Annotated in this window: 52 protein-coding genes (2 of these 52 running past the window's edge); 33 read left to right on the forward strand and 19 right to left on the reverse strand. The window is 68.0% G+C overall.

Annotation, left to right across the window (positions count from 1 at the left end; all coding sequences use genetic code 11):
* The 3 genes from BKA25_RS02385 to BKA25_RS02395 all read left to right on the forward strand — a co-directional run.
* Positions 1-975 carry the 3' portion of an alpha/beta fold hydrolase gene (locus BKA25_RS02385; protein ID WP_069852493.1) on the forward strand. 135 nt of this gene lie to the left of the window's left edge, so the window shows 975 of its 1,110 coding nt (coding positions 136-1,110); its start codon lies beyond the left edge, outside the window; it ends in the stop codon at positions 973-975.
* Positions 972-1,538: a tRNA (adenosine(37)-N6)-threonylcarbamoyltransferase complex ATPase subunit type 1 TsaE gene (gene tsaE, locus BKA25_RS02390; RefSeq protein ID WP_084643426.1), complete on the forward strand. Its 567-nt coding sequence runs from the start codon at positions 972-974 to the stop codon at positions 1,536-1,538. The genes BKA25_RS02385 and tsaE overlap by 4 nt, the downstream gene beginning before the upstream one ends.
* Before the next feature lie 307 nt (positions 1,539-1,845).
* Positions 1,846-2,730 (forward strand): hypothetical protein, encoded by an 885-nt coding sequence (locus tag BKA25_RS02395; RefSeq protein WP_069852491.1) that lies wholly within the window; start codon positions 1,846-1,848, stop codon positions 2,728-2,730.
* Between the two features lie 195 nt (positions 2,731-2,925).
* Here BKA25_RS02395 and aceB read toward each other — a convergent pair whose 3' ends face one another.
* Positions 2,926-4,557: a malate synthase A gene (gene aceB / locus BKA25_RS02400; protein WP_069852489.1), complete on the reverse strand. Its 1,632-nt coding sequence runs from the start codon at positions 4,555-4,557 to the stop codon at positions 2,926-2,928.
* Between the two features lie 245 nt (positions 4,558-4,802).
* On the opposite strand from aceB, the gene tsaB reads away from it, so the two are divergent.
* Genes tsaB through tsaD form a run of 3 tightly spaced genes read left to right on the forward strand, consistent with a single transcriptional unit; the run spans position 4,803 to position 7,092 of the window.
* Positions 4,803-5,492 carry a tRNA (adenosine(37)-N6)-threonylcarbamoyltransferase complex dimerization subunit type 1 TsaB gene (tsaB, locus tag BKA25_RS02405; RefSeq protein ID WP_069852487.1) on the forward strand — a complete coding sequence of 230 codons (690 nt, stop codon included), beginning with the start codon at positions 4,803-4,805 and terminating at the stop codon, positions 5,490-5,492.
* Positions 5,492-6,034, forward strand: coding sequence for a ribosomal protein S18-alanine N-acetyltransferase (rimI, locus tag BKA25_RS02410; protein ID WP_069852485.1), 543 nt, complete (start codon positions 5,492-5,494; stop codon positions 6,032-6,034). The genes tsaB and rimI overlap by 1 nt, the downstream gene beginning before the upstream one ends.
* Positions 6,034-7,092 carry a tRNA (adenosine(37)-N6)-threonylcarbamoyltransferase complex transferase subunit TsaD gene (gene tsaD / locus BKA25_RS02415; protein WP_069852483.1) on the forward strand — a complete coding sequence of 353 codons (1,059 nt, stop codon included), beginning with the start codon at positions 6,034-6,036 and terminating at the stop codon, positions 7,090-7,092. The genes rimI and tsaD overlap by 1 nt, the downstream gene beginning before the upstream one ends.
* A gap of 78 nt (positions 7,093-7,170) precedes the next feature.
* Here the strand turns inward: tsaD and BKA25_RS02420 are convergent, their stop codons facing one another.
* A complete protein-coding gene (locus tag BKA25_RS02420) occupies positions 7,171-8,733 on the reverse strand; it encodes an alkaline phosphatase D family protein (RefSeq protein WP_069852481.1) in 1,563 nt (520 codons plus the stop codon).
* A gap of 630 nt (positions 8,734-9,363) precedes the next feature.
* On the opposite strand from BKA25_RS02420, the gene groES reads away from it, so the two are divergent.
* On the forward strand, positions 9,364-9,660 hold the full coding sequence (gene groES, locus BKA25_RS02425) for a co-chaperone GroES (RefSeq protein ID WP_069852479.1): 297 nt from the start codon (positions 9,364-9,366) through the stop codon (positions 9,658-9,660).
* Between the two features lie 174 nt (positions 9,661-9,834).
* The gene (gene groL, locus BKA25_RS02430) at positions 9,835-11,445 is read left to right on the forward strand and encodes a chaperonin GroEL (protein WP_069852477.1); all 1,611 of its coding nucleotides are present in this window, start codon (positions 9,835-9,837) and stop codon (positions 11,443-11,445) included.
* Positions 11,446-11,542: 97 nt separating this feature from the next.
* Here the strand turns inward: groL and BKA25_RS02435 are convergent, their stop codons facing one another.
* Positions 11,543-11,845, reverse strand: coding sequence for a WhiB family transcriptional regulator (locus BKA25_RS02435; RefSeq protein ID WP_069852475.1), 303 nt, complete (start codon positions 11,843-11,845; stop codon positions 11,543-11,545).
* 318 nt (positions 11,846-12,163) lie between these two features.
* Between BKA25_RS02435 and BKA25_RS27490 the strand changes: the two genes are divergently transcribed.
* From BKA25_RS27490 to BKA25_RS02455, 4 genes are all read left to right on the forward strand, one after another.
* Positions 12,164-13,309, forward strand: a complete 1,146-nt coding sequence (locus BKA25_RS27490; RefSeq protein ID WP_236751029.1) for a MerR family transcriptional regulator — start codon at positions 12,164-12,166, stop codon at positions 13,307-13,309.
* A gap of 276 nt (positions 13,310-13,585) precedes the next feature.
* Entirely contained in the window at positions 13,586-14,182 is a 597-nt protein-coding gene (locus BKA25_RS02445; RefSeq protein WP_069852471.1) for a response regulator transcription factor, read from the forward strand.
* 358 nt (positions 14,183-14,540) lie between these two features.
* Positions 14,541-15,113 (forward strand): sigma-70 family RNA polymerase sigma factor, encoded by a 573-nt coding sequence (locus tag BKA25_RS02450; RefSeq protein ID WP_069852469.1) that lies wholly within the window; start codon positions 14,541-14,543, stop codon positions 15,111-15,113.
* Position 15,114: 1 nt separating this feature from the next.
* Positions 15,115-16,059 carry an anti-sigma-D factor RsdA gene (locus BKA25_RS02455; RefSeq protein WP_069852467.1) on the forward strand — a complete coding sequence of 315 codons (945 nt, stop codon included), beginning with the start codon at positions 15,115-15,117 and terminating at the stop codon, positions 16,057-16,059.
* Between the two features lie 129 nt (positions 16,060-16,188).
* Here BKA25_RS02455 and BKA25_RS02460 read toward each other — a convergent pair whose 3' ends face one another.
* A complete protein-coding gene (locus BKA25_RS02460) occupies positions 16,189-16,569 on the reverse strand; it encodes a DUF5319 family protein (protein ID WP_069852465.1) in 381 nt (126 codons plus the stop codon).
* Positions 16,570-16,761: 192 nt separating this feature from the next.
* Here BKA25_RS02460 and guaB point away from each other — a divergent pair, with 192 nt between their 5' ends.
* Positions 16,762-18,279, forward strand: coding sequence for an IMP dehydrogenase (gene guaB, locus BKA25_RS02465; protein ID WP_069854109.1), 1,518 nt, complete (start codon positions 16,762-16,764; stop codon positions 18,277-18,279).
* Positions 18,280-18,528: 249 nt separating this feature from the next.
* Positions 18,529-19,659: a GuaB3 family IMP dehydrogenase-related protein gene (locus tag BKA25_RS02470; protein WP_069852463.1), complete on the forward strand. Its 1,131-nt coding sequence runs from the start codon at positions 18,529-18,531 to the stop codon at positions 19,657-19,659.
* A gap of 166 nt (positions 19,660-19,825) precedes the next feature.
* Here the strand turns inward: BKA25_RS02470 and BKA25_RS02475 are convergent, their stop codons facing one another.
* On the reverse strand, positions 19,826-20,323 hold the full coding sequence (locus BKA25_RS02475; RefSeq protein WP_157421290.1) for a MarR family winged helix-turn-helix transcriptional regulator: 498 nt from the start codon (positions 20,321-20,323) through the stop codon (positions 19,826-19,828).
* 71 nt (positions 20,324-20,394) lie between these two features.
* On the opposite strand from BKA25_RS02475, the gene BKA25_RS02480 reads away from it, so the two are divergent.
* Positions 20,395-21,411, forward strand: coding sequence for an EamA family transporter (locus BKA25_RS02480; RefSeq protein WP_084643423.1), 1,017 nt, complete (start codon positions 20,395-20,397; stop codon positions 21,409-21,411).
* A gap of 30 nt (positions 21,412-21,441) precedes the next feature.
* Positions 21,442-22,083: an NAD(P)-dependent oxidoreductase gene (locus BKA25_RS02485; RefSeq protein ID WP_069852458.1), complete on the forward strand. Its 642-nt coding sequence runs from the start codon at positions 21,442-21,444 to the stop codon at positions 22,081-22,083.
* A gap of 121 nt (positions 22,084-22,204) precedes the next feature.
* Here BKA25_RS02485 and BKA25_RS02490 read toward each other — a convergent pair whose 3' ends face one another.
* Entirely contained in the window at positions 22,205-23,647 is a 1,443-nt protein-coding gene (locus BKA25_RS02490) for an aldehyde dehydrogenase family protein (protein ID WP_221312306.1), read from the reverse strand.
* Positions 23,648-23,810: 163 nt separating this feature from the next.
* Here BKA25_RS02490 and guaA point away from each other — a divergent pair, with 163 nt between their 5' ends.
* Positions 23,811-25,379, forward strand: a complete 1,569-nt coding sequence (gene guaA / locus BKA25_RS02495; RefSeq protein ID WP_069852454.1) for a glutamine-hydrolyzing GMP synthase — start codon at positions 23,811-23,813, stop codon at positions 25,377-25,379.
* Between the two features lie 113 nt (positions 25,380-25,492).
* Here the strand turns inward: guaA and BKA25_RS02500 are convergent, their stop codons facing one another.
* From BKA25_RS02500 to BKA25_RS02510, 3 genes are read right to left on the reverse strand one after another with little or no spacing between them, the layout of a single operon-like run.
* A complete protein-coding gene (locus tag BKA25_RS02500) occupies positions 25,493-26,524 on the reverse strand; it encodes a LacI family DNA-binding transcriptional regulator (RefSeq protein ID WP_084643422.1) in 1,032 nt (343 codons plus the stop codon).
* A gap of 55 nt (positions 26,525-26,579) precedes the next feature.
* Positions 26,580-26,810 carry a hypothetical protein gene (locus tag BKA25_RS02505; RefSeq protein WP_069852452.1) on the reverse strand — a complete coding sequence of 77 codons (231 nt, stop codon included), beginning with the start codon at positions 26,808-26,810 and terminating at the stop codon, positions 26,580-26,582.
* Positions 26,794-28,191, reverse strand: a complete 1,398-nt coding sequence (locus tag BKA25_RS02510; protein ID WP_084643421.1) for a PspC domain-containing protein — start codon at positions 28,189-28,191, stop codon at positions 26,794-26,796. Before BKA25_RS02510 ends, BKA25_RS02505 begins: the two co-directional genes overlap by 17 nt.
* A 224-nt stretch (positions 28,192-28,415) precedes the next feature.
* Here BKA25_RS02510 and BKA25_RS02515 point away from each other — a divergent pair, with 224 nt between their 5' ends.
* From BKA25_RS02515 to BKA25_RS02530, 4 genes are all read left to right on the forward strand, one after another.
* The gene (locus tag BKA25_RS02515) at positions 28,416-29,750 is read left to right on the forward strand and encodes a PspC domain-containing protein (protein ID WP_084643420.1); all 1,335 of its coding nucleotides are present in this window, start codon (positions 28,416-28,418) and stop codon (positions 29,748-29,750) included.
* 19 nt (positions 29,751-29,769) lie between these two features.
* Positions 29,770-30,453, forward strand: a complete 684-nt coding sequence (locus BKA25_RS02520) for a response regulator (protein WP_069852448.1) — start codon at positions 29,770-29,772, stop codon at positions 30,451-30,453.
* Between the two features lie 1,119 nt (positions 30,454-31,572).
* Positions 31,573-32,415 carry a helix-turn-helix domain-containing protein gene (locus BKA25_RS02525; RefSeq protein WP_069852444.1) on the forward strand — a complete coding sequence of 281 codons (843 nt, stop codon included), beginning with the start codon at positions 31,573-31,575 and terminating at the stop codon, positions 32,413-32,415.
* Entirely contained in the window at positions 32,399-32,587 is a 189-nt protein-coding gene (locus BKA25_RS02530; RefSeq protein ID WP_084643418.1) for a DUF397 domain-containing protein, read from the forward strand. Before BKA25_RS02525 ends, BKA25_RS02530 begins: the two co-directional genes overlap by 17 nt.
* Before the next feature lie 3 nt (positions 32,588-32,590).
* Here the strand turns inward: BKA25_RS02530 and BKA25_RS02535 are convergent, their stop codons facing one another.
* Positions 32,591-33,538 (reverse strand): DMT family transporter, encoded by a 948-nt coding sequence (locus BKA25_RS02535; RefSeq protein ID WP_069852442.1) that lies wholly within the window; start codon positions 33,536-33,538, stop codon positions 32,591-32,593.
* Between the two features lie 128 nt (positions 33,539-33,666).
* Between BKA25_RS02535 and BKA25_RS02540 the strand changes: the two genes are divergently transcribed.
* A complete protein-coding gene (locus tag BKA25_RS02540) occupies positions 33,667-34,560 on the forward strand; it encodes a LysR family transcriptional regulator (protein WP_069852440.1) in 894 nt (297 codons plus the stop codon).
* Positions 34,561-34,589: 29 nt separating this feature from the next.
* Here BKA25_RS02540 and BKA25_RS02545 read toward each other — a convergent pair whose 3' ends face one another.
* From BKA25_RS02545 to BKA25_RS02575, 7 genes are all read right to left on the reverse strand, one after another.
* Positions 34,590-36,272 carry a serine/threonine-protein kinase gene (locus BKA25_RS02545; RefSeq protein WP_069852439.1) on the reverse strand — a complete coding sequence of 561 codons (1,683 nt, stop codon included), beginning with the start codon at positions 36,270-36,272 and terminating at the stop codon, positions 34,590-34,592.
* A gap of 185 nt (positions 36,273-36,457) precedes the next feature.
* Entirely contained in the window at positions 36,458-37,216 is a 759-nt protein-coding gene (locus BKA25_RS02550; protein ID WP_069852437.1) for a hypothetical protein, read from the reverse strand.
* 227 nt (positions 37,217-37,443) lie between these two features.
* On the reverse strand, positions 37,444-38,466 hold the full coding sequence (locus tag BKA25_RS02555; protein ID WP_069852435.1) for a hypothetical protein: 1,023 nt from the start codon (positions 38,464-38,466) through the stop codon (positions 37,444-37,446).
* Positions 38,463-39,212, reverse strand: coding sequence for a PIG-L deacetylase family protein (locus BKA25_RS02560; protein WP_236750396.1), 750 nt, complete (start codon positions 39,210-39,212; stop codon positions 38,463-38,465). Before BKA25_RS02560 ends, BKA25_RS02555 begins: the two co-directional genes overlap by 4 nt.
* A gap of 121 nt (positions 39,213-39,333) precedes the next feature.
* Positions 39,334-39,642 (reverse strand): hypothetical protein, encoded by a 309-nt coding sequence (locus BKA25_RS02565; protein ID WP_069852433.1) that lies wholly within the window; start codon positions 39,640-39,642, stop codon positions 39,334-39,336.
* Positions 39,643-40,200: 558 nt separating this feature from the next.
* The gene (locus BKA25_RS02570) at positions 40,201-40,512 is read right to left on the reverse strand and encodes a chorismate mutase (RefSeq protein WP_069852429.1); all 312 of its coding nucleotides are present in this window, start codon (positions 40,510-40,512) and stop codon (positions 40,201-40,203) included.
* Between the two features lie 236 nt (positions 40,513-40,748).
* Positions 40,749-41,396, reverse strand: a complete 648-nt coding sequence (locus BKA25_RS02575; protein WP_069852427.1) for a DedA family protein — start codon at positions 41,394-41,396, stop codon at positions 40,749-40,751.
* Positions 41,397-41,745: 349 nt separating this feature from the next.
* Here BKA25_RS02575 and BKA25_RS02580 point away from each other — a divergent pair, with 349 nt between their 5' ends.
* The 8 genes from BKA25_RS02580 (at position 41,746) to BKA25_RS02615 (ending at position 51,825) form a co-directional block, all read left to right on the forward strand.
* A complete protein-coding gene (locus tag BKA25_RS02580; protein WP_069852425.1) occupies positions 41,746-44,283 on the forward strand; it encodes a UvrD-helicase domain-containing protein in 2,538 nt (845 codons plus the stop codon).
* Positions 44,284-44,385: 102 nt separating this feature from the next.
* A complete protein-coding gene (locus tag BKA25_RS02585) occupies positions 44,386-45,693 on the forward strand; it encodes an AAA family ATPase (protein WP_069852423.1) in 1,308 nt (435 codons plus the stop codon).
* Between the two features lie 218 nt (positions 45,694-45,911).
* Positions 45,912-46,199, forward strand: a complete 288-nt coding sequence (locus BKA25_RS28570) for an RloB family protein (protein WP_375791875.1) — start codon at positions 45,912-45,914, stop codon at positions 46,197-46,199.
* Positions 46,123-46,305, forward strand: a complete 183-nt coding sequence (locus tag BKA25_RS02595; protein ID WP_172803706.1) for a hypothetical protein — start codon at positions 46,123-46,125, stop codon at positions 46,303-46,305. The genes BKA25_RS28570 and BKA25_RS02595 overlap by 77 nt, the downstream gene beginning before the upstream one ends.
* Positions 46,306-46,519: 214 nt before the next feature.
* Positions 46,520-47,206 carry an ArsR/SmtB family transcription factor gene (locus tag BKA25_RS02600; protein ID WP_069852419.1) on the forward strand — a complete coding sequence of 229 codons (687 nt, stop codon included), beginning with the start codon at positions 46,520-46,522 and terminating at the stop codon, positions 47,204-47,206.
* The gene (locus tag BKA25_RS02605) at positions 47,203-48,603 is read left to right on the forward strand and encodes an MFS transporter (RefSeq protein WP_069852417.1); all 1,401 of its coding nucleotides are present in this window, start codon (positions 47,203-47,205) and stop codon (positions 48,601-48,603) included. The genes BKA25_RS02600 and BKA25_RS02605 overlap by 4 nt, the downstream gene beginning before the upstream one ends.
* Before the next feature lie 242 nt (positions 48,604-48,845).
* A complete protein-coding gene (locus tag BKA25_RS02610; RefSeq protein ID WP_069852416.1) occupies positions 48,846-50,189 on the forward strand; it encodes an MFS transporter in 1,344 nt (447 codons plus the stop codon).
* A 280-nt stretch (positions 50,190-50,469) separates the two neighbouring features.
* Positions 50,470-51,825, forward strand: coding sequence for an MFS transporter (locus tag BKA25_RS02615; RefSeq protein WP_172803871.1), 1,356 nt, complete (start codon positions 50,470-50,472; stop codon positions 51,823-51,825).
* A 193-nt stretch (positions 51,826-52,018) separates the two neighbouring features.
* Here BKA25_RS02615 and BKA25_RS02620 read toward each other — a convergent pair whose 3' ends face one another.
* Entirely contained in the window at positions 52,019-52,858 is an 840-nt protein-coding gene (locus BKA25_RS02620) for a M23 family metallopeptidase (protein WP_236750395.1), read from the reverse strand.
* A gap of 152 nt (positions 52,859-53,010) precedes the next feature.
* Positions 53,011-53,607: a M23 family metallopeptidase gene (locus BKA25_RS02625; RefSeq protein WP_311734447.1), complete on the reverse strand. Its 597-nt coding sequence runs from the start codon at positions 53,605-53,607 to the stop codon at positions 53,011-53,013.
* An 842-nt stretch (positions 53,608-54,449) separates the two neighbouring features.
* Between BKA25_RS02625 and BKA25_RS02630 the strand changes: the two genes are divergently transcribed.
* From BKA25_RS02630 to sucC, 3 genes are all read left to right on the forward strand, one after another.
* Positions 54,450-56,360 carry a hypothetical protein gene (locus BKA25_RS02630; protein ID WP_069852412.1) on the forward strand — a complete coding sequence of 637 codons (1,911 nt, stop codon included), beginning with the start codon at positions 54,450-54,452 and terminating at the stop codon, positions 56,358-56,360.
* Between the two features lie 166 nt (positions 56,361-56,526).
* Complete coding sequence (icmB, locus tag BKA25_RS02635; RefSeq protein WP_069852410.1) at positions 56,527-56,934, forward strand: coenzyme B12-dependent isobutyryl CoA mutase small subunit; 408 nt, start codon at positions 56,527-56,529, stop codon at positions 56,932-56,934.
* Between the two features lie 351 nt (positions 56,935-57,285).
* A protein-coding gene (gene sucC / locus BKA25_RS02640; protein WP_069852408.1) for an ADP-forming succinate--CoA ligase subunit beta crosses the window boundary here: on the forward strand, positions 57,286-57,671 show its 5' portion. 793 nt of this gene lie beyond the right edge of the window; 386 of the gene's 1,179 nt are visible here — the first part of the coding sequence; it begins with the start codon at positions 57,286-57,288; its stop codon lies beyond the right edge, outside the window.

The raw sequence follows: 57,671 nt of genomic DNA on the forward strand, positions 1-57,671 counted from the left end.
GCGCTGGGCGCGCTGGAACCCGACCGGGAGTACACGGTGGCCGCCGACGACGGGCTGCCGATCGTGGTCGAGGAGGTCAACCCGGCTGATGGCGGTGCCGCCGAGCTGACCGTGGTGCTGGTGCACGGCTACGTACTGGATCGCCGTTGCTGGCACTTCCAACGTCGTGACCTGCCGTTGCTGACCGACCCCAGGGTCCGAGTGATCTCCTACGATCAGCGCAGCCACGGCCGCTCCGGCCGAGGACCGACCTCGACGTCGACCATCGAGCAGCTCGGTCGGGACCTGGCCGGAATCCTGCGGGTCGCCGCGCCCACCGGACCGCTGGTCCTGGTGGGGCACTCGATGGGCGGCATGACCGTCATGGCGCTGGCCGAGCAGTATCCGGAGCTGTTCGTCGAGCGGATCAAAGCCGTGGCCCTGGTCGGCACGGCCGCCGGGGAGCTGGCCCGGTCCGGCCTGGCGAAGTCGTTCCTCAACCGCCGCAACCCGATGGCCAGAAGCGTCGGCCGGGTCGCCGCCTGGCAGCCGGGCCTGTTCGAGATGGTCCGCCGGGCGGGCGGCGGGATCACCCGCAGCGGGGTTCGGTCGATCGCCTTCGGCGACCGCAAGGTCCACCCACGGCTCGTGGACCTGATGGTCGAGATGATCAACGGCACCCCGTTGCAGGTCGTCACCGACTTCCTCGAAACCCTGAGCACCCATGATCGAGTGACCGCCCTGGTCGGGTTGCGCCACTGCCATGTCCTGGTGTTGGCGGGCGATGCCGACCGGATCACGCCGTTCTGGCATTCGGAGGTCATCGCCCGTGAACTGCCCGACGCCGAGTTCGTGCGGGTGGCGGGCGCCGGCCACATGGTGATGCTGGAACAACCCGAGCAGTGCACGGAGGCGATCCGGCAGCTCATCCGGCAGGCCCACGGCGAACGCAGGACGCCATCGGCCCGACAGCGAATCGAACAGGCAGAGGCATGAGCGACGATCGATTCTCACCGGAGAACGACCGGGTCGAACTGGATCCCGGACTGACGAGCGTGGCCGCGGGGTGGACGGCACCGGACCTCGAAGCGGCCGTGGAGCTACACCGGACGCTGCCTGCGGCCGAGGACACCCACGAACTGGGCAGGCAGCTCGGCGGCCTCGCCCGGGCGGGTGATCTGATCGTGCTGTCCGGGCCACTCGGGGCGGGCAAGACCGCCCTGACCCAGGGTTTGGGCGCGGGGCTCGGGGTGGTCGGCCGAATCACCTCGCCGACCTTCGTCATCGCCCGACTCCACCGAGCCGCGCCTGCTGGACGGGGCATCGCGCTGGTGCACGTCGACGCCTACCGCCTCGGTGGCGTCGGGGAGCTGGAGGACCTGGACCTCGGCTTCGACCTCGACCAGGCCGTGGTCGTCGTCGAGTGGGGTGAGGGTCTCGCCGAGGCATTGACGGAGGAACACCTGCTCATCCGGCTCGACCGCAAACTCGACGACTCGCGCTCGGCGGTGCTCGTGGCGAACGGACCGACGTGGACGCGTCGACTCGCCGATCTCTGATCCTCTGTTCTGCGAACCCGGCATTCAGGTGAGGATCGCACAAATCGATTTCGGACAAATCGATAATTCGGCAACGAAATAGGTAGTCGATTCCGCCGGGCGGTGTCGGAGCGGCGCGCACCGGGGACTGTTGCAAGATGTCGAGCGGAAAAACCAGATGACAACTCTTGTGCACTGGCCGAATGCTGTCGTCTGCCGCAGCCACGCTTTCGCGTCGGTGTGTCGATGCTGTGATGTCCCTTGGGTGCAGCCGGTTCAGGTGCGGCGCTGACCTGCCGATATCCGCCGTGCGCAGGGCGTTGAATCAATGGCGCTGTTGGTCTCCTACGGATACCTGCCCGGAACCGACATCACCCCCTCGGTCGGCTTCATGCGCGAGTTGCCGAACGAATCTCTCGAATTCTTCACGCCGGGAGAATGGGACGAGGACCTGATGCTGCTCGATCCGGATTCCGATTCGACTCTCGCCGAGTCCATCGGATTCTCGGGTGCCCGAGAGGCCGAAGAGGTCGAGACGAATTGGAACTCGGCGCCACTGAGCCCGTCCCCCTACGGCTACGAAGCGCGCCGCAGCCAACGGATCGGCGACCGGATCGAAATCTCCGTGGGTGCTTTCGCCACGGCCGAGGCCGATACGGCTTACATCGGGGTGGGGAGGGCCTCGTCGGAAACACCACGTTGTCGCGGGATGGCGAAGTGCTGGGGAGTTCACCGGAGGTCGGCGCAGGCAGCTTCGCCGTGCCTGCGGACGCGGGCAGGTACACCCTTGAGGTCGCAGCCACCCGCGAGGCGCCGTGGTCGCCTGATCGGTACCGAGGTCGAGGTCTCCTGGACCTTCGACTCCGCGCCCGTCGAGGGGGACCAGCCGGAGGTGTTGCCGCTGGCGGGTGTGCGGTTCGAGAGCGAGGTCGACGACTTCGGCCGTGCGCCCGCAGGGGTCGAATATCCGGTTCAACTGCACCCGGAGCACCTGCTCGGCACCGAGATCACGGAGCTGACCATGGAGGTCTCCTACGACGACGGTGCATCCTGGGCCGTCGTGCCGACGACGGCGACCGAGCAGGGCGCGACGGCGCTACTGGATCACCCGGATTCGGACGGGTTCGTCTCGTTGCGGGCCAGCGCCGTCGACGCGGCGGGCAACAGCGTCGATCAGACGATGCTGCGCTCGTACCAGATCACGACGGGCTGATCAGGAGCTCGCCTACCGGTCGACATCGCGTTGTGCGGCTGTCACCCGAGTCTGCACCGCAGCCGCACAGCTGCGGTGCAGACACGGTTCGCCGATCGGCACGATGCAAGACCAACGAGCCTCAAGCGACGCGACCGCATGGGCGCCACCGGGGATGCGATGGCTCGGCACGGCGTTGGCTGGATCCCACGCCGATCACGGCAGCCGTTGCACTGCGGGCAACGTCAGGAAATCGATGAAGCGCTCCGACAGAGCGACCTCTTCGAACCATTCGGTGGCCTCGTCGAGTCGAGGCAGCTGGCCGGCGGGCAATTCGACCTGTAGACGCTCCCGCGTCTCCTGCACCACCTCGTGCACCAGTTCGACATCCACGGTCGCGCCGGACTCGAGTTGCACTCCGTTGTGTACCCATTGCCATAGCTGCGAGCGAGAGATCTCGGCGGTGGCGGTGTCCACGAGCCGACGGCCGATGGGCACCGCACCCGAGCCGCCGAGCCAACCGATGAGGTAACGGATGCCGAGGTCGACGGCCGCCCGCAGCCCGACGTCGGTGACGACACCGCCCGCCGAGGCGATGTCGAGCAGCGTCTGCGGATCGTAGGTCGCCTCGTCCCTGGTCCGGTCCAGCTGGTTCGGGTCGACGCGCAGAACCTCGTCGAAGGCCTCGCGACACAGCCCCACGAGCCCTGGATGCGACACCCGGGAACCATCGAAGCCGTCGGCGGCCTCGCGGCGCTTCTCCGCGCGCACGGCGTTCGACGCCGTTGCGACGGCGTACGCGTCCCGGCCGTCCGGAAGTTGCGTCGCGATCCCGCCGATGGCGTGGGCGCCGCGTCGATGGCAGATGCGTATGAGCAGATCGGTGTAGGCCCGCAGGAAGGGCGTGGTCGGGGCGGCGGCCCCGCGATCCGGTAGGACGAATCTCGGACCGGCATCCCGGAAGGTCTTGAGGACACTGAACAGGTAGTCCCATCGGCCGGTCGCCAGCCCCGAGACGTGCTGGCGTAGCTCGTAGAGGATCTCGTCCATCTCGAAGACAGCGGGAATGGTCTCGATCAGCACGGTCGCGCGAATACTGCCGATCGGCAGTGCCAGCTCCCGTTGCGCATGGACGAAGACGTCGTTCCACAGCTTGGCTTCCAGCCCGCCCTCCAGTTTCGGCAGGTAGAAGTACGGGCCGCTGTCCCTCGCCAGCAGTTCGGCCGCGTTGTGGAAGAGATACAGCCCGAAGTCGACCAGGCAGGCCGCCATCGGTTCGCCGTCGACCATCAGGTGCGGCTCGGGCAGGTGCCAGCCTCGGGGCCGCACGATGATGGCTGCCGATTCCACGTCTGTCCGCAGCGTGTGGGTCCGGCCGTCGACAGTGGTGTGCGTGATCGTCCGCCGTACGGCGTCGAAGAGATTGACCTGCCCCCCGATGACGTTCTCCCAGTGCGGGGTGTTGGAGTCTTCCAAGTCGGCAAGCCAGACCCGGGCCCCGGAATTGAGCGCATTGATCGTCGCGACGCGTTGGGTGGGGCTCGCGATCTCGACCCGGCGGTCCCGGAGATCAGCGGGGGCGGGCGCGACCCGCCAATCCGATCGTCGGATCTCGGCCGTCTCGGGACGGAAGTCGAGGCCACCGCGTCGAACGGCCTCCTCTCGGTGCAGGATGCGCCTGGCGAGCAGAGCCCGGCGTTGCGCGGCGAAGCGTCGGTGCAGCCCGACGAGGAAACCCAGCGCCTCGGGCGTCAAGATCTCTCTACCGCGCTCGACCTGCGGGCCTGCTACGCGAGCGCCCGACGAGACTCGTTCGATCTGTTCAACCTGCTCGACCAGCTCGGACATGAAACCTCCAGCATCGGCAGTGGGCAACGATCTTGCGGACGCCGTTGCCGAATCCGACCGGTGGTGAGGTGCCCGCAGTCGGAGCGCCCGCGCGATCGAGCACACCACCCCTGCCCGGAGACTGCTGGCCGAGAACCCGCGGTGGTCGAGGTCCTCGGCGGCCGAGGGGACGCCTGCGGACCCGGATCAGACGTCACCGCAGGCCAGCCAACGGCGGGATCGGGCCGACTCCTAGGCTCTGGCTCGTGCTACTGCTCGCCATCGACACCGCCACCCCCTCGGTCAGCGCCGGGCTGATCGAGGTGACCGAAGCCGCCGCGCCTCGACTGCTCGCCGAACGGATCGTGGTGGATCCCCGTGCCCACGGTGAGCTGCTGACGCCGTTGGTCCGGTCCGCCGTCGAGTCGGCGGGCCGTGCGCTCGGTGATATCGACGCGATCGCGGCCGGAGTCGGACCGGGGCCCTTCACCGGTCTGCGGGTGGGGATGGTCACCGCCGCCGCCCTCGGAGATGCCCTCGATCGGCCGGTGTATCCGGTCTGCTCGCTGGACGCGGCGCGCGCCGCAGCCGTCGAGGACGGCACGCAGCCAGGCCCACTGCTCGTGGTCAGTGATGCGCGGCGTCGCGAGCTCTATTGGGCTCGCTACGACACGTCCGGCGCCCGCACCCACGGCCCCGAGGTCGCCACGCCCGCCGCACTGGCCGAGCGCCTGCCGGAGTTGGACGTGGCGGCGGTCGCCGGGCCGATGGCATCGACGCATGCCCCGCTGTTCGAACTGCCCGTGCACTCCGAGGTAGGGCCGACCCCGCTGGGCTTGGCCAGGGTGATCGCCGCCGCTGCTCTCGAACGTGGCGAGCCCCGACCGCTGGTGCCGTTGTATCTGCGCAGGCCGGATGCGGTGGCGCCCGGCGCTCCGAAGAGGGTGACCACCTGATGAGCTTCCGACTGCTACCGCTGACCGAGGCGGATCTGGCCCGCTGCGCCGAGCTCGAAGCGCAGCTGTTCCCCGGCGACGATCCGTGGCGGGAATCCGCCTTCCGCGCCGAACTCGCCGCCGGGCACCTCTACCTCGCCGCGCATCGCGTCGACGCGGGGTCCGCTGCGGCAGGCGATGACGCGAAGCCTGCCGCCGGGGCGGGCACCCTGATCGGTTATGCCGGACTCGCCGTGGTGGGCCGGGCGCCCGACTTCGAGGCCGAGGTGCACACCATCGCGGTCGACCCCGAATACCAGGGCCGAGGCGTCGGCACGGCCCTGCTGGGTGCGCTGCTGGATCGCGCCGACCAGGTGCGGGCCGCGACCTTCCTGGAGGTACGCACCGACAACCGGCCCGCCATCGCCATGTACGAGCGCAACGGCTTCGAGGTGGTCGGCCTGCGCAAGCGCTACTACCAACCTTCCGGCGCGGACGCGCACACCATGCGACGGCCGGCGCGGCGCGAAACGCAGGCCGGTACGAACGAGGAGACGGCGTGATGGGCAGGCCAGAGTCGATCGTGCTCGGGATCGAGAGCTCCTGCGATGAGACCGGTGTCGGCCTGGTCGGACTGCATGCCGACGGCTCGGTCGAGCTGCTGGCCGACGCCGTCGCCTCCAGCGTCGAGCTGCACGCCAGATTCGGCGGCGTGGTGCCGGAGGTGGCCAGCCGCGCCCACCTGGAGTCGATGGTCCCGATGGTGCGTCGGGCCTTCGGCGACGCCGGACTGAGCCTGCGCGATGTGGATGCCGTCGCGGTGACCGCCGGTCCCGGTCTGGCGGGTGCGCTGCTCGTCGGGGTGTCCGCGGCGAAGGCCTACGCGGCCGTGCTCGATCGGCCGCTCTACGGCGTCAACCATCTCGCCGGTCACGTCGCGGTCGACACCCTGGAGCACGGCAGCCTCCCGAAGCCCTGCCTGGCGCTGCTGGTCTCCGGCGGACACACCCAGCTGCTGTTGGTGGAGGACATCGCCTCGTCCATCACCGAGCTCGGATCCACCATCGACGACGCGGCGGGCGAGGCGTACGACAAGGTCGCCCGGCTGCTGGAGCTGCCCTATCCGGGCGGTCCGCCGATCGACGCGGCGGCCCGACGAGGCGACCGGCAGGCCATCGCGTTCCCGCGCGGGCTGACCGGGCCGCGCGACGCCCGCCATGATTTCTCGTTCTCCGGATTGAAGACGGCGGTGGCCCGCTGGGTCGAACAGCGACGGGCCTCGGGCGAGCCGGTGCCCGTCGACGACGTGGCCGCGTCGTTCCAGGAGGCGGTCGCCGATGTGCTGACGGCCAAGGCGGTCCGGGCTGCCCGCGAGCACGGCGTGCAGACCATGGTCATCTCCGGTGGGGTGGCGGCCAACTCACGTCTCGGTGAGTTGGCCGCCATCCGCTGCGCCGAGGCGGGTATCGAACTGCGGATCCCCCGGCCCCGGCTGTGCACCGACAACGGCGCGATGATCGCCGCGTTGGGCGCCCACCTGTTCGCGGCGGGGGCAGCGCCCTCACCCGCCGAGTTCGGGGCCGATCCGGCGTTGCCGGTCTCCACGATCCACCTGGTGTGACGACGTCCGGCGCCCGGCGGGAGTCCGGGTAGCCGCGCGCCGCTCAGCCGCGATCTCGCTCCGGCGGCCCCTGGCCGATCAGGCCTCGTGCAGCGTCGCCTCGCGGTCGGGCACCACGAACGACGCCCTGGTGTGAACCTGGGCGTCCGGCACGCTCACCCGGTCCACCACTCGGAAATCGGCCCGCAACTCGTCGCGGGTGATCCGGGTACGGACATAGCCACGCTGCCCGTTGAAGAATTTGATATGCGGGTTGAGCTGCACGGATTCGTTGTCGTTCGGGTCGGAGTCGGCGCCATCGCCGCCCGAGGTGATCGAGGAGCACACCAGTTCGGTACCGACCGACCGCGAGTCCGGGTCGTTGTAGTCGAGCTTGACCTCGTTGGCCCAGTGGGTGTGGACGTCGCCGGTGAGGACGACGGCGTTGCGGACGCCCGCGTCCACCCACCCCTGGGTCACCCGATCCCGCGAAGCCGCGTAGCCGTCCCAGGCGTCCATGCTGTTGGCGCCCGAGGCGTTCTCCCGTTGGGTGAAGAACACCTGTTGACCGAGGATGTCCCACCGCGCCCTGGAACGGCGGAACCCGTCGAGCAGCCAGGCCTCCTGCTCCGCGCCGGTGATCGTCCGAGTCGGGTTGCCCGCCTCGTCGCAGTCCTTCCAACCGTCGCCGCAGGCCTGGTCGTCGCGGTACTGCCGGGTGTCCATCATGTGGAAGTTCGCCAGTCCGCCCCAGCGGAGCTTGCGATAGAGCCGGATGTCCACGCCCGCCGGTACCGAACTGCGGCGCAGCGGCATGTTCTCGTAGTAGGCCTGGGCCGCGGCGGTGCGGCGGGCGGCGAAGTCGGGCTGCGGGATCTCCGGCTTCTCCGGCACCTCGCCCGCCCAGTTGTTGTCGATCTCGTGGTCGTCCCAGACCACCAGCCACGGCGCGACCGCGTGCGCGGCCTGCAGGTCGGTGTCGGCCTTGTACTGGGCATGACGCTGTCGGTAGTTCGCCAGTGTCTCGGTCTCGGGGCCATCGTGGTCGCGGACGTTGCCGCCCGGCGCGTCGTAGTCGCCCGCCCGGTACTCGTACTGGTAGTCGCCGAGGTGCAGCACCAGATCCGGCTCTTCCTCGGCGAGCCTGCGGTAGGCGGTGAAGTAGCCGTGCTCGTACTGCGCGCAGGAGGCGAAACACATACTCAGGCCGCCGCCGAGCACCCCGTGTTCCGGTGCCGTTCTGGTCCGGCCGACGGGGGAGTGGTGTCTGCCGCTGCGGAAGCGGAAGAAGTACTCGGTTCCGGAGCGCAGCCCGGAGAGTTCGACGTGCACGCTGTGCCCGAGTTCGGGGCGCGCGTGCTCGGTGCCGCGCCGCACCACCCGGCGAAACCGTTCGTCCCTGGCGAGTTCCCACTGCACCGCGACGTTGCGGGCGGGCATGCCGCCCATCCCGTCCTCGGCCAGCGGGTCCGGCGCCAGGCGGGTCCAGAGCACCATGCCGTCCGGGAAGGGATCGCCGGAGGCGACCCCGAGCGTGAAGGGGTCACGGGGCGGTACCGCCGCCGGGGTGCTGCCCGGGTCGGTGGCTCCAGCCGGTCCCGCCCAGCCCGCTGCGGGGGCGACGACGGTCAAGCCTGCCGCTGCGGTGCCCGCAACCAGCATCGATCGGCGGGATAACGCGGAGCGGCCAGTCGGTACGAGAGAAGGCTTGGTGGCGCGTTCGGTCACGTCTGTCCTCCTGTGGTGGGGATCCGGCGGGCCGCGGGGACCGGCGGCCGTCTGCCGACCCTCGCGCGCGCTCATGGCGAGGCGATCCCCGCGAGGTGATGCGTCGCCCACGATTCGGTGAACGGCAGGGAGTCGGGCGGACGGCGAAATCGGTGCCACGGCCGGGTATTCCCGCGCAGGCGGGCCGGGTGGGCGACTGTCGGCCCGTCTCATGCCTGCCGACGGTCACGGGAATCCCGGGTCGCCGTCGGTCGGTGTGGGCTTCGAATCGGCCGCGTCTGCGACCCGGCCGACCAGGCGAATCGACGCGCCGGATCCGGCTGACCGTAGGGTGGTGCGGCAGACCCGCCGCAGGTGCGAGAGCGCCGCCTCCCGCCTGCGGATCTTCTCTCGGCCGCACTGCGGGCGGTCCGGGTGCGAGCCCCGGCGTTGATGATTGGCACTCGGCTGGGTAGAGTGCCAGCAGTACGGCGCTGAACCGCCCCGGCACCCGCGACGGCGGGGTGGCAGGAGCCGTCAAATCCTGCCAACGCTTCCGAGGCCCCAGAAGGTGGAGGTCACATCGTGGCGAGCGTGAACATCAAGCCACTCGAGGACAAGATCGTCGTCCAGGCGAGCGAAGCCGAGACGACGACCGCGTCCGGCATCGTCATCCCGGACACGGCCAAGGAGAAGCCCCAGGAGGGCAAGGTCCTGGCCGTCGGACCGGGTCGCGTCGACGACAACGGCAACCGGATCCCGCTGGATGTCGCAGTCGGTGACGTCGTCATCTACTCGAAGTACGGCGGCACCGAGGTCAAGTACAGCGGCGAGGAGTACTTGATCCTCTCCGCGCGCGACGTTCTGGCCGTCGTGAACTGACGAGTTCACGTTAGGCGATCTGTGCCACCGCCCCGGCGGTCCCGGAGCCTCGGGATCTCCGGGGCGGCGGCATGTTCCCCCTGGTTGTTTTGGACTCTCGTAGGTGGTCCGCGCTGCTGGTCACCCGACGTGGTCCGACAAGCAAGCCTCAATACCCCTTGAGAGGGACGCAGAATGGCTGCTAAGCAGATCCGGTTCGACGAGCAGGCGCGGCGCTCGCTGGAGAGTGGCGTCAACAAGCTCGCAAACACCGTCAAGGTCACCCTCGGCCCGCGCGGCAGGCACGTCGTGCTGGACAAGAAGTTCGGTGCGCCGACGATCACCCTCGACGGTGTGACGGTCGCTCGCGATGTCGAGCTCGACGACCCGTACGAGAACCTGGGCGCCCAGCTCGCGAAGAGCGTCGCGACCAAGACCAACGACGCGGCGGGCGACGGCACCACCACCGCCACCGTGCTGGCTCAGGCCCTGGTCACCGAGGGCCTGCGCAACGTGGCTGCGGGCGCCAACCCGCTGGTGATCGGCAAGGGCATCCAGGCCGCCGCCGACGCCGTGGTCGAGAGCCTCAAGACCAAGGCCACCCCGGTCAAGGGTCGCGAGAACATCGCGCAGGTCGGCACCGTCGTCTCGCGGGACGAGACGATCGGCGCGCTGCTCGGCGAGGCCATCGAGCGGGTCGGCGAGGACGGCGTCGTCACGATCGAAGAAGCCTCCACCATGTCCACCTGGCTGGAGGTGACCGAGGGCGTCCAGTTCGACAAGGGCTTCCTGTCGCCGCACTTCGTCACCGACGCCGACCGCCAGGAAGCGGTGCTGGAGGACGCCCTGGTGCTGCTGCACCGGGACAAGATCTCCTCGTTGGCCGACTTCCTGCCGCTGCTGGAGAAGGTCGTCGAGGCGGGCAAGCCGCTGCTGATCATCGCCGAGGACGTCGAGGGCGAGGCGCTCTCCACCCTCGTGGTCAACTCGATCCGCAAGACCGTGCGGGTCGTCGCCGTCAAGGCGCCGTACTTCGGCGACCGTCGGAAGGCGTTCCTGGACGACCTCGCCGTCGTGACCGGCGCGCAGGTCGTCGCCCCCGAGATCGGCATGAAGCTCGCCGACTCCGGTGTGGACGTGCTGGGCAAGGTCCGCCGCGTGGTGGTCACCAAGGACGACACCACCCTGGTGGACGGCGCGGGCACCCGTGAGGCCATCGACGGCCGGGTCGAGCAGCTGCGCCGTGAGATCGACGCGACCGACTCCGAGTGGGACCGCGAGAAGCTGCAGGAGCGGCTGGCCAAGCTCTCCGGCGGTGTCGCGGTGATCAAGGTCGGTGCGGCCACCGAGATCGAGGTCAAGGAGCGCAAGCACCGCATCGAGGACGCCATCGCGGCCACCAAGGCGGCCGTCGAAGAGGGCATCATCCCCGGTGGCGGTTCCAGTCTGGTGCACGTTGCCAAGGAACTGGACGGCAACCTCGGCCTCACCGGCGACGAGGCGACGGGCGTGGCGATCGTGCGTGCCGCGCTGACCGCGCCGTTGTTCTGGATCGCCTCCAACGCCGGCCTCGAAGGTGCCGTGGTGGTCTCCAAGGTGGCCGAGCAGAGCTGGGGCGGCGGCTTCGACGCCTCCGCGCTGACCTACGGCGACCTGTTCGAGTCGGGCATCGTCGACCCGGTCAAGGTCACCCGGTCCGCCGTGGTGAACGCCGCTTCGATCGCCCGCATGATCCTCACCACCGAGAGCGCCGTCGTGGAGCTTCCGGAGGAGGACTCGGCGGTCGGTCACGGGCACAACCACTGACCCTCGACACACCCCTTGCACAACACACGGGGCGGCACCGGCTTCACGCGGTGCCGCCCCGTCGTGTTGCGTCGGTGTGTTGCGTCGGTGTGGCGAGTCAGGAGGCCAGACCGGCCATTCGACGACTCTTCGATTTGATCAACAGGGTTCTCTCGGCCTCGGAGAGCCCGCCCCAGATGCCGTACGGCTCCTGCACCGCCAAGGCGTGTTGTCTGCACTGTTCGAGTACCGGGCACTGCTGGCAGACCTCTTTCGCGCGCGCCTCCCGCCGCGATCTGGCCGGACCTCTCTCGCCGTCCGGATGGAAGAAGAAGGCGCTGTCCATGCCCCTGCATGAGCCTTGAAGCTGCCAATCCCACAGGTCCGCGTTAGGCCCTGGCAGCCGCCGAGTGTCGGCCATTTGTCGACCACCTCCCCGCAAGTGGTGCACTTTGATCGTGGGTGCGGACCGCACCCCCGTATGGGGATCTACGCTAGAACCGCGCCATAACTTGTTCAAGACCCTTCGCTCCATAAGTTGTTCACACTAATGGGCGTTATCCTGTGGCGTGGAGCACTAAGTGCCCCTGGACCGCCGAGAAACCGGTGATCAGTTCACCGTCCAGACGACCGGAACGGACATGGCCTCGTGACCACGCAGCCAGGACCCGATGACGGCGGTGAGATCGACGAGGGCTGCGTAGCGCCGCTTGGCGAAGTCGAACCGCTGGCCGACGCCATGGGCGACGAGCCCTCCCTGACCGTGGCGGCGATGGCCCGTCGACTAGGTATCGCTCCCGCCACCCTGCGTACCTGGGATCGGCGTTATGGACTCGGGCCGAGCGGACATACCAGCGGACGACATCGCCGCTACGGCCCGCGCGACCTCGCTCGGCTGGAATTGATGCAGCACGCGCTGTTGCGCGGCGCTTCCCCCGCAGAGGCCGCGCGTTACGCCCTGAACACCCCGCCGCCCCCGAGGCAGCCCACCGAGCAGCCCGCCGATTCGATGCGGGTGACCGGACGGGTCGCCGAGGCCGAGGCGCCCCCGCAGCCTCGACGGGCAGGCCTGGTGGTGGACTCCGAGCGCCTGGGCGCCGAACCGGCCACCGATTCCGCCGCGAGGCAGCCTGCGACGGACGGCGCCGATACGGACCCGCTGCCCGGGCTCGCCTCCGGATTGCTCTCCGGCGGCCTGGATCTGCCCGACTTCGAACATCGGGCCCGTTCCGGTGGTCGCGGACTGCGGCTCCCCGGCGCGAGCAGTCGGGCCAGGGGACTCGGTCGGGCGGTGACCGCGATGGACTCGTGGTCGGTGAACCGACTGCTGCTGGAGGCCCTGCGCGAGGACGGCGTGCTGACGGTCTGGCAGGAGCTGGCCGAGCCGGTGCTGTCCGCGTTGAACGAGCGTTGGGAGCACTCCGGCGAGGGCATGGAGATGACCCGGTTGCTCAGCGAATGCCTCATCACGGTGATGAGCACGGTGACGGCCGGAGCTGGCGAACCGAGGACCGCCCGGTCCGTCCTGCTGCTCGGTGCCCCCGGCGAGGTCCAGGCCCTGCCCGTCTACGTGTTGGCCGCAGAACTCTCGGTGCGCAGGCTCGGCGCGCGACTGTTGGGCTTCGGGCTGCCGGTGGACGGGATCATCGCGGCGGTGCGTCGCGTGGCGCCCGCCGCCATCGTCCTGTGGGCGCAGCGGCCGCGCTGTGGCGATCCGGCGGTGTTCGAGGCGTTGCCCAGGACCCGGCAGCGGGTCCGGCTGTTCGCGGGCGGGCCGGGCTGGGATCGCAGCACGCTGCCGGGCCGGGTCGAGGTGTTGACCGAGCTGCCTTCGGCGGTGGAACTCATCGAGCGGACCGTGTCGGTGCGCGGCGGCCGGACCTAGCAGGCCGCTTCGGCCCCCCCGAGGCTGAGCGGGGCTATCGAGGCCGATCTGCGCGCCGAAAACTCACGAAGGGTGACCAAGGCAACGCTCTCTGGAAAATCTCTCGCGGCCGACGGAGTTCTGGGTAGGGTCGCAGAGTGCTCCATTCCGGTGAACCTCGGTCGGCTAGCCGTCGGAGCAAGTACTTGACGGATTAAGCATCAGATCGGGTCAAGGTTTGGCGACCGGCGTCCGATAGGGAAGTGGAACGTCACTCGGCTGCAGGAAGGAGTTCCCGTGACGACGGTCTTGATCTGCGATGACCGGCGGAGCGTCCGGGAGGGGCTCACTCGCGTGATGTCGGCGGTCCCGGGTGTGAGCCGGATCGATTGTGTAGCCCACGGTGACGAGCTACTCGCTCGTTTCTCACGGCAGGCTGTCGATGTCGTGCTGGTGGGAACCCAGCGCGCCGTGCCAACGGGCGTGGAAGCCACCAGGCGACTCGTCTCGGCTCACCCACAGGCCAATGTCATCGTTTTCGGCGCCCCGGACGACGCGGGCAGCATTGCTGCCGCGATCGCAGGCGGAGCGCGCGGTTACCTTCGTTGGGACGCCTCCCGTCCCGAGCTGGTCGCCGCCTTGGCGCACACGCTGGCGAGCACCGCGGTGCCCGCTCCGCGTCAGCCCTCCGACCCGGGAGTCCAGCTCACCGAGCGGGAGCTCCAGGTGCTGCGGGGCATGAGCCAGGGCAAGAGCAATGGTCAGATCGGGCGCGAGCTCTATCTGTCCGAGGACACAGTCAAGACACACGCACGACGTCTTTTTCGCAAACTGGGTGTGCGTGACCGTGCGCAAGCGGTCGCACACGGCTTCCGCAGGGGGCTCGTCTCCTGATCTCGCTGCACCACTAGCGCCGACCGGCATGCGACACCGCTGGTCGGCGCCTTGTGCTGCGCGGACAACGTCGACATCTCCGCTGGCTTTTCGCGGTCGAGATGTTCATGCCCGGGGCCCCCGCCGACGGCCTTTCCGTCAGTTGAGACACTGAGCCAAGCGGTTGTCCCGCCGTCGGTATGGCTGAGTCGATGTCGGTCACGACGCGTCGTTCTGGTTAGGTCAGGTGATGTGATGCCCAACTCTCGGAGGACACCAGCCTCACCGATCCGGTTGAATCGATCGGTGCGTTGAGTGACATACATCAAGCTGACCACCGCACCCGTCCACGCCGGTAACGCCAGGGCTGTCCACTGCGATGACTAATTTGGGGGACGGACTGGACGCTGTCGTCGGCGAGGCCGTCGGCGGTAATCGTCGCGCCATCGAACGGTTGTTGGCGGCCATTCGTCCTCTTGTGGTGCGGTACTGCCGCGCCAGGGTCGGTAGACAGGAACGGTCGTCGGCTTCGGCGGACGACGTCGCCCAGGAGGTGTGTCTCGCCGTGCTCACGGCGTTGCCGGGCTACCGCGACCAGGGACGACCATTCCTGGCGTTCGTGTACGGCATCGCTTCGCACAAGGTCGCCGATGCACACCGCGCTGCAGCCCGTAACAAGTCCGAACCGGTATCCGAGGTTCCGGATTCGCCAGGAAACGAGGCGGGTCCAGAGCAACGGGCCATGCAGGACGAGTTGTCTGGACAGATGGGAAGGCTGCTTCAGGTGCTGCCACCGAAACAGCGCGAGATCTTGCTGCTCAGGGTGGTCGTCGGACTCTCAGCAGAGGAGACGGCGGAGGCCGTCGACTCGACGCCGGGCGCCGTCCGGGTTGCCCAGCACCGGGCTCTGACCAGACTGAGGAAGACGCTCGCCACGGAGGAGGTGGTCTGAAGTGGCCGACAGAAATGACTCTGACGAGTCCGCTAAGGGTGCGCGCGACGAGAAGAGCAGCACACCGGAGTCGTCGTCCGATTCGACCGAGCACATCGACCTCTCCGCAGTTCAGGCCGATGACGCGCTGCTCGATGCGCTCGGAGGAACCGACCCGGCCGTCGGCGCGGAGCAGTCCACGGATCAGGAACTCAACGCGATCCTGGTCGAATGGCGGCGCGAGATCGACAGTGAGCCCTTCGGGGAACTGGTCGACATCGACACCGCTGTGGCGACCATCGCGGCGGCTCGCCCGCAGGTGCGCCGCAAGAACCGGTATCTGGTTCCGTTGGCCACCGCTGCCGCAGTGCTCGCGATCACGTTCACCGGCGTGAGCGTTGCCGCGCGGGAAGCCAGGCCGGGCGACACGCTGTGGGGCTTGTCGCAGGTCTTGTTCACCGAACATGCGAACTCGGTCGAGGCCGCGTCGAAGGTCCAGGACGAACTGGCCGCCGCTCAGGCCGCGTTGTTCGACGGGCGGATGGAACTGGCGGATGCGGCGCTCAAGCGCGCCGGTGCCTCGCTGTCGTCGGTATCCGATGACGACGGGCATGCCCATCTGCTGGCGACGCACGATCGGTTGCGCGAGCAGTTGGCGCCCGAGACGTCGCCGGAGGACGAGTCCCAGGGCGAGTCGACGACGGAGAGCGAACCGGACGGGGAACCGCCGGTGGTCGCCGACGACAGCACGACCGAGCAGCCCTCGCCGCCGGAGGAGACCGACGACTCCGTGACGAGCCCGCCGGAGGAGACCTCGCCGTCACCGACCGAGGAGCCGTCCTCCCCGAGTTCGCCACCGCCGTCCTCGGAACCGCCGCCGTCGAGTGATCCCACCGACAGCGCGCCGGAGACCAGCACCGGGTCTCGGACGGAGAGCATCTCGCCACCGCCATCCGGCGGCGAATGAGAAGACGACGAATGCTCCAGCGGCGGGCCCTGGCGAATCGGGGCCGCCGCAGGAGTGTCGTCGCCGGTGATCGGATCGTTCGATCCCGGTCCGCTGCGGAGCCCCGGCGGGCAGGCAGGCGGGCAGCGATTAGATTTCGGCCGCCCCCGTGGCGTCGGCGTACCCTCGGCAGTACTCCCAGGTCACGTAGTGATTGGGGTCCGGGTTGTACGCGGGCTCGTGCGGCCGCATGTGCCCATCGGACAACAGCTGTCGCAGGCTGGAGCGGAGTAGCTCCCAGTCGTGGTAGTGGGGTTCGGCGCAATCCACACAGTCGACGACGATGCCGCGCAGACCCCGTTGCTCCAACAGGGCCTGGTAGACGGCGAGATCGGCGAGATCCGCCAGCAGCTCGGTCCGCTCGTCGTCGTCGAGTGCTCGGTCATCGTCGTCCGAGGGCTCGCCCAGGACACGCGCCGGGTCCTCCGGGTCGCTCGCGAACGGATCTGGGGGTAGGGCATCGTGCGGCACGCCCGCACGGTACCGGGCGAGACCGCAAGGTTGTCGTAGATACCATGGAAGAACCCGCGAGGATGTTCACCCTCAAACGGAGGACGAGCGGGACATCAGGCAGTCGCACATACGCAAGGCACCGTCGCCTTTCGTGAAGCGGCAGGTGTTTCAGGAAGGCAATTCCCAGTGACCACCAGCGATTCGGTTGACGTGCGAACCTCGCTCCGGGACGTCGAGGGCGGGCTGCCCGCGAAGTTCGCCTCGCTCGGACTCACCTTTGACGACGTCCTCCTGCTGCCTGCGGAGTCCGACGTCATCCCCAGTGGAGTGGACACCAGCACTCCGCTCTCTCGGAACGTGCGACTGCGTATCCCGCTGCTTGCTTCGGCGATGGACACCGTCACCGAGGCCAGGATGGCCATCGCAATGGCCCGACAGGGCGGGATGGGCGTGCTGCACCGCAACCTGCCGGTGGCCGAGCAGGCCGCGCAGGTCGAGGTCGTGAAGCGGTCCGAGGCGGGCATGGTGACCGATCCCGTGACCTGCTCGCCGGAGGACTCGCTGGCCGACGTCGACGCCCTGTGCGCGCGGTTCCGCATCTCCGGGGTCCCGGTCACCGACCCGGACGGCACGCTCGTCGGCATCATCACCAACCGCGACATGCGGTTCGAGGTCGACTACACCCGTCGCGTCCGCGAGGTGATGACCACCGCTCCGCTGGTGAGCGCGCAGGTCGGCGTGACGGCGGAGGCCGCGCTCGGACTGCTGCGCCGCCACAAGATCGAGAAGCTGCCGATCGTGGACGGCGCCAACAAGCTCCGTGGCCTGATCACGGTCAAGGACTTCGTCAAGACCGAGAAGTACCCCAACGCGACAAAGGACACCGACGGCAGGCTGCTCTGCGGCGCGGCCGTCGGCGTGGGCCCGGAGGCTCGGGAGCGCTCGATGGCGCTGGCCGATGCGGGCGTCGACGTGATCGTGGTCGACACCGCGCACGGGCATTCGCGGGCCGTGGTCGACATGGTCTCGCTGCTCAAGCGCGAACTGGGCGACCGGGTCGACGTCATCGGCGGCAACGTGGCCACCCGAGCGGGTGCGCAGGCGCTGGTCGACGCGGGCGCCGACGGCGTGAAGGTCGGCGTCGGCCCCGGTTCCATCTGCACGACCCGGGTCGTCGCGGGCGTGGGTGTGCCGCAGATCAGCGCGATCTACGAGGCGGACCTGGCCTGTCGGCCCGCCGGTGTGCCGGTGATCGGCGATGGCGGTATCCAGTACTCGGGTGACATCGCCAAGGCCATCGCCGCAGGCGCCAGCTCGGTGATGTTGGGCAGCCTGCTCGGTGGCACCACCGAGGCGCCCGGCGACCTGGTCCTGATCAATGGCAAGCAGTACAAGACCTACCGGGGCATGGGTTCGCTGGCCGCGATGAGCTCGCGGGGCCCGTCGAAGTCCTACTCGAAGGACCGTTACTTCCAGGACGACGTGCTGTCCGACGACAATCTGGTCCCGGAGGGCATCGAGGGGCGCGTTCCGTTCCGAGGGCCGCTCGCACAGGTCATCCACCAGCTGGTCGGCGGCCTGGCGGCAGGCATGGGTTACACGGGTTCACGCACCGTGGCGGAGCTGCAGGACGCCCAGCTCGTGCGGATCACGGCGGCCGGGCTCAAGGAGAGCCATCCGCACCACATCACCATGACGGTGGGGGCTCCGAACTACACCGCGCACTAGTGGCCGTGGCCGAAACGCCGTAGCAGCACTCGGCAACCCCGGCGACCAGCCGGGGTTTCGGCCAGCGGCGGGGCGGTAGGTCCTCTACGGGATCGCCCTATCCGGATACCGCTGGTGAGCGCTTGATCGGCTGTTCGGCGCAACCGTGTCGAGTCTCACTCGGTGCGTTCGGCGGACCCCCGGGGTCGGCGCCGTCGACCGGGCGCTTCACAATGGCTTCCTCTGCTGGAACGGCGTAGGGAGTGGGACGTGCGGGATCAGGTGGAGATCGGTAGAGGACGCACAGCGATGCGTGCTTACGACCTCGACGACGTGGAGATCGTGCCGTCTCGTCGTACGCGGTCGTCGAAGGACGTCTCATTGGGTTGGCAGATCGATGCCTACCGTTTCGATATCCCGCTGGTCACCCACCCCACGGACGCGATCGTCTCGCCCGCCACCGCGGTGCGGATCGGTGAGCTGGGCGGGCTGGCCGTCCTGAATGCCGAGGGACTGTGGGCCCGGCACGCCGATGTCGAGGACGTCATGTTCCGGCTGGTCAACGCCGCGGACAACGATGAGGACCCCAACGCGGCCGTCCGGTTGCTCCAGGAGCTGCACGCCGCGCCGATCCGGTTGGACCTGCTGTCGCAGTCGATCAAGGAGATCCGCGACTCCGGCGCGCACGTCGCGGTGCGGGTCAGCCCGCAGCACGCCGAGGAACTCACCCCGGACCTGCTCGCCGCAGGCGTCGAGATCCTGGTGCTCCAGGGCACGATCATCTCCGCCGAGCACGTGGTCCGCGACAGCGAGCCGCTGAACCTCAAGCGCTTCATCGCCGAGCTGGATGTCCCGGTGATCGCGGGTGGCGTCGGCGACTACCGCACCGCGATGCACCTGATGCGGACCGGTGCGGCAGGCGTGATCGTCGGATTCGGCCACGCCACCAGCACCACGACGACCGATGTGCTGGGGATCGGGGTGCCGATGGCCACGGCGATCGCGGATGCCGCCTCGGCCCGCCGCGATTACCTGGATGAGACCGGCGGTCGGTACGTGCACGTGCTCGCCGACGGCGGCATGGGCACCTCCGGTGACATCGCCAAGGCGATCGCCTGCGGCGCGGACGCGGTGATGCTCGGGGAGCCGTTGGCGCTGGCCAGCGAGGCCCCCGCGCAGGGCTACTACTGGACCTCGGCCGCAGCGCACCCGTCGCTGCCCCGAAGCGAGATCTTCCCGGTTCCCAGCTCGGAGTACGACCTGGAGACGCTGCTGTTCGGCCCGTCCTCCGACCCGCTGGGCAACGTGAACCTGTTCGGCGCGCTGCGTCGTGCGATGGCCAAGACCGGCTACTCCGACCTCAAGGAATTCCAGAAGGTGGGTCTCACCGTGCGTCGGTGAGTCGCCTTTCGATCACGTTCGGCCGCAGCCGGAACGGCTTGTTCTCCAGTCGGAGTCGAGCCCGTTCCGGCTGCGGCCTTCGTATTGGTACGCCCGGGGAATCCGGCGGCGCTGTGCTCACGGCGGGCCGAGCAACACCATCCAACCGTTCGGGCGGGATGAGCGTTTACCGCACGTCGTCGCCGAGCGATTCCAATAGTTCCCGGAGCGCCCCGGCGAGGGTCTCGCGCTGGGTGGCGCTCAGCCCGGCGAGCAGTCGTTGCTCGGTGGCGAGGTGATCGGGCAGCACTCGATCGACCAGCGTGAGCCCTTCATCGGTGAGGGCGACCTGGACACCTCGGCCGTCGGATTCACTCGGTGCCCTGGTCACCAGGCCACGGTCTTGAAGTCGGTCGAGGCGCTGGGTGATGGCGCCCGAGGTCACCATCGCCGACCGCATCAGCTCTGCGGGGGTGAGCCGGTGCGGCGGGTTGCTGCGCCGCAGAGTGGCCAGTACATCGAATGATGCGCGGTCGAGTCCGTGGGCGGCGAAGGTCCGACGCATATCGGCGTCGACCAGCTGTTTGACCCTGGACAGCCGCCCGATCACCGCCATCGGCGATACATCCAGGTCCGGGCGTTGCGCTGCCCACTGCTCCAACACTCGGTCGACGTGATCTGCCACGACGGCAGCGTAGCCAACCCTCATTGGCACCTCGGTTGTCTTAGCGCTAAGCAAAATGCTATTTTCGCTTAGTGCTAAGCAATCGAGTCGGAGTGTTGGCGCTCACGGCGCTGGCACCGGCAATCTGGGGGAGTACCTACCTCGTCACCACCGAGCTATTACCGCCGGGACGTCCCCTGCTGGCGGCCGTCATCCGATCCCTGCCTGCCGGTCTGTTGCTGCTCGCGATCACCCGCAAGCTCCCGCAGGGCAGCTGGTGGTGGCGTTCGCTGGTACTGGGCGGACTCAATATCGGCGCCTTCCTCGCGCTGCTGTTCATCGCCGCCTATCGGCTGCCGGGCGGGGTGGCGGCCACCGTCGGCGCGGTCCAGCCGCTGTTGGTCGCCTTCTTCGCGGCGGGCCTGCTGGGACAGCAGCTCAGCAGACGGACCCTGATCGCCGCCACGGCGGGAATCGCGGGCGTCGCCCTGCTGGTACTGCGGGCGCAGGCCCGGCTGGACGCGGTTGGCCTGCTGGCCGCCTTCGGCGGGGCGGTGGTCATGGCGGTCGGCGTCGTGCTGAGCAAACGTTGGACCTCGACGGCGCCACTGCTGCTGGCGAGCACCGGTTGGCAGCTCATCGCGGGCGGCACCCTGCTACTGCCGGTTGCCCTGCTCGTCGAAGGACCGCCGCCGACGACGCTGACCGGCCAGAACCTGCTCGGCTACGGCTACCTGATGCTGATCGGTGCCGCGTTGTCCTACGCACTCTGGTTCCGAGGCATTTGGCTGTTGCCCGCGACCGACGTCACCTTCCTCACCCTGCTCAGCCCGCTGGTCGCCACCGCCCTGGGCTGGGTGGTGCTCGGCGAGGAACTCACCGGTGCCCAACTGGTGGGTGCGCTCGTGGTGCTCGGTGCGCTCATCGCGGCGCAGCGGCCCAAGCCCACCGACGCGGGCAAGCCTGCGGCGACCTCCGAGCCAGGCACCGATCAATGGGTTCCGGTCGGCGGCGCGTCCGCCAACCCGCGCCCGCGCCCGAAGTCCCACAACGTTCCGGCCCGATCTCCGGTTCCGGAACCCACCGACCCGCAGCAACCGGCGCGGTAATCCAGCCGCATCGACGGAAAGGACCAAACAATGCGCATCACCCTGTTCGGCACCACCGGAAGCGTGGGCGGCCGAGTGCTCGCCGAGGCGTTATCCAGGGGGCACGAGGTCCTAGCCGTGATCCGGGATGCTCGCCGCCGCGGCGGGCTGCCCTCGCAGGTCCGGACCCGGGTCGGCGACGTCCGGCAGGCGGCGGACGTGGCTGCGGCCAGCGCGGGCCAGGACGTCGTGATCAGCGCGACCCGACCGGTGTCCGGCCGCGAGCACGAGCTGACCGAATCCGCCGAAGCGCTGTTGGCCGGAGCCGCGCAATCCGGAGTGCGACTGATCCTCGTCGGCGGGGCGGCAGGCTTGATCGTGCCGGGCACCGACGGCGCCACCGTGGTCGAGGATCCGGATTTCCCCACCGAACTACGGGCCATCGCGCTGGCCTGCGATGACCAGCTCGCCGCCTGCCGGGCTGACCTCGGCGGCGCGGACTGGGCCTATCTGAGCCCGCCCGCCTTGCTGGAGCCGGGCGAGCGCACCGGTCGATACCGGCTCGGCGCCGACGAGCTCCTGGTGGACGCGGCAGGCGATTCACGCATCTCGCTGGAGGACTTCGCGGTGGCATTGGTGGACGAGGCCGAACGACCGAAGCACCATCGGACCAGGTTCACCGTCGGCTACTGATCCGATCGGGCCGCGAGGCCTGACTGCTGCACCGAGCGCGCCGGTGCAGCAGGCCCCCGCGTGTCTTCGAACCCACCAGAACCTCGGACTGCATCGCCGAGGCGAACCAACGCGATCGTGGTCAGGGCAACTCCGCCGCGAACACGGTGCGCCGCTCGACGGTGAACTCCACCAACAGTCGGTGCAGCCCATCGCGATCGGGATCATCACCCGCCGCACCCCTGGCCTCCGGCGCAGGCACGTCGCCGACCACGAGCTCCTCGACGGCCAACGCCGTACCGGCCTGGAAGGCCACCCGCAGATCGTGGGTGAAGACCGAGGCCCGTCCCAGGATTGGCGCGTCCTCGACCTGCGCGAACGCCGCCTGCAGGTCTGCGGCGGCCGACACGACCAGTACGGGACCGAACACCGGTTCCCGCCACAGGCGCGATGTCGAGGGCACACCGGTGAGCACGGTCGGCTCCACCGTGGTGCCGGACCGATCTCCGCCAACCACGATCTCCGCGCCCGCCTCGACGGCCTCGGTGATCCGGGCGTGCACCTCGCGGGCGGCCGCCTCATCGATCAACGGTCCGACCTGAACCTCGGGATCATGCGGGTCGCCGGTGCGTAGTTTGCGCATCGCCGCCACCAGCCGGGGCAGGAACTCGGCGTACACCGATGCGTCGACCAACACCCGTTGCAGCGCCGCGACGGACTGACCCGCCTGATGGGTACCGAATTCGGCGATCCGATCGGCCGCCCGGTCCAGGTCGGCAGGCGCCGCCCAGTCCGCGCAGATCAGTGCGGTCGTGACGCCGCCGAGTTCCAGCACGAGATGCCTGCCCGCCACGATCCGATGCGCCGAGACCTCCCGGGCGCCACTCACCGAGAGGACCGAGGCGCGCTGGTCGTCGGCGAGCGCGCGGGTCGCCTCCTCGTCCACCGGCAGCACCGAGAAGGCACCATCGACGAGGTCGACCTCGGCCAGCAGCTCGCCGAGCATCAACGCCGCCAGCGGGGTGCGCAACGGCGGCGCCACCAGCACCGGGCAGCCTGCGGCGATGGCGGCGGCGACCTGCCGTGCCGCGCTGGCCAGCGGGTACTCCGCCGACGTCATGGCCAGTACCGGGCCACGCGGGGTTCGCCGGGCCAGTACCCCCGACGTCCAGCGGTTCGGCTCGCCCGCGCCCGCATCGACCGCGGCCGCCGCCAGCCGGAACACCGAGGCAGCAGCAGCCACCTCCACCTCGGCCCAGCGCAGCGGCTTGCCGTTCTCGGCGGTGATGATCTCCGCGAACTCCTCGGCCCGCTCGCTGATCCCCTCGGCCACCGCGTTCAACACGGCGGTGCGAGAGTGAGGCGATACGGCCGCGATCTCGCGCGTCGCGGCCACCGTGCCCTGCACCGCCCGCCAGATCTGGTCGGCGTCGGGCACGCAGATCGTCGCCACCTCCGTCTCGTCGTAGGGGTGGCGAACCTCCTGTCTGCGGTCGTTCGGCTCGGCGTTCCCCGCGATCCAGCTGGGCCTGGGTGTGGGTACGAAGGCGTCCACTGCGCCGGTAGCGCTATCGGTGATATCCACTCCGACACCGTATGTGGGTGATCTTCAGGTGCAGGCGGATCGAGGGTCGGTGTGGTCTGAGACTCACTCTGCCGAGGGAAGCCGACACCGCTGCTCGGGCCGGCGGTCTCACCTGGGACGATGGGCGTGTCAGCCAGGACTCGTCGTGTATGGAGGTTCGCCAGTGCCCAGCAGTGCGAAGGGGCCGGTTCTCGTCGTCGATTTCGGCGCCCAGTATGCCCAGCTCATCGCACGTCGTGTCCGCGAGGCGCAGGTGTACTCCGAGGTGGTGCCGCATTCGACGCCCACCGCCGAGCTGCTGGCCCGTGACCCGGCGGCCGTGGTGCTCTCCGGCGGTCCGGCCAGTGTCTACGCCGACGAGGCCCCCGATCTCGACCCGGAGCTGTTGACCTCCGGAGTCCCCGTGTTCGGCATCTGTTACGGGTTCCAGGCGATGGCCAGGGCCCTGGGCGGCACCGTGGCGCACACCGGAAGCCGCGAGTACGGCCGGACCGACCTCGAGTCGGACGGCGGTGTCCTGCACACGGACCTGCCCGGTCGGCACCCGGTGTGGATGAGCCACGGGGACGCCGTCACCGAGGCGCCGGCGGGCTTCGCCGTGACGGCGAGCAGCGCTGGCGCCCCGGTCGCCGCCTTCGAGGACGTCGACCGCAGGCTCGCGGGCGTGCAGTACCACCCCGAGGTGGCGCACTCGCCGCACGGCCAAGAGGTGCTGCGCCGCTTCCTTCGTGACGTCGCCGGGCTGGGCCCCGATTGGACCACCGCCTCGATCGTCGAGGAACAGGTCGAACTGATCCGCAAGCAGATCGGCAGCGGCCGGGTCATCTGCGCGCTGTCGGGTGGCGTCGACTCCGCCGTGGCAGCGGCCCTGGTCCAGCGCGCCGTCGGCGACCAGCTGACCTGTGTCTTCGTCGACCACGGCCTGCTGCGGTCGGGCGAACGCAGCCAGGTCGAGCAGGACCTGGTGGCCGCCACCGGCGTCCGGCTGGTCACCGTCGACGCCAAGGACCGGTTCCTGGACGCGTTGGCGGGCGTCACCGACCCCGAGCAGAAGCGCAAGATCATCGGCCGGGAGTTCATCCGGGTGTTCGAGCAGGCCGCGCGGGACCTGCAGGCCGAGGCAGGCGAGCACGGCACCTCCGTGGACTTCCTCGTGCAGGGCACCCTGTACCCGGACGTCGTCGAGTCCGGTGGCGGCACCGGGACGGCCAACATCAAGAGCCACCACAACGTGGGCGGGCTGCCGGACGACCTGCAGTTCGAGCTGGTCGAGCCGCTGCGGGCCCTGTTCAAGGACGAGGTTCGTCGGGTGGGCCTCGAACTGGGACTGCCGGAGACCATCGTGCAGCGGCAGCCGTTCCCCGGCCCCGGCCTCGGGATCCGGATCATCGGCGAGGTGACTGCGGAGAGGTTGGAGACGCTGCGTGCGGCGGACGCCATCGTCCGGGAGGAACTGACCTCGGCCGGGCTGGATCGAGAGATCTGGCAGTGCCCGGTGGTGCTGCTCGCCGACGTCCGCTCGGTGGGTGTGCAGGGCGACGGCCGGACCTACGGCCACCCGATCGTGCTGCGTCCGGTGTCGAGTGAGGACGCCATGACCGCCGACTGGATGCGGATGCCCTACGAGGTCTTGGAGCGCATCTCCACCCGGGTCACCAACGAGGTGCCCGAGGTGAATCGGGTGACCCTGGACGTCACGAGCAAGCCGCCGGGCACCATCGAGTGGGAGTGATCGACCGGGCGCCGCTGCGCTCGGCGGACGTCGATTAGACCGCGATTCGGGTCGGCTCGTACCACGGGCCGGCCCGAATCGTCTTGGCTGACCGGTGTGCGCGGGTCCGTCCCTCAGGCGGAGGCCCGACGCACCAGATGCACCGGAAGGACCTCCATCCCGCCTGCGAGGTCCTCGCCCGCGATCAGGCGGGTGAGTCGATGAACCATGCGCCGCACCTGCTCCGAGGCGTCCTGCGCGATGGTCGTCAACGGTGGGTTGGTGTGCGGCGCCACCGCCGGTTGGTCATCGAAGCCGACCACGGCGACATCCTGCGGAACCCGCCTGCCCGCCGTGGTCAGGGCGTCGATCGCCCCGGCCGCCATCAGATCGCTTGCCGCGAACACCCCGTCGAGGTCGGGCACCCGCTCCAATAGCCGATACATCGCCTGCTTGCCGCCCTCGCGGGCGAAGTGTCCGGACTCGGTGAGCCGTGCCGTGGCCGCCTCATCGGCCCCGATGGCCAGCCGCCAGCCCTCCAAGCGGTCGATGGCGGCATGCTCGTCCAACGGCCCCGTCACGCTGACCACCCGTTTCCTGCCCAGATCCAGCAGGTGTTGGGTGCCGATCCGGCCGCCCTCCCGGTTGTCGGTGTCCACCAGGTGCAGCGAACCGTTCGCGGTCCACGGACGGCCGCCGAAGACCGTGGGAATGGGCAGCGCGGCCATCGCCGTGGGCAGCGGATCGCCGCGATGCGGGGTGAACAGCAGGGCGCCGTCGACGTGGCCGCCCAGCAGGAAGCGTTCGATGCGTGCCTCGTCGGCGGGGGAGTGCACCAGCATCAGCACCATCGCGGCGTCCAGCTCGCCCAACCTGTTGGCGGCCGCGCGGACCACGGTGGCGAAGCGGGGATCGTCGAAGATCTTCGATTCCGGTTCCGAGATCACCACCGCGACGGCCCCGGTGCGTCTGGTCACCAGCGTTCTGGCTGCGCGGTTGGGCACATAACCGAGTTCGCGGATCGCGGAATACACCGAATCCTTGGCTTCCGGGCTTACCCTCGGCGAGTTGTTGACCACCCTGGACACGGTTGCCCGTGAGACCCCCGCCAGCGCGGCGACATCCTCCAACGTGGGCCGATGTTCACCGCTTGGCTGTATCGACACCCCTTGCGCACCTCCGCCGAAGAACTCTACGTCTTCCGCCGAGACGGCATTCGGATCACTCTTCGCGACGCGACCGGAGCGAGCCGAGCAACAACACCAGACCGATGATCACGGCACCCGCAGCGAGCAGCCATCTGGCCTGGTACAGGGGGACCCAACCGATGCTGTTGGCGAGTACATAGCCCGCGACCAGCAGTGCGATCACGCCGCTGACCAGCGTCAGGAGGTCCCGGGGACCGCGGAGGCTCGCCCTCTTGCGATCTCTGCGCTCAGCGCCGCGTGACATTCAGCTCTCCCAACCCGAGATAGGCGTCCAACTCCAGCGTTCCCCCGGCCGAATCCGGCCCATCGGGTCGGTCCGCGACATGGATCTGCTCGTTCTCGCCGTAGTTCTCCTCGCCAAGACAGGACATGCCACCGAGCCGAACCTGGCAGGTGGCGCTGACCGCCATATCGGGCGGCACGATCACCTCGATGTTGCCGCCCAGGTTCAGCATCACCTCGGTGCGCAGCGTCTCGCCCTCGGGGATCGTCAGTTCGGTCAGATCCAGTTCGATCGCCCCGAGAGAACGTCGATAGGCGTCCCGAAGCTGTTCCGGTTCGCTGACCCTGAGATGGGTACTGCCCGCGTCCAGCCAGCCACCGGTCTCGTGAATCGGAACCAGGGACACCAGCATCGCGACGGCGGCGATCGGGGCGCTCACCCAGATCAACCCCCGGCCACCGCTGCGGAACGCGCCGACGACCATGCCGATGCCCAGAACGGCGAGGATCAAGGCGAGCATCCTCGGCTGGGTCAACCAGCCGGCCGATTCCAACAACGGCATTCCGATGGCGAAGGTCAACAGCGCGGCGCCGATCGTGATCGGGGTGACCCTGGACCGCACTCGACGGGTGGGCGCCGGGGCCGGTTCCGGTTCCGGGGCGGGTGCTCGATGGTCGACCGGGTCCGGCAGTTGCCAGGCGAAGGGCGCGACGCCCAGCGGGTCCCAGGCAGGCGGTTCCGGCTCGCCTGCGCGCTGCTGTGCGGTGCCCGCCGTGGGGCTGCCCGGAAATCGATCCGTGGGGTAGCCGACCTCGGACTCGGGCGTGAAGGGCGCGGCCGCAGGGGTGCCGAAGGCGGTGGTGGGCGCCTCGGCGGCGCTGTGGAAGTCGTCGACGACGTGTGCGGTCTGCGGCCAGTTGACCGTCGGCTGGCCGGTGTCCCTTCGCTGGACATGCAGCAGATACAGCGCGACGCCGACCCCACCGAGGCACACCGCACTGGTGAACGCGTTGGACAGCACCCAGCCCATGATCGGGATGATCGCCATGACCAGCAGGGCGGGCAGCATGATCGCGCCGAGCAGGGTGGCGGTACGCCTGCCGCGACCGGCCAGCGCCTCGGCAGGCGAGGACAGCTCGTTCTGCTGGCGCAGGAACAGCCAACCCAACAGGTAGATCAGAATGCCGCAGCCGCCGTAGAAGGAGGTGACGACGAGGACGACGCGGACCAACGTCGGATCGAGGTCGTAGCGCCGGGCGATACCCGCGGCCACGCCCGCGATCTTGCGATCATCGCTACGACGAACCGGACGAGTCCGCCACATATCCCGGATGTTGTCCTCGAACCGTCCTTCCCCGGTCGAGGTCGACCCAGCGGGCCGAGCGGGACCTGCTGAACCCATCTGTCTCCACCGTCCGTCTCGCAAAGCGTCACCGGGAGCATCCCGATTCCTCGTTCAGGATGCTCGCCAGCATCCTCCATGCCATCGGGGGAACCCCTGAGCCGTTCCCTCGCCACCACCCGTTAGGGTCCGGGTCGCTCCCTGATGGCAGTGCACCGCGCGCGTGTGACGATGAGATCGTGGCAGTACAGGCTGATCGCGACGGGAGGCAGTCCGTGCCCGATATGTCGGCGGCCGCGGGTTCGCAGCGGACCGCCCAGGCGCGTCGGGATCCGAGGACGAGCGCCGAGGCCACCACCGGGCGGACACTGCGTCGTCGTCGCTCCTCGCGGGTGATCGCGGGCGTCGCGGGTGGGCTCGCCGATCACCTGCGCGTCGACGTGCGGTGGGTCCGGGTCATCATCACCCTCCTCGCGGCGGTCGACGGCCTCGGCGTGGTCGTCTACGGCGCACTGTGGGCGGTGGTGCGGCAGCGATCCGTCGATGTCGCGGAACCGGACAGCCCGAGGGAACGCACCCAGGCCATTGGCATGGTGGTGCTCGGCTTCGGCCTCTTGGTGGCCACGTCGTCCTTCGGGCAGGGCCTGAGCGGCCAGTTGTTCTTCCCGGCCTCGGTGGCGTTGATCGGTGCCGTGCTGGTCTGGCGGGAGGCCGACGAGACCCAGCGTCGACGCTGGGCGCAGGGCGCTCGGACCGGGGTCGCCGAGGTCTTCATCGGCAATGGCGGCCGGGGCGCGATCATCCGCAGCCTTTCCGGCGCAGCACTGGTGATCACCGGAATCGTCGTTCTGCTGGTCGACAGCCTGGCGCTGGCGCCGCTCCAGTTCGCGCTGCTCTCGGTGATCGTCACCCTGATCGGCACCGCGGTACTCACGCTGCCCTGGTGGTTGCGGCTGGTCCGGGATCTCGACGAGGAGCGATTCGCCCGAATCCGAACCGAGGAGCGCGCGGAGATCGCCGCGCACCTGCACGATTCCGTGCTCCAGACCCTGGCGTTGATCCAGAAACAGGCGGAGAACGACAAGGAGGTCCGACGGCTGGCCAGAAGCCAGGAACGTCAGCTGCGAACCTGGCTGTACGGCGCCACCGGCTACGGCGGTTCGAGCCGGGCGGGCGGCGCGGACGCCGACACCGATGCACCGCCGGCCGAGCCCACCTCGGCCAAGACCCTGGCCGAGGTGGTCAGCGAGGTCTGCGGCGAGGTCGAGGACACCTTCGCCATCAAGGTGCAGCAGGTGGTGGTCGGCGACTGCGAGGTGGATGATCGGGTGCTGGCCGCCGTCTGGGCCGCCAGGGAGGCGATGGTCAATGCCGCGAAGCACGCGGAGGTCGGCGAGGTGAGCGTCTTCGTCGAGATCGAACCCGAGCAGATCGAGCTGTTCGTACGCGACCGAGGCAAGGGCTTCGATCCGACGACGGTGTCGCAGGACCGACATGGTCTCGCCGACTCGATCCACGGCAGGATGGAACGTCACGGCGGAACCGTGCGATTGCGCACCGCACCCGGCGAGGGCACCGAAGTCGCGCTCCGCCTCCCACGCACCGGCGACAAGCGTTGAACCGAGAGGAACCCCACTGGTGAACCACCCCGAGGCGAAAACCGGTCAGACCCAGCCGGTCCGCGTGTTCCTGGTCGACGATCACGCCTTGTTCCGCACCGGTGCCAAGGCCGAGCTGACCAATGCCAGCGGGATCATCGAGGTCGTCGGCGAGGCCGGTTCGGTGGGGGAGGCGGTCGCCGGAATCGGGCACTTCGAGCCCGACGTGGTGCTGCTCGACGTCCACATGCCCGACGGCGGCGGTGCCGAGGTGCTGCGCCGGGCTCGCAAGACGCACCCCAACGTGGTCTTCCTGGCCCTGTCGGTGTCGGACGCGGCGGAGGACGTCATCGCGGTGATCCGGGCGGGCGCCAGAGGCTACGTCACCAAGACCATCTCGGCCAGAGAACTGGTCGACGCCGTTGTGCGAGTGCATCACGGCGACGCCGTCTTCTCGCCCCGCCTGGCTGGCTTCGTGCTCGACGCCTTCGCCGACCGCCCCGGCGCCGCGCCGATCAACGACCCCGAACTCGACCTGCTCACGCCACGGGAGCGCGATGTCCTGCGCCTGCTGGCCAGGGGTTACGCCTACAAGGAGATCGCGGCGGAACTCTTCATCTCGGTCAAGACGGTCGAGACCCACGTGTCGAGCGTGCTGCGCAAGACCCAGCTGTCCAACCGCTACGAGCTGTCGCGGTGGGCCACGGACCGGCGGTTGATCTGAGGTTGGCGGTGGATTGGGGGTCGGGTGGGCTGCTGTCTGGCAGCCCGTTCGGCCTGCCATGCTTGTCCTAGCCTGAAATCCCAAGTGGTCGAAAAACTGGTTACCCGTCGGTAGAACCCCAGGTCAACAAGTATCCGCCCCGCGCACGCGGGGGTGTTCCCGACTCCCACTCCTGCACATCGGCGAAGAACGCATCCGCCCCGCGCACGCGGGGGTGTTCCCAGGCTGGCGATCGAGTCCGCCGCATCCGACATGTCCTCCCCGCGCACGCGGGTGTCCCTATCTCGCCGACGTTCTACAGCGGCGCCGAGGCGTCCTCCTCGTCAGCGGTGTAGATCCGAGGGCGGCCAGTCGAGGCCGGTTCGTAGCTTCCATGCATGGTCGGCGCAGCGGAGACAGGTTCGTTGGAGACGGATCACCGCGCGTGCATTCGGGGTCGGTATTCGGAACTCGGCACCGCAGAACGCGGTGACTCGGGTTCCCGGATCGGGGCGGATTCCCGGTGCGCCGTGTCGATTCCAGATAAGACCGTTCTCGGGTGCGATTGCTTCCCAGAACAATGGCGCGCCGGGGTTGACCAGGGCCATCTAGCTGCTCCTTTATGCCGCGATTGGTTCGAGCGAGCCGGACAGCACTGTCCGATAGCCAGCCGCGACGAGAATCGGTTCGGGGGCGGGGGAGACCGGTCGGGGAGCGGCAGCGGAAGGTCCGGCCTCCCCCGCGATGCGGCCGTCACCAGGGGGGACTGGGACGGCGGGGGCATAAGTGGGGCTGCCATAGGTAAGACGGCCATGACTTGCCGATTCTGCGTGGCAACGCTCGATGATCGAATCGGCTGTTCGCCCGCTGATCGCCATGAGCCGATTGGCCGCTAGACCACGGGGTGGGCGGCGTCGGTGCGATCGGCGGATGCGGCGGGCGAACAGGCGCGGCCAGTTGACCAGCACCAGCCCGCTTGCGCAGAACATCAGTCCCAGCCACAGCAGCGGATGGATCACGTCACCGCCTCGTTCCCTTGGGAATTTCCCATGGGAACGAGGTTATGGCTACGGAGTTCCGGCTGTCGATCGCTCGTTCGGGTGGCTCTCCGACTGGATAGGCGCAAGTAGTCTGCTGCTCATGACGTGGATGGCTCGATCTCGCATACTCGGCGACGAGCTGAGACGACATCGGAACAGCTGTGGTCTGACCCTGGCGGAGCTGGGAGCGCGGACTGGGCGCGGCAAATCGACCATCGCCCGTTGGGAGACCGGTGAAAAGCCGATCGATCGCGACGATCTGCTGAAAATCTTGGGAGCGCTAGGCATCACCGGCCCAACGGAGAGTGCGCTGCTCTCCCTAGTCGGCGATCTAAGTCAAAAATCTTGGTACGACGAGGCCGATATGCCGAAGCGACTCCGGGATCTGGCTGCGCTCGAGAGTAAGGCAACGAAAATCACCGAGCTGGCCATCGCGGTTGTACCCGGTTTGATTCAGACGTCGGCTTACGCAGCTGCAGTTTTGCGAGGTATGGGTGGGCCAGAGGATCGAATTCTTCATCGAGTCGAGAACCGGATTGCACGCCAGACGGTGCTTGCGGGTTCGGTCCAGTACACGGCCCTACTGGATGAGCTGGTGCTCCAACGGCCTGTCGGTGGGGCCGAGGTCATGAGAGCGCAGCTCGATCAGTTGGCAACGTTGTCTCAGCAAGGCAATGTGACGCTGCGCGTTCTTCCGGTCGGTCTTACACATCCCGGCCTTACGGGCGCTTTCATCCTGCTTGAGTTCGCGCACGGACTCCCCATCGTGCACATAGAACAACAGAGAACATCTGCGCTACTCGATCGCAAGGCCGAGACCGCCGCTTATCAGGCGACAACCTCGACGCTTCGTGCTATGGCGATGGATGCAGAAGCATCGCGAGCGCTCATCCACCAGTATGCCGACAGATGGAGGGATCGGGCCCATGGCGAACACTTCTGAAACCTGGAAGAAGTCGTCCAAAAGTACCAACGAAAGCTGCATCGAGGTCCGGCATGGATCAGCCGCCTTCGGGATCAGAGACAGCAAAGACCGGACCGGTGGTCTGCTGATCGTGAAGAGATCGGCTTTTGAGGCGTTACTGACAGCGGTGAAGTCGGGCCGGCTGGGCTGAGCCTCACCCGGCCGCCGCCTCGGACTCGACGATTTGCTCTCGGCGTTCGCTCGGCTTGGGTGCTGTCGCTTCGGCCGAGGACTTGCGGTGTCGGGTCAGGGCGACGCCCAGCAGCGTCACCGCCATGCCCGCCCACTGGAAGAGCGCCAGCCGCTCGTCCAGCAGCAGCACGCCGATCAGCACCGACACCAGGGGCAGCAGGTAGCCGACGGTGGAGGCCGCCGCGCCGCCCTCGTCGGCGATCAAGCGGTGGTTGATGACGAAGGCGGCGCCGGTGCCCAGCGCACCCAGGACCACGATCGCCACCACGGGTGCGAGGGCCAGGTCGATGGGCTGGCGGCCCATGAACGGGATGGCCACGACGGCGAGCCCGCTGCCCGCGATGAGCTGCATGCAGGCCATCGCCACCGGCTTCAGGCCGCGTCCGCTGAGGAAGCGTTCGACGTAGAGGTAGCCGACGGCGTAGCTGGCCGCAGCGGCCAGGCATAGCGCGGCCCCGAAGAGATGGATGTCGGCCTGCTGCCAGGGTGCCAACAACAGCACCACCCCGATGAAGCCCAAGGCGACACCGACCACGTTCCACCCGGTCACCGCTCGCTGGCGCCGCAGGGCCACCGCCAGCGCCAACGCCCACAGCGGGGTGGTCGCGTTGAGTACCCCGCTCAATCCGACGTCGACCGTCTGTTCCGCCACCGCGAACAGCGTGAACGGCAGCGTGTTGGCCAGTAGTGCCGCTCCGGTCATGATCAGCCAGAGCCGGGGCTCGCGGGGCAGCACGATGCGCCGGGCGGCACAGATCGCCAGCAGGACGCCCGCGCCGAGCACCAGCCTGATCAGGGTGATCTGGGCTGGCGAGAAGGAACCGAGTGCGATCTTCATCAGGAGGAAGCTGGAGCCGAACAGGCTCGCCAGCACGGCCATCCGCACCAGGCTTCCCGTATTGCGAATCATTTTTCCCGGCCCTCTCGTGACGAGTCGGACGCCGTGGCGCGTCGACACCCACACTCTTGGACCGAACTACCGCAAGCACAACTGAAATGTTCTTAAGTTTGATGAAGCAGTGCTGTAGCGTTCTCGGCATGCTCGATGTGCGGCGTCTACAGGTGCTTCGGGCCGTCGTGACCGGCGGGTCCGTGTCGGCGGCCGCCACCGAACTGGGCTTCACCCCCTCCGCGATCAGCCAGCAGTTGGCCACGCTGGAGCGCGAGGCGGGGCTGCCATTGTTGGAGAAGTCGGGTCGCGGGGTTCGGCCCACGCTCGTGGGGTCGATGCTCGCCGATCGTGCGAAGGGCATCCTCGACGGCCTGGCCGATATCGAGCACGAGCTGTCCGACCTCCGTGCGGGCAGCACGGGATTGATCCGCATCAGGTACTTCGCCACGGCGGGTGTCGGGCTGGTGCCTCCGGCGGTGGCGGCCTTCCGGCAGCAGAATCCGGACGTGCGACTGGAACTCTGGCTCGACGACGCCGATCCACTCGCCGACCTCCGAGCGGGGCGCGCCGACATCGCGTTGGCCGTGCGGAATTCCAGCACCGTCGAGGAGGACAGCCTCCGCTACCTTCCACTGCTCGACGACCCCTATCGACTGGTGCTACCCAAGGGGCATCGCCTCGCGAGCAGGCGCACCATCGACATGGCCGAGTTGGCGCAGGAACAGTGGGTGGATCCCGATCGGCTGCACGGGCCCTGTCGGGAACCGGTGACCGTGGCCTGCGCGGCGGCGGGTTTTCAACCGGACTACACGGTGCACACCGAGGACTACGCCACCGCGCAGGGGCTCATCGCCGCCCGGCTGGGGATCGCGATCATGCCGATGATCGGGCTGCGAACGGTGCATCCCGGGGTGGTGGTGCGGAGATTGCGCAAGCCGGAGCCGACCCGGAGCATCATGGTGGTGGTGCGTGCTGCGGTCGCCGAACAGGTCGTGATGCAACGGATGGTCGCGGCCCTCAAGGACGCGGCATCGGCCTGATCATGCGATCGGCTACGGGAGACGGCGACTCAATTGTGCACTTCGCCGATTCGTAGCTCGCCGCCCTCATTGACGATCTCGATGCCCCAGTTCTCGCTGACCTCTGCACCGTCCTTACGGACGAATTGCAGGGTGACGTTGACCCGACCACCGTCGAAGTTCGGTCCTCCGGTGATGGTCACCGACTCCACGGAGTCTCGCCACCAGCCCTCGTAGCTGTCGAAACTCCCCTGGTACTCCGAGCCGAGCAGGTTGTACGCCTGCTGGTAGTTGCCGGGAAGCAGACCGAAGTATTGGGAGACCAACGCCTCACTGCGCGCGGGGCGGCTCTGCTCCTGGTCTTCCTCGTCTTCGTCGCCGTCTTCGTCCTCGTCCTCGTCAGACGGCGGGGGATCCTCCAAGCTGACCTCCTCGCGCGGGATCTGCCGGTTCGGAGTCCCTTCGTCGGTCGACGTCTCGTCCTCCGCAGGCGGATCATCGGTGGGCGGGGCCTCGGCCTCGGAACTCGACCCACTGCTGCTCGGTGGCCGCTCGGAACCCCGCGAATCATTGCCGTTGAAGAACACTCCGGCGATCAACACGCCGATCAAGGCCGCGGCGATCACGGCGACGGCGGTCAACAGCACGGCCCGGCCCCGGAAACCCTCCTCGGGTTCCGGACTTGCGGTCCGCGAGGCCTGCGGCGGCGTCGACCGTGGCGGCGGGTTCGTGGGCTGACGAGCAGCGGCCTGCGGGGCGGCTGCTGCGGCCCTGGGCGGCTCCGGGCGATCGGTGACCGGCCGGGCATCCAACCGGGTCGCGTTCGGCCCGTTGGCGGGCGTTGCGGGCGGCTGAGCATGGTTCGTGGTCGGACGCGGGGTACCGACGGGCATCGGCGGGCCGGGTGCGGGCCTGCCCGCCGCGACGGCCTGCATGCCCTCGCGGGCCTGGGCCATCGTCGGGCGCTCGATCGGCTCGGCGCGCAACAACCGCATCAACAACGCGGTCAGCGGACCGGCCTGTCTCGGCGGATTGATCCGGCCCGCTGCAACGAGATGGAGCAGCGCCAGGGTGTTCTCGTGGGTGCCGAAGGGCGGTTCGCCCTCGACGGCCGCGTAGAGCGTTGCGCCCAGGGAGAAGACATCCGCGCCGAATCCGGGGTCGTAGCCCTTCGCGACCTCGGGCGCCAGATAGGCGGGGGTGCCCGCGAGCATTCCGGTCTTGGTCACCGTGACGTCACCGGTGGCCCGGGAAATCCCGAAGTCGGTGATCTTGACTTCGCCGTTGTGCCCCAACAGGATGTTCGCCGGTTTGATATCCCGGTGCACGATCCCGGCGGCATGCGCGGCGGCGAGGGCGCCTGCGACACTGGCGCCGATCCTGGCGACCTCGGTGGGCGGGAGCGGGCCACGCTCGGTCAACGCCGTCGCCAAGCTGTCCGAGGGCAGGTACTCCTGGATCAGACAGGGTTGACCGTTGTCGTCGGCGACGTCGTAGACGGCGATCGCGTTCTGGTGTTGCAGGCGAGCGGCGATCCGGCCTTCCCGCATCGCCCGCTGCCGAGCCTCTTCGGTTTCCGCCGGGCTCAGGCCAGGCTGGAGCAGCAGCTGCTTGATCGCCACGACTCGGCCGAGCCGGTCGTCGGTTCCCTGCCACACGACACCCATCGCGCCACTGCCGATGCGCCGATCGAGTCGATAACGTGCTGCGACCAGGCGACCTTCGTCGCTCACTGGCGGCTCCCGGTTCTACTCACGGCATCAGGGTAGGACCCGGCTCCAGCACGGCGAAATCCGTGTCGTCCTCGAGCGGCCTCGCTCCTGCGCGGTACTTCTGCCCATCGCTCATCGAGGCGGTGTCACGGCGGATCGAGCACCTGTGGTGTTGCCTGCGGCGAAGGTGATTCTCAACCTCGGCTCTACGATGTCGCGCTCTGCTGAACGGTCAACACCTTGACCTCGGTGATGCGTTTGGGAGTCTCGCCGACCACAAGCTGTTGGGTGAGATAGAGCCGCCCGCCGTGGGCCTCGTCGATGGCCACGGTCGCCTCTACAGTACCGGCTTGCGGTTCCCGGATGGTCACCACCTCGAAGCTTCTGACGTTCTCCCATGCGGAGATGAAGCCCGCGTCACCGTTGCTTCGAAGCTCGTCGCCCAACAATCTGGAAGCGCGCTGTGGATCCTCGGCCAACACGTTATAGAACTGTTCGACCAGTTCACGATCGGTGTCCACGGGCAGCAGCGGCTCGCTGATCACCTGCTGCTCGGCGGGCGGGACCCGGTCGGATTCCTCGGCCACCGCGCGCAATCCGGAGGGACCGACCTCGGCAGCCTCGTCGAGACGCGGTGTGACCTGCGGCTCGGCGAGGTATTCGGTGAGGATGTCCGGGCGCATCGCCATCGGGCCCACCAGGGCGGCGGCCTGCGGCGCGTCATCCGGATCGCTGACGCCCGGCGCGCTGGTGATGATCCCGGTCGCCAGGATGGACATGGTCAACACCAGCAGGCCGCCGCCGAGCGCGAACGCCCTGGTGCCCACGCTGCGGAACAGCACGGTGTCGTCCTCGATCGAATCCGGTGTCGACCCGTCGGGCAGCTCGGCGGTGCTGGGGGCGGACTCCCAGGGCGCGCCTGCGCGTCGCCGGGTCCGCGTCGTCCTCGGTTGTCGTCTGACCAACTCTGCGACGGTGATCGACCCGGCTCGATTGTGTCGGTGACCGTCTGTGGAACGCCTCACGTTCCGTCCCTCCGTACCCTCGGTGCCCGTCAGAACACCTACCGTGAGTCGAGGTGATCGCGCCAGAGCTTTTGAGAAGTTCGTGCTTACGTGGCGTCAAGCGGTCGTTCCGACAAGACGAGAGGCAATTCTCGCCCCATAGTCGAGAATTCGGCTACTCTCCGTGCTTACCACTCGTTGCGCGGGATCAACCGGTCGTCGGTGATCAACGGCTCGGTCGTCCCGGCGAAGCGCAACTCCCGGTACTCCGTGGACTGTGAACCATCGTGATGCGTGACGATGACCGTCGAGACCGTGATGCCCTCCACCGGGTTGATCGTGACGTGTCGAAGGTCGATCGACGCGACATCGTCGTATCGCTGGCTGAACACCGGAAGACCCGCTTCGGCCAGTTCGCCGGTGACCAACTCGTAGGCCGAACCGACGTCGTTGCCGAGTGCTTCGAAGAATGCGGCGGTCTGATCCCGGATCTCCGCGCCGTCGACGATCGGCGTCCCCTCTCCGACGGTCACCGATGGCACCGGCGAAGCCGTGGCGGGGCGACCGTCGCCCGGATGATGCGTGGTCGACGGTGCTGGCCCGACCGATGACGTGGGCTCCCGATCCGTCCCGGTGGGATCGGTGAAGCGGTGGGTGTGGGCGTACTCGCGGCCGTCGGTGCTCGACTCCGAACCCGGGTGCGTTGCCGACTCGGAGTCTTCCGCGGCGAGTAGATGAGGTGCGCCGACTGTGGGGACGCTGCGCTGAGTGCCCTGCAGCGTGGGCAACGGGGTGCCGCTGGGAAACAACGGCAGCGAATCCGGCGCCCGTCGCTCCTCCGGCCGCAGGAACAGCGCCGTGGTCACCAACAACACCGCCAAGGAGGTCATCGAGGTCGTCACGGTGAACCAGGCGGCATTGCGCCAGCTTCGCGGGGGAGTCACCGAGGCAGGCACCATGCCGAGGTCGAACTTGCGCAGTCCCACCGCGTCGCTGTCGATGAGTGGGTCGGGCTCGGGAAGCGGCGACCTGCGCGGATCCTGATCCGGGCGGACGGCACCCGGTACGGCCTCTGCGCTGACGCCCTCGACCGCTGCGTTGTCCGGCCGGACGGCCCGCGAATCCGCCCATCGGTCGGCTGCCTGCCGATCGGCGCCGATGCCCCGACCGCCGGGGCCGGCGATGTCGTCGTCGGAGGATGCGGTGTTCACGCGGTGTCGACCACCTGGAAGGTCTCCGCCAGCCGCGTGGTGGACGAGTCGCCCTGCGGGAGCAGCGCCGCGCCCGACTCCGCCATCGCGGCCCGTAGCTGTTCCATCAACTCGGGTACGTGCGCCGTCTGCGAGCGGTGCGCCGCCAACGCCGCGAACTTCTTGTCGATCGTGGCGGTGACATCGACGACGTGATTGGTCCGTTCCGCCGGGCCACCGGACAACCACAGCTCCCGCACCGTCCAGGCGTCGAGCCCTTCCTCGGCCAATTCGGGATGCGCGAAGGGATTCCGGGCGTCCGGGTACACGGCGGCCACTGTCGCGGCGCCGACGGCACGGTGATCCGGGTGCCCGATGGCGATGCGTTCCCAGTTGAACTCGGGGGAATGCGTCAGCACTCGTTCCGGCCGCACGGCTCGGATCACCCGGGAGATATCGCGACGGAGTTCCAGGGAGTCGACGACGCGACCATCGGAGTAGCCGAGGAAGCGCACGTCCTCGACACCCACCGCGCCGGCCGCAGCCCGTTGCTCGGACTCCCGCAGGGCGGCGATCTCGCTGCGGGGCGTGTCATCGAATCCGCCACCGGCATCGCCGGAGGTGCAGATGCAGTAGGTGACCTGGACGCCGCACGCCGTCCAGCCCGCGATGGTCGCCGAGGCGGCGAAGTCGACATCGTCGGGATGGGCCGTGACCACCAGCACGGATTTCGCGGCGTCATCGGGAAGTCCGGAGGTGATGGTCACGCGGACCAGAGTAGGGCGTCGAGCGGTGCGAATTACCGGGGTTAGCCGTGCCGGGCAGTACTGCCACTCGAAAGTAGGGGTAGCCACCGCAGAGCGTGATCGCTTGCGGCGGCCGATCGGGTCAGGACTGGTAACGCCGCCGGGTCGAGTTCAGTGCGTTGGTCGCGGCCACACCGCTGCCTGCTCCCACGATGATCGCCACGATGTCCAGCGGGATGCCGCCGTTGGTGAGCAACAGAGCCAGCAACGCGGCGCCGCCGATACCGGCTGCCTGCGGGAACCTGCCCTTGACGTAATCGGCGACCGGTCCGCCACCCGCCCGCTGCTTGGCCGCCGAGTTCAGCATGGCGAGATAACCGCCGTTGCCCACTGCCGCAGCGAGACCGGCGAGGGTGACGATGATGGCGATAAGGTTGATCAGGAACTCCATGGAGTCCAGTCTGCCCGTTTTAGAAAGCCGGGGCATCAGTGGTTTCCCGGATGTGACCTAGGGCAGGGCATGGGCTTGAACCGGTGTCTACCAGCTCAAGATCATCACGCTGTCGTGTGGCGGACGGGTCGTGCTGGGGCGCCCGAGTCGATCGGGTGGTGCCCGTTCGATCGGGCGGCTGCTGCGGGATCACCGCGATGTGCCTGCGCCGCATTCTCGTCAGGGCGCCCCGCCGGAGACCGTCGTCAGTGTCAGGTCGTTCGCGACGCGCTCGGGCCGGATGCGCGTCGAATGGTGGCCATGGGCGAGTACGTCGCCCGCCCTCGCGGTCGGCGGCCGGAGCGCCTCGGTATTCCGGTCGTCCGGGTGCTGACAGGTGTCATCGGGATCGCTGACATCTGTCACAGACAATCATGACATCGGGCACTACCAGTGAGAACGCTGGTCGTTCACGATCAATGGCATGAACTTCTCGAACCGCGTCGCACCAAGCGCGCACGTTGTCGTCGCACTCTCGACCCGCCAACAGGGCGCTGGCGCCCTGCCCCGGCAAACCGATCATTCCGCGCGGTCGCCCGCGCCGCCCAGTCTGCCGCGGCCCAGCTTCAACAGCGCCATCGCCAACTCCCGGCCGTCGGGCCCGAGCTCGCGGTATCGGGCCAACACCGCCATCTCCCGATTGGTGACGATGCGTGGGCCACCTGCGGCCATCCTGGCCTTGCCCACCTGCTGGGAGACCTCGATGCGCCTGCGAACCAAACGCAGGATCTCGCTGTCGAGGTAATCGATCTCGGTGCGCAGGGCGCGGATCTCCTCCGGGGCGGGTTCCCCCGGTCCCGAGGGTGCTGAGTCGGAACTAGCCACGTTCATCTCGGCTCTCCTTCGAAAAACATCGAGGCCAGCGCCCGGGAGCTCGAAAGACGCCCCGGGTCGATGGACTCCGGGGCGTGGGTGGTAGCAGATCGTGTTCGATGCCCCGCTCGTCCCTCAGCCGCGAGAAAACGAGGTCATCAGGACAGACTGTTATGCGACCACGGGTGCCGGAGTCCGGAACCCGCGAGCAAAATAGCGCTGAGTGAACACCAGGTCAGTCTGCCACACAGCCCTCAGGATGCCTCTTGGTCGGACTCCTGGTTCCGAGCATGTTCCGCACGCCGTTTGGCGATGGAACGCCAGAGCACGAAACCCGAGACCAGCACGCCCAGCGCGCCGAACACCAGCGTGCCCCACTCGTGCCCTATCGCGCGGCCTGCGCCACCGATGAACAGTCCGAAACAGGTCCAGACGACCGCCCACAGCGCGGCCCCGACGGTGGCCAGCCGGAGGAACCGGAGGTACGACATCCCCAGGGTGCCCGCGACCACCGGGACCATCGAGTGCACCACCGCGACGAATCGGGTGGTGATCATGGCGCGCGCGCCGTCACCGGTGGCGACCTGCTCGGCCACCGCCCACCGCCGTCGGCCCATCTTGCGGCCGATCCAGCTCTGCTTGATCCGGCCGCCGATCAGCCTGCCGATCAGGTAGCCGCCGGACTGCCCGATGAGCGTGCCCACGAAGCCGATGGTCGCGATGAGCAGACCGTATTCCCAGCCCAGGGTGGCCGCTGCGATCAGGACCGCGACATCCCCCGGCACGACCAACCCCACCAGCAGCGAGGTCTCCAAGATCATGATGACCAGAAGGCCGACCAGGAAGACGGCGGGATCCAGCGAGGCGAGGTACTCGACGAAGTTGCTCACGAAGTCGGGCATCACGCACCGTCTTCCTTCGTCATGGGGCGGGGAGACTGCGACACAGAGAAGCTCCTTCGAGATTCGGTCCATCTACTGTGCGCGCAGATGAGCGTGGTCACATCGGGAACACACCGGAAGCAGTCATCGGGGATGCCTCGGGATATCCCCGACGCACCCGGGTCGACCAGCTGCGCCGTCGAATCGCATCCAGTAACCGACTCGTCGCGCTAAGTCGTCGACCCGGACGGGTCCGTCGATCACCGCCGGGGCGGCGACGGGGTCGTCGGTCCGATGCGGTAGGCAGAGGCGCCGGCCGCCATGCGCGCGGGAGGGGAGGACCCACTCCGGCCTGTACCGTGGAGTGTCGATGAGCACCCTGTTCGAGCTTTCTCCAGACGCGTCCACCTCCGCCCGGCCGCCCCGCAACGTGAATTCGGCGGACCTGCTCGCGGGCCTGAACCCACAGCAGCATCAGGCGGTGACGCACCAGGGGAGCCCGCTGCTCGTGGTCGCGGGTGCCGGATCGGGCAAGACCCGGGTGTTGACCAGTCGCATCGGATACCTGTTGGCCGAGCGCGACGTCCACCCCGGTCAGATCCTCGCCATCACCTTCACCAACAAGGCCGCCGCCGAGATGAAGGAGCGGGTCGCGGGCCTGGTGGGTCCTCGGGCCAACCTGATGTGGGTCTCGACCTTCCACTCGATGTGCGCGCGGCTGCTGCGTCGCGAGTCCAGGGCACTGCGAACCCTGCTCGCGGGCGAGGCGGCGGATGCCTCGGCGAACTCGAACTTCTCGATCTACGACAGTGACGACTCGAAGCGGCTGATCACCCAGGTAGCCCGTGATCTCGACCTGGATTCCAAGCGCTACCCGGCCCGGACCCTGTCGGTGCACATCTCCAACCTCAAGAACGAACTCATCTCGCCTGCGGAGGCCGCGGAGCAGGCCGCGGACGAGTTGCAGCGCAAGGTGGCCGAGGTCTACGCCGCCTATCAGCGACGGTTGAGCTCCAGCAACGCGCTGGACTTCGACGACCTGATCCTGCGCACCGTCGACTTGTTGCAGACCTTTCCCGATGTGGCAGGCCACTACCGGCGGCGTTTCCGGCACATCATGGTCGACGAGTACCAGGACACCAACCACGCGCAGTACGTGCTGGTCCGCGAGCTGGTCGGCGGCGCAACCGGCGATCAAGGGCCTGCGGTGCCGCCCGCCGAACTGTGCGTGGTGGGCGATGCGGATCAGTCGATCTATGCCTTCCGAGGCGCGACGATCCGCAACATCGTCGAGTTCGAACGCGACTACCCCGAGGCACGCACCATCCTGCTCGAGCAGAACTATCGGTCCACCCAGACGATCCTGGCCGCGGCCAACGCGGTGATCGCCCGTAATCCGGATCGTCGCGACAAGCGGCTGTGGACCGATTCCGGCGACGGCGAGAAGATCGTCGGCTACGTCGCCGACAACGAGCACGACGAAGCGGCGTTCGTCGCCAGGGAGATCGACCGGCTGGTCGATGCGGGCGAGGTCGGCAACGGCGACATCGCCGTCTTCTACCGGACCAACAACCAGTCCCGGGTGTTCGAGGAGATCTTCATCCGGCTCGGCCTGCCGTATCGGGTGGTCGGCGGCGTGCGGTTCTACGAGCGACGTGAGGTGCGGGACGCGCTGGCCTACCTGCGTGCGCTGGATAATCCGGACGACTCGGTGGGGCTGCGGCGCATTCTCAACGTCCCCAAGCGCGGAATCGGCGATCGCGCGGAGGCGGTCGTCTCGGTGTACGCCGAACAGCAGGGGATCGGCTTCTCCTCGGCATTGCGCGCCGCCTCGGACGGCCGGGTGACCTTGCTCAACTCGCGGGCGCAGAAGGCCATCGCAGGCTTCGTCGAGCTGATGGACGGGTTGCGGGCGGACCTGGCGGCGGGCAGTGACGTCGCGGAGATCCTGGAAGCGGTTCTGGAGCGGACCGGCTATCGGGCGGGGCTGGAGAACAGCGATGACCTGCAGGACGCCTCGCGGGTGGAGAACCTGACCGAGCTGGTCACCGTTGCGCGGGAGTTCGTGCAGCAGGCACAGGCCGCCGAGGCAACGGTCGAGAGTGCCGAGTCCGAGGTCGAATCGCAGGAAGCGGGCACGACGGCGAGCGATCCGACGGAGCCGGCCGAGGACGCCGACCTGGATGCGGCGGACGCGGGGGCGCCCGCAGGCTCGTTGGCGGCCTTCCTGGAACGGGTCGCCTTGGTCGCCGATGCCGACTCGGTGCCGGGCGCCGAAGAGGGCTCGGACGGCGTGGTCACGTTGATGACCCTGCACACCGCCAAGGGCCTGGAGTTCCCGGCGGTGTTCTGCACCGGCTGGGAGGACGGGATCTTCCCGCACCAGCGAGCCCTGGGGGACGCGGCCGAGGCGGCGGAGGAACGCAGGCTCGCCTACGTCGGGATCACCAGGGCGCGGCAACGGCTGTATCTGTCGCGGGCGGTGGTGCGATCCGCTTGGGGACAGCCGATGACCAACCCGGAATCACGTTTCCTGGAGGAGATCCCCGCCGATCTGATCGACTGGCGGCGGGTCGCGCCGGAACAGCACGCGCCGCAGGTCGCCTCCCGGTGGGGTAGTCGTTCCGGTTCGGGTTCCAGCTTCGGCGGTTCGGGCTCGGCGCAGGCCTCGCTCGCATCGAGCGGGATGCGGACGACCGGTTTCGGCGGCTTCGGCCGAGGTAGCGCGGCGAACGCGGTGCCGATGAAGCTCGACATCGGCGACCGGGTCAGCCACGACAAGTACGGCCTCGGCAAGGTGGTCGCCACCGACGGCAGCGGCCCACGCACCACGGCCACCATCGACTTCGGCACGGCGGGCCGCGTCAAGCTCATGCTGATCGGCAATGTCCCGATGACGAAGCTGTAGCTCTGCGTGGTTGATGCATCAAACTAACGTGTTACGAAAGTTTGTGTCGTAACTCGCTACGAAACTGCATGCTTAGGTCGTTGGCGACCTGAGGAGACCGTGATGCTGCTTCGCTTCCGCGTGGCCAACCACCGTTCGCTGCGCGACGAGCAGGAGTTGTCGCTTGTCGCGGTACGAGGTCGGGGACAGCCGAAGTCCGACGGCCCGGTGCCGGACACGGTTCGGGTCGCGGGCATCTTCGGGGCCAACGCGTCGGGCAAGTCCAACGTGTTGCATGCGTTGGGCTGCCTTCGCGATGCTGTGGAGGAATCCCACACCCGTTGGCCTGCGCTCGGTGGCACTCGGCGCGATCGTTTCCTGCTCGACGCGGGCTCGGCGGAGGAGCCCACCGTGTTCGAGGTGGATCTCCTTGTCGATGGGGTCCGGCACACCTATGGGTTCGAGATCGATGACAGCTCGGTGCTCGCCGAATGGCTGTACTCGTATCCCAACGGATCGCGGCGTCGGATGCTTTTCGAACGTGATTCGTCCGGTTTCACCTTCGGTCGGAGCCTGCCCGGTCGTAATCGGGCCATCGTCGCGATGACCCGCCCGAATTCGCTCTTCCTCTCCGCTGCGGCAAGCAACCAACACGAGATCCTGCTGCGGGTGTTTCGCGCGGTGACGGGGGTCTCGCCGGTATTTCATGAGGGGCTGGACACCTCCCCTTCGCTGGCCAGGGACTGGCTGGGCGAGGATGACGACTTCTTCGATACCGTCAATGCCTGGGTGCGGGTGGCCGATGTGGGCATCGGCGAGGTCTCGGTGTCGGAGAAGGTTCTTGGCGCCGATGACCGAGAGAAGACCAGGGTCCTGATCGAGGCGTTTCGCAAGATCAGCGGCGACGACTCGTTGGATGATGTCCCCGGCGAATCGGAAGAGATCAGGATTCCCGAGCTGAGGTTTCGCCACCACAGTGCTTCGTCGACCGGGGCGTTCCTGGGATTTCATCAGCAGAGTTCTGGGACTCGAATCTGGTTGGCCGTCCTGCCGTTGCTGCTCCACGCGTTCAATCATGGTCTCACCCTGGTGCTCGATGAGATCGATAGCAGTATGCATCCCGCGCTGAGCAGCACGATCATCGCTGCCTTCAAAGATCCGGAGATCAACCGAACCGGCGCACAACTCGTGTTCAGCACCCATGATGTCTCCATGCTGAGCGGGCTGCTGGATGGCGGGCTGCTGGCCAGGGACGAGGTCTGGTTCACCGAGAAGGATCGGGAGGGGGCCACCAGCCTCTACCCGCTCAGCGACTTCCATCCCCGGGCGAAAGAAAACCTCGAACGGGGTTACCTGCAAGGGCGTTACGGAGCAGTTCCGTTCGTGGATGAACAGGAACTCCGCCTGGTTTTCGCGGCCAAGGGGGACTGAATCGATGGCGCGCTCGCGGGCGACTTCGCATTCACTGGTACGGCGACCGGCGAGTCGTCATGCGCGATCATGTGTCTGGATCTTCTGTGAAGGAGTAACGGAGAAGACGTATTTCGACTCCTTGGCTCGCTATTTTCGCGACCATGGAATCAAGGCGATCAAAACCCGTTGTATGTCGGAGGGGAAGGATCCGTTAACGGTTGTCCGCGCTGCTGTGGATGCTCTTGATTCGAAGAAAGGCTCAGGGTGGCATCCCGCCGCACGACCGGGTCTGGTGTTTGGTCGACCGCGACGAGCACCACACTCTGGCACAAGCCATCCATCAGGCAGGTCGACATGGGATCGACCTGGCTGTCTCAACTCCAAGCTTCGAGTTGTGGCTTCCTTTTCATTACAATGATCAACACGCCTACCTCAACGACGAAGCAGGTGGAGCGGAAGCTGCGCGAGTACCTGCCGCGTTACGCCAAGAAAGTCGAGACCGACTTTCCGCTCGCCGCACATGATGTGGCCATGGAACGAGCCCGGGTATCGCTACCAGCCGGCTCGGCGGGCGATAGCCCCTCCACCTCGGTGTGGCGGTTACTCGACCTGATCCTCCAAGAGCGGTGAGGCTCCGAAAGGGCTCGGTCCAGCAGGTTGCGGGCTGATCAACCGTCGGCCTGATGCGCGTTGCGGCCGCATTGAACCAAGATGGCGCCGGGTGCGCATCGGTCGGTTTCTCCAGGTAGCGGCTGGCCTCGCCGGTGAGATGACTCGCGCGGAGCTCCGGCGATCCCGAGGAAGTTGATTGCAAAGAAATCTATGCATAGATATCTTTGCAATCATGGTGACGCTCCCGGGCAACAACAGCATCGATGTCTCAGCGCTGCGTGCGCTGGCACATCCACTGCGGATCACCTTGATCCAGGAGCTCGGGATCCATGGACCCGCCACCGCCTCGCAACTCGGCCGTAGGCTCGGCGAGACCAGTGGCGCCACCAGCTACCACCTCCGACAACTCGCTCGACACGGACTTATCGAGGACGACGACGAGCGCAGCGCGGGCCGGGAACGCTGGTGGCGGCGGAAGGAGAGCGGTTTCGCGCTCGCGGGCTTCGAGTTCATGCGTAAGCAGGAGACGCGGGCGGCGGCTCAGCTCGTGATACGCGAGTTCCAACGCGGTAAGGACGAGCGACTACGCCGCTGGTTGGAAGGTAAAGATCGATGGAGTGACGAGTGGTACCAGGCGTCGATGGACAGCACCGTCATGATGCGGCTGAATCCGGCGTTGCTCTTCGAGTTGACCAGCGAACTGGTTGCCGTGATCGAGCGCTATCGAGGCCGCTCCGTCGGGGATGACGCCGAATCCGTTGAATTGCAGCTGAACGCGTTCCCGAACCCGCCGCTCGCGACGGACGACGGGATGGACGGCCCCGCCGCTGGCACCGGGACCGACCACGGCTCCAGGGCTACCAAGCAGACCGCTTCGAGCTCCACGACCGTCGGCGAGGATCCGGAGTCTGCGCGATGAACGAGAGACGCCTCGGTAAACCGTTCTGGACGCTGCTCACCTCCAGTTCCGTCTCCAACCTCGGCGATGGCGTCGCCCGAGTGGCCCTGCCGCTGTTGGCCGCGACGCTGACCCGTGATCCGCTGCTCATCGGCAGCCTCACCAGCTTCGCCTTCGTGCCATGGCTGTTATTCGCGATGATCAGTGGTGCGCTGGTCGACCGCTGGGATCGCAAGACCGTGATGATCGCGGCGAACTTGTTCCGGGCGGTGGTGGTCGGCGCCCTGACGTTCGCGGTCTACAGCGATGCGGCGGCCATCTGGATGCTGTTCGTCGCCGCATTCGTCTTGGGCACGGCCGAGACCCTCTACGACGGCGCGACCCGGGCCATCCTGCCCTCGGTCGTCCGCCGGGACCAGCTCACGGTCGCCAACGGCCGGCTGGAATCCGTCGAGGTCGTCCTACAGAATTTCATCGGTGCGCCGGTCGGCAGTTCGCTGTTCGTCATCGCCGCTGCGGGCCCCTTTCTGGCGAACTCGGCGGGATTCCTGATCGCCGCCCTCCTGCTGTTCCTGCTTCCCGGTTCGTATCGGGCGGTTCGCGACGAGAAGGTGCCTGCCCAGCCACCCAACCTGCGGCGTGAGGTCGGCGAGGGACTGAGCTGGTTGTGGCGCCATCGGCTCCTTCGACCGTTCGTCTTCATCACCGCGATCGGCGCGGCCCTGTTCGAAGGCGCGACCGCTATCACCGTGCTGTTGGTCATCGACACGATGGAGCTTCCCGAGGCGAGCTTCGGCTTCTTCATGCTGTTGATCGGGGCCGGTGGCGTCATCGGCGGGTTGTCCACCGCTGCCCTGTTGCGCCGGTTCCGCAGACGGACGCTGTTGATCGCGATCGAGGTGGGGCTGGGGCTGATCCTGCTCGGCATCGGCCTTGCTCCGGTGCCTGCGGTGGTGGCAGCAGGCTTCTTCCTCGCCGGACTGCTGGTCCTCATCTGGAACGTGGTCTCGATGACGATGCGGCAGACCCTGATCCCCGCCCATCTCTTCGGCCGGGTTCAGGGTGCTTGGCGGACCGTCGTATGGGGCTGTCTTCCCCTCGGTGGGCTGTTGGGCGGATTACTCGCCCGAGTGACCGATGTGCCCACGGTGTTCCTGGTGGCAGGCGTACTCAAGCTGGCCACCACGGTGTATCTGATCATCCTGCTCAAGACGCGGGGCGGCGAACTGGACGTGATGGACGCAGAGGATCGCGCGGCAAGAGCGCGCGGCACAGTCGAATCAGCTTCGACGAGCGAAGCAGTTCAGACCGAATCCGAAGCAACCGTGCCCACTCCGGCTCAGAAGGACGGCATCGAAGCCGGTATCGAGCGGCGAGACGTGATCGGCGACGACAGGCGGGAATCCGTCGCCGACTGAGAAGGCTCGGTGTGGCCCCGGCCCCCTCCTGCCGGGGCCGCACCGTCCCACCCGCCGGACGTCCGGCGAAGACTAGATCCAGGGAACCAACGGGCAGCATCGGTTGTCCGCGAGGTCTGTAACCGAGGGTTAGCGCGCGGTAACTTGTGGCCCATGAGGTCCGCATCCTCGTCCGATGTCGACGGGGACGAGTTCACTTCGGCCGGATCCGATGCGGTCGAAACCGGTTCGGAGTCGTCGCGATGAACAAGCAGCGTCTGGGGAAGCCGTTTCGGGCCCTGCTCGCCTCCAGCGCGGTCTCCAACCTCGGCGATGGCATCGGCCGTGTGGCGCTGCCGCTGCTGGCGGCGACGCTGACCCGCGACCCGCTGCTCGTCGGAAGCCTCATGAGCTTCGTCTTCGTGCCATGGTTGCTGTTCGCGCTGGTCAGCGGCGCGCTGGTCGACCGGTGGGACCGCAAGACGGTCATGATCGCGGCGAACGTCTTCCGTGCGGGGGTGGTCGGTGCGCTCACTCTCGCCGTGTTCACCGACCAGGCCGCAGTCTGGATGCTCTTCGTTGCCGCGTTCCTCCTCGGTACAGCCGAGACGCTCTACGACAGCGCGTCCCGGGCCATCCTGCCCTCGGTCATTCGCCGGGATCAGCTGGCGGTAGGCAACGGCCGGTTGGAATCCGCCGAAGTCGTCACGCAGAACTTCATCGGGGCTCCGGTGGCGAGTTCGCTCTTCGTCGTCGCTGCCGCCGCCCCCTTCCTGGCCAACTCGGCAGGTTTCCTTTTCGCGGCGTTGCTGTTGTTGCTATTGCCGGGTTCGTACCGGGCGGTGCCGACCGACGGGGTTCGTAGCGCACCGCCCAATCTGCGTCGCGAGATCGGCGAGGGTCTGCGCTGGTTGTGGGGACATCGGGTGTTCCGGCCGTTGGTCTTCCTCACCGCCATCGGTTCCGCCGCGATGGAGGGCGCGATAGCTCTCGCGGTATTGCTGGTCATCGACACGATGGGACTTCCCGAGGCTAGCTACGGTTTCTTTGCGGTGCTCATCGGGGTCGGTGGTGTCCTCGGTGGAATGACCGCCGCCATCCTGTTGCGTCGTTTCCGCCGACGAACGCTGTTGGTGGCCTCCGAAATCGGATTGGGCCTGGGATTGCTCGGGGTCGGTATTGCCCCGGTGCCGTCCGTGGTGGCGGTGGCTTTCTTCGCAATGGGCATATCGTTGCTCGTGTTCAACGTGGTCCTGATGGCTCTACGGCAGACATTGATTCCCGAGCACCTTTTCGGTCGGGTTCAGGGCGCTTGGCGGACTGTGACCTGGGGCTGCCTGCCACTCGGCGGTCTGCTCGGTGGACTGCTAGCCCGTTTCACCAGCGTGCAGACGGTGTTCCTGATTGCCGGGATCATCGTGTCGACCATCGCGTTGGGCATTGCCATCCTGCTCAAATTCAGGGGTGCGGAGCTGGATGCATTGGATGACTCGGACCGGGCGGCGCGGCAGCTCGCCGCAGCCGAGCCAACCGATACAGGGCGAAAGGAGCCTGTTACCGAGAACGTGGGCGCGAGCCCGCCTTCGAGATCGCGGTCGACCGGGTGAGCCCATCGGGCGTCACGACCAGCGGCCTGTCCTACCGGTGTCGCGCCACCGCGCTTCCGGACCTAGGACGGGCCCGGGAATGGCTCGACGGAGTGCGCCGGCTCCGGCCCTCGATCTCTCGCGATCGTGGCGATGGCGGTATCCCGGCGCAAGCCAACAGACGGGCACCGATTGCCTACGAGATCTGTAATCGGGTATTAGCGCACGGTAACTTGTGGCCCATGAGGTCCGCATCCCCGCTGTCCCAGCCGAACCAGCGCGTGTTCGTCGGTGGTCGGTCGTGAGCGCGGCGAGAAGACTCGGCTCGCGATTCTGGACCCTGTTCAGCTCGACGACGGTGTCCAATCTCGGCGATGGCGTCGGCCGGGTGGCGCTGCCACTGCTGGCGGCCACCCTCACCAGGGACCCGATTCTGGTCGGCAGCCTGGTGTCCTTCAGTTTCGTGCCCTGGTTGCTTTTCGCGCTGATCAGCGGCGCTCTAGTCGACCGGATCGACCGCCGCAAAGCGATGATCGGCGCGAATCTGGTTCGCGCGGTGATCGTCGGGGGCCTCGGCCTGATCGTGCTGGCGGGCGGCGCACAGATCTGGATGCTCTACATCGCGGCCTTCCTCTTGGGCGCCGCCGAAACGCTCTACGACAGCGCGGCACGGGCGATGCTGCCCTCGGTCATCGACCGTGATCAGCTCGAACGGGGAAACGGCCGGATGGAGGCATCCGAGGTCGTCAGCCAGGAGTTCCTCGGCGCGCCACTGGGCAGTCTGCTGTTCGTATTGGTTGCGGCCGGGCCGTTCCTGGCGAACTCGGCGGGCTTCCTGGTGGCCGCGCTGCTGCTGTTCGCCCTGCCCGGCTCGTATCGGGCCGTTCCGAAGGCTGCGGAGTCCACCGCCGAATCCGGGTCGGCGGCCGAGCCGTCAGCTGAGCGAACCCCCGCATCCCGCAGTCTGCGTGCCGAGATCGCCGAGGGACTGCGTTGGCTCTGGGCCCATCGACTGTTGCGGCCGCTGATGCTGTTGACCGGACTGGTCACCGTCGCCCTGGAAGCCTCGATGGCCTTGGTCGTCCTGCTGGTGGTCGACGAGTTGAACCTCAGCGAGGCGATCTTCGGTCTTTTCGCCCTCGCCATGGGATTGGGCGGACTACTGGCGGGTCTGGTGGCCGGGGTCGTCACCAGCAGGCTCCCCCGGGCGGTCGTACTGGTGGCCAGCGTGGCGCTGGCGGGCCTGAGCGTGTTGGCGATCGGTGTCCTGCCCGGCCCGATTCTGGCGGCCGCCATGCTGACGTTGAGCGCGTTGTTCATCGTGCTGTTCAACGTGATCACGATGTCGCTGCGGCAGGCCGTCATCCCCGCGAGCCTCTTCGGCCGAATCCAGGGCGCCTATCGCACGGTGATCTGGGGTCTGATGCCGTTGGGCGGCCTGCTGGGCGGTCTGATCGCCTCGGTCGCCGGGCTTCGCGCGGTGTATCTGGTCTCCGGTATCGCCTTGCTGGGCACCTCGGTGGCGTTCTGGCTGTTGGTTCGCCGACCCGACGTGGATCTGTCCAACCTGCACAACCCGGACGACGCAGAGCCCGACGAGTCGATGCCTGCAGCCGCGCCGACGCACACCGAGGATGCAACCGAGCCGAGGGCATGACGCGCTGATCACCCGACTCGGCCTGGCAACCGAGAGTGGGACTCGTCGACACGACAGCCCACCGACGAGATCGAACCGGTGTTCGAAAATGTCGGTGGGCTGGTGTTGACTCGGTGCCGTGATCGAGCCGATCGACCAAGCCGCGCGGACCCGCTATCGCAGCGGATCGCGGGCAGGCTCGGTCAACCCGGGATCACAGGTAGACGCCGCGCTCGGCCAGCCAGGCCTGCGGGTCGATCTTCTGGTTCGACGCGTCCCACACCTCGAAGTGCAGGTGGGGTCCGGTCGAGTCCCCTCGGTTGCCCATGACGGCGATCTGCTCGCCTGCCTTGACGACCTGGCCGGGACGAACGGAGTAGGAGTCGATGTGGCCGTAGACGGTCGTCGTGCCGTCGGCGGCCTGAACCTTGACCCACAGGCCGAAGCCGCTGGCGGAACCCGCCGTGGTGACGACGCCATCGTGCGCGGCCATGATCGGGGTGCCGATGGCGTTGGCGATGTCGATGCCGAGGTGGTTCTCGTTGAAGCGGCTGCCGAAGGAGCGCAGGCCCCAGCCGGAGGTGAAGGTGCCGGTCGAGGGAACCCAGAACTTGGGGCGGGCCGCCTCCTCCTCGGCGGCGACGACCTCCACCTCCATCTGGGTGCTCTTGACCATCTGGCCGACGGCATCGTCGCCCGGTGCGTCCTGCACGATCGGCAGCACCTCGGGGGCGGACATCGTTCCGCCGACGCCGGTGAAGGAGGAAGAACCGCTTGCTCCGCCTGCGGCGAGCGGGGCGATCTCGTCAACCGTCTGATGCTCGCTGTTCTCGCTGCCGAGCATCGCGGACTGCCCTGCGGTGACGAAGGCGCCCGCGGCCACGGCGGCCACGACCAGCTTGCCGCGCATCGACGGCGGCGGGGGCAGCCGGTGCGAGCCGCGAGGCCGAGCGGAGGAACGTTCCTCCAACGCCCGGTCCATGACAGACGACGCGGCGTCGGAGGCGCCTGCGGTGCGATGTCGAGACAACGCCTGACCTTTCTTCGAGGACACCGGACGGGGGTTCCGGCTCGTCGATCGGGGCGCCGACGAGGTGTCCTGTCTGCACTGAGGTCCTGGCCCTCCCGGGCCCTTTTTCCTACCGGGTGTGCGCGGTGTCGAAGGCTCCGGTGGCAACCGGGCTCGCAACGCCGCAGCACGGTCAATCAGGTCTGGATGCCGCGTTCCTGAAGCCAGGTCACGGGGTTGATCTTCTTGCCATCACCGGGCGACCACACCTCGAAGTGCAGGTGCGGGCCGGTGGAGAAGCCTCGGTTGCCCATGACGGCGATCTGCTCGCCTGCCTGAACCTGCTGGCCGGGGCGAACCGAGTAGGAGTCGATGTGGCCGTAGACGGTGACCGTCCCATCGGAGGCCTGGACCCGGACCCAGAGGCCGAAGCCGCTGGCGGTGCCCGCCTCGATGACGACGCCGTCGTGTGCGGCGAGAATCGGGGTGCCGATGGCGTTGGCGATGTCCATGCCGTAGTGGGTCGTGCCCCACCTGGCGCCATAGCCGGAGGTGTAGGTGCCCTCTGCGGGAGCCCAGAACTTGGGGCGAGCCGCTTCCGCTTCGGCAGCGGCGGTCTCGACCTCCATCTGCTGGCTCTTGACGATCTGCCCCACTGCGGCGTTGGGCTCCGCCGTCTGCGCGATGGGCAGTACCTCTGGGGCGATCCTGGTGCCGCCGACACCGTTGTGTGCCGGTGCGGCGCCCGCGCCCGATCCAGCGGCGAGATCGACATCCTCGGCCGCGTAGATCAAATCGTTTTCGGAGTCAAGACCGAACTGCGTAGACTGGCCTGCGGTAACGAAGGCGCCTGCCGCGACGGCCGCGATAACGAAGCGACCACGCAATGCCGGGGAAGGTGTCAGCCGGTGTGCGCCCTTGGCCCGCGTCGTCGAACGCCGACGCGCTTCATCGCGAACCTCTGGGGAACGCTGGCCGCCGGGTGAGCGGTGTTGAGACAAAGCCTGCCCTTCCGTTCAGCCTCGGGGAGTCTGAAATCGAACTCCGGGCGGGGGATCCCGGTGTGCTGCACCTGGTTGCGAGCAGCTTGTTGTTCGTGATCAGACCGTGACAACGGACCGGGGGACAGTAACGGGGCGAGACCCCTAAGGGCAACTCCCTGAGATCGTGTTCTGCCGAATGGGGGGCGCTTTTCGGGGCCGCCGAGCCAAGTGTGACCGACTGTGTTGTTGACTTTTCGGCACTGACGGGTTTGGGAAGCGGGCTTCCAGGTCAACCCGGCCGATGCGGACCAACGATCATTCGACCGCTTGGCTCAGCCCGTCTACTCCGTCCTCAGTCGACGGAGAAATAAACGTCGAAAAGCAGTGATATATGTCACGGCAACCTCGGGAAGAGTGGGCGACACGGATGCCCTACTGGCCGGTAGCGCTGCCCGGAAGTGCCCTCCGCCGCGCCTGTCGAGCGTTGTCCGACGCTCAATGGCAAGGCGGGGCAGGGAAGCCCGGCCGTCCACTTCGGTCCGGCAGCGACGCATCTCGCCGCTTCTATGGCCGGATAAGGGATGTCGGGCCCAGCCAACACGAAGCGACCGACATCCCTCGGGGCCGACACACCGCTTGCTAGCGTCAGCGCGGTGAACGCGCGGACTGGATCGATCGCAGGCCGTTCCCCCGGCGATCGCTCGTCGAGAGGGAGATCCCGAAGCAACACCGGCCATGGTGGATCGGATAGCTCGGGCCGCGCAGGCGAGGCCGCGCAGCGCACCGACCTCTTCGGTGACCCGGCATTCGCGGGTCTGCGCATCGCCTTGGCCGTCGCCGCGATCGGCGCGCTGCTCGCGATGCTGGCCCTGCCGATGGGACTCACCGCTCCGAGCGTCGAACCGGCCTTCGGCTCCTGGCCGTTGCTCGCGCTGCTGGACATCCTCCCGGTGGCGCTCGCGGTTCTCTTCGCCGTGCGCGGCAGATCCGCCGCCGCTATCGGCCTGCTGATCGCCTCGGCTGCGGTGGCGCCCGGCCGGGCATTGCTCGACGCCGTTCTGCTGGTCGATCCCGTCGCCGCGGTCCGGCCGGAGCTCGTTCTGTTCGACAGCCTCGAATCCGTGAGCGCGGGCCTCGGCGCCTATCTGCTGCTTGCTGCTCGGCTGGCCGCGCTGGTCGCGGGAATCCTGGCCTTCCGCGCGGTGGATCGGGACGTTCGCGGCTCCACTGCGGACATCGGAGCCGTCGAGACCCCGGAGCCGGCCGGATCCGCCGTGCTGCGGTCGAATTCGCCGGGCGGCAGGCCCGGGATACCCATCGGCCCACTCTGTTTCATCGTCGCGGCCTGCCTCGGGCTCGCAGGCGCCCCGGTGTCCTCCGACAACCCGTATCTGTTGCCGCACGCCGTGTTGGACACCGACGGTCTCACCATGGTCGGTTGGATGGTCACGCTGCTCGGCTTGATCGCCGCCGCGTTGCTGGCTCCCGCCGACCCCGCCGCAGACTCGCCCTCGGGCTCCGATCGCGTGCTGGGCGGTCTACTGGGGACCGGACTGATGGTGATCGCGCTCGCCGCACCCTTCGCGGCGGCCGGGCTGTTCGGCGCGGACCTCGGCCCGACCTCGGGCCCGATCTTCGCCCTCGTCGCCGCCGCAGGTCTGCTGCTGCTGGCCTTGCGGGTCGCGCTGCGTTCCGCACGCCGAACGAGCACGGCGCGAACCGGTGAGGTGACGCTGCCCGCGACCGGACGCCTTCGTCGGGCTGCGGGGGTGCTCGCCCTGCTCGCGGGCGTCGCGCTCTTCCTCGGTGTGCTCCTTCCCAGCCTCGCGCCCACCTCGGAACTGATCGCCGAGCCCGCCAACCATCAGGCCAGCCTGTTGGTTCCGGCGGGAGGGCTGTTGACGCTGCTCGGGATCGGCCTGCTGCTGCCGTGGGGTTCGACCATCGTCCGACCCGCCTTCGTGGTGGCCTGGCTGGCCGCCCCCATGGTCGCGGCCGTGGCTCTCGACGTCGTCTTCGCCGCGAACCAGCTCGTCGGCGCCGGTCTGGGTGCGGGCGCCTGGCTGATCATGGCGGCCGTCCCGTTGGCCTCGACCGGTGCGTTCCTGGCCTGGACCGCGGGCGCGGTCGAACGTGAGGACGTGGACCTCTCCGAGTGGCCGACGGACCGGGTCGCCCTGGTACCCGCGGTCGCAGGCGTGCTCTGGGCGGCGGGAGCCTTCCTACTGCCGGTGTTGGAATCGGAGGAATTCGCTCCGGCCGGAGTCCTGGAGAACTTCCAGATCGCCTCGTGGGCGCAGATCCTCGGGCTTCTCGGCGTGCTGGGCGCCTCGGCCTTGGCACCGAGAGCCCGGCCGGTGCAGGCGGCGGGACTCTTCCTCGGTGCCGCCGCCCTGCTCGTCCTGCGCGTTCTCGAATTCCCACTGACCGCAGCGCGGGCCCTCGACGCCCAGCCGGGACCGGGTCTGTGGCTCGGAGCGTGCGGGATCGTGGCGCTACTGGCGGGTGCGGGCATTGTGCTTCGCGTCACCCGGCGCGACGCCGACCCGAGTCACAGACGTTAGGCTGCGGGCGGTGAGTCTGTCGCGCGAACCACGTGCGTGGACGACCTGTGCTGCGCGTGAAGACGCCAACATCGACAGCGTTGTCAACAACGGGTCGTCCGCCGGTACTGCGCGAGCCTGTCGACCCAGGTCTCGAAAGACCAGGACACCCAGGTGGGAGGAAGCCGTGAGCGGTCGTATCCGGGTGGTCGTGGCGAAACCGGGACTGGATGGTCATGACCGGGGCGCCAAGGTCGTCGCGCGGGCATTGCGCGACGCGGGCATGGAGGTCATCTACACGGGCCTGCACCAGACTCCGGAACAGGTGGTCGAGACCGTCCTTCAGGAGGACGCCGACGCGGTGGGCCTCTCGGTGCTCTCCGGCGCCCACATGACCCTGTTCGCGAAGGTCGTCGCCCTACTGAATGAACGTGATGCCTCGGACGTCGTCGTCTTCGGCGGCGGCATCATCCCGGAGGAGGACCTGCCTCGACTCGCCGAGATCGGCGTGGCGAAGGTCTTCACCCCGGGCGCTCCCACCCACGAGATCGTCGACTGGGTGCGCAGCAACGTGGCACAGCCCGCCGGAGCCTGAGCCCCGGCACTGCCGAGGAATCCCGCCGTGCCGGTCCTTGTTCCGGCCGCGCGGCGGGCGTCGGTCGGCCGGTGGACACCACCGAGCTCGACGGGGATCGAGATCGGCATCGGCCAATGCGGCGAACATCACGTTCGCGATTTGTCGGTGCTTCCAGGGCGTCTTGACCGCGTCAGAAGCTGCATCGACGGCGTTCAACGGTGTGATTCGGCGCCCGATTCGACCGGGTCGCGGCCGGATTGCTGCGATGCAGCTCACGCGGTGATTGACCTCACCGGATGCGACGTGCCTGCCGTCATCGCAGGTCGTTAAGGTCTGCGGAGTCCGACACCGACGTCGCAGGAGACTCGAGTGGACCTGTACGAATACCAAGCGAAGGACCTCTTCGCAAAATACGGCGTTCCGGTGCTTCCGGGCTCGGTCGCCACTACCCCAGACCAGGCCAAGGGGATCGCCGAGGAACTCGGTGCCCCCGTTGTGGTCAAGGCTCAGGTCAAGACCGGCGGCCGGGGCAAGGCGGGTGGCGTGAAACTCGCCAAGGACCCCGCCGAGACCCAGGAGAAGGCCGAAGCGATCCTGGGCCTCGACATCAAGGGCCACACCGTTCATCGCGTGCTCGTCACGCCAGCCTCGGACATCGCCGAGGAGTACTACTTCTCGTTCCTTCTCGACCGGACCAATCGCACGTTCCTGGCGATGGCCTCGGTCGAGGGCGGCATGGACATCGAGGAGGTCGC

This window comes from Actinoalloteichus hymeniacidonis, assembly GCF_014203365.1.
Taxonomy (GTDB): Bacteria; Actinomycetota; Actinomycetes; order Mycobacteriales; family Pseudonocardiaceae; genus Actinoalloteichus_A; species Actinoalloteichus_A hymeniacidonis.

Bases quoted from the DNA above. Each gene is read 5' to 3' on its own strand.
- tsaE (WP_084643426.1), top strand. From the start codon at position 972: ATGAGCGACGATCGATTCTCACCGGAGAACGACCGGGTCGAACTGGAT.
- BKA25_RS02395 (WP_069852491.1), top strand. From the start codon at position 1,846: ATGGCGCTGTTGGTCTCCTACGGATACCTGCCCGGAACCGACATCACC.
- aceB (WP_069852489.1), bottom strand. From the start codon at position 4,557: ATGTCCGAGCTGGTCGAGCAGGTTGAACAGATCGAACGAGTCTCGTCG.
- rimI (WP_069852485.1), top strand. From the start codon at position 5,492: ATGAGCTTCCGACTGCTACCGCTGACCGAGGCGGATCTGGCCCGCTGC.
- tsaD (WP_069852483.1), top strand. From the start codon at position 6,034: ATGGGCAGGCCAGAGTCGATCGTGCTCGGGATCGAGAGCTCCTGCGAT.
- BKA25_RS02420 (WP_069852481.1), bottom strand. From the start codon at position 8,733: ATGCTGGTTGCGGGCACCGCAGCGGCAGGCTTGACCGTCGTCGCCCCC.
- groL (WP_069852477.1), top strand. From the start codon at position 9,835: ATGGCTGCTAAGCAGATCCGGTTCGACGAGCAGGCGCGGCGCTCGCTG.
- BKA25_RS02435 (WP_069852475.1), bottom strand. From the start codon at position 11,845: ATGGCCGACACTCGGCGGCTGCCAGGGCCTAACGCGGACCTGTGGGAT.
- BKA25_RS27490 (WP_236751029.1), top strand. From the start codon at position 12,164: ATGGGCGACGAGCCCTCCCTGACCGTGGCGGCGATGGCCCGTCGACTA.
- BKA25_RS02450 (WP_069852469.1), top strand. From the start codon at position 14,541: ATGACTAATTTGGGGGACGGACTGGACGCTGTCGTCGGCGAGGCCGTC.
- BKA25_RS02485 (WP_069852458.1), top strand. From the start codon at position 21,442: ATGCGCATCACCCTGTTCGGCACCACCGGAAGCGTGGGCGGCCGAGTG.
- BKA25_RS02505 (WP_069852452.1), bottom strand. From the start codon at position 26,810: ATGTCACGCGGCGCTGAGCGCAGAGATCGCAAGAGGGCGAGCCTCCGC.
- BKA25_RS02510 (WP_084643421.1), bottom strand. From the start codon at position 28,191: ATGGGTTCAGCAGGTCCCGCTCGGCCCGCTGGGTCGACCTCGACCGGG.
- BKA25_RS02515 (WP_084643420.1), top strand. From the start codon at position 28,416: ATGTCGGCGGCCGCGGGTTCGCAGCGGACCGCCCAGGCGCGTCGGGAT.
- BKA25_RS02525 (WP_069852444.1), top strand. From the start codon at position 31,573: ATGACGTGGATGGCTCGATCTCGCATACTCGGCGACGAGCTGAGACGA.
- BKA25_RS02530 (WP_084643418.1), top strand. From the start codon at position 32,399: ATGGCGAACACTTCTGAAACCTGGAAGAAGTCGTCCAAAAGTACCAAC.
- BKA25_RS02535 (WP_069852442.1), bottom strand. From the start codon at position 33,538: ATGATTCGCAATACGGGAAGCCTGGTGCGGATGGCCGTGCTGGCGAGC.
- BKA25_RS02540 (WP_069852440.1), top strand. From the start codon at position 33,667: ATGCTCGATGTGCGGCGTCTACAGGTGCTTCGGGCCGTCGTGACCGGC.
- BKA25_RS02565 (WP_069852433.1), bottom strand. From the start codon at position 39,642: ATGGAGTTCCTGATCAACCTTATCGCCATCATCGTCACCCTCGCCGGT.
- BKA25_RS02570 (WP_069852429.1), bottom strand. From the start codon at position 40,512: ATGAACGTGGCTAGTTCCGACTCAGCACCCTCGGGACCGGGGGAACCC.
- BKA25_RS02575 (WP_069852427.1), bottom strand. From the start codon at position 41,396: ATGCCCGACTTCGTGAGCAACTTCGTCGAGTACCTCGCCTCGCTGGAT.
- BKA25_RS02580 (WP_069852425.1), top strand. From the start codon at position 41,746: ATGAGCACCCTGTTCGAGCTTTCTCCAGACGCGTCCACCTCCGCCCGG.
- BKA25_RS02585 (WP_069852423.1), top strand. From the start codon at position 44,386: ATGCTGCTTCGCTTCCGCGTGGCCAACCACCGTTCGCTGCGCGACGAG.
- BKA25_RS28570 (WP_375791875.1), top strand. From the start codon at position 45,912: ATGCTCTTGATTCGAAGAAAGGCTCAGGGTGGCATCCCGCCGCACGAC.
- BKA25_RS02600 (WP_069852419.1), top strand. From the start codon at position 46,520: ATGGTGACGCTCCCGGGCAACAACAGCATCGATGTCTCAGCGCTGCGT.
- BKA25_RS02605 (WP_069852417.1), top strand. From the start codon at position 47,203: ATGAACGAGAGACGCCTCGGTAAACCGTTCTGGACGCTGCTCACCTCC.
- BKA25_RS02610 (WP_069852416.1), top strand. From the start codon at position 48,846: ATGAACAAGCAGCGTCTGGGGAAGCCGTTTCGGGCCCTGCTCGCCTCC.